The sequence below is a fragment of the Pseudoalteromonas sp. ESRF-bin5 genome (genome assembly GCF_002632075.1).
In the GTDB taxonomy this organism is placed as follows: Bacteria; Pseudomonadota; Gammaproteobacteria; order Enterobacterales; family Alteromonadaceae; genus Pseudoalteromonas; species Pseudoalteromonas marina.
In genome coordinates, this window is the sequence record NZ_NTLW01000102.1 from 1 (window position 1) to 47,693 (window position 47,693).

Below are 47,693 nucleotides of genomic sequence, written 5' to 3' on the forward strand. Positions count from 1 at the left end.
TACCCATCAGATCAACCAGGCTATGGTTTTGCAGGCTGGATGAGCGATAGCAGCCAAGTACTTGCTTATAGCAAATATGATATTTGGGCGTTTAATGTAAACACCAATCAAGCTAAACGCTTAACAAATGGAAAGCAGACTAATACACAGTATCGCGTCATTAATCTTGATAGAAACCAGGTAGGCTTTAAACAAGATGAAACACTGCTAGTTACTGCTGTTGACCTTCAAACAAAGCAACGGGGGATTGCAAAGCTTGATTTAGAAAACACGACCATTACTGAAGTACTCAGTGGTGATAAACGTTTTGATATTGTTAAAAAGGCCAAGAAAGCAGATAAATACCTATTTACGGAACAGAGTTATCATCAGTTCCCAGATTTCTATCAAACCGACTTAAGCTTTTTAAGCACACAAAAAGTAACTGATTTGAACCCTCAAACCGCAAATTTTGCTTGGGGTGAAAAACCTGAACTGATTAGCTACAAAGGCTTTGATGGTGAAGACTTGCAAGGTGTTTTAATAAAACCTGACGGTTACAAAAAAGGCGATAAAGTGCCTGTTGTCGTTTATTTTTATCGTTACATGAGCCAGCGTATGTTTGATTTTCCTAAAATGGAGTTAAATCATCGCCCTAATTTCCCAATGTTTACATCAAATGGCTACGCCATCTTTTTACCTGATATTCGTTTTGAAATAGGTCACCCGGGCAAATCGTCAACGCAAACCATGATCAATGCTACCCAAAAGTTAATAGATCTTGGTATTGCCGATCCAAACAAAATTGGCTTGCAAGGTCACTCATGGGCCGGGTACCAAAGTGCATTTATGATCACCCAAACAGATATGTTTAAAGCGGTTGTATCAGGCGCGCCGGTATCTAACATGACCAGCGCATACAGTGGTATACGCTTAAAGTCAGGCCTTGCTCGCCAGTTTCAATACGAAACAGGACAAAGCCGCATAGGTAAAAACTTATTTGAGGCACCAGAGTTATATATTGAAAACTCACCCGTATTTTTTGCTGACAAGGTCAATACGCCAATTTTAATCATGTTTGGAGACAAAGATGATGCGGTGCCATGGCACGAAGGCGTACAGTATTATTTAGCACTTCGTCGTGCAGGCAAAGATGCCACTTTTTTACAGTATGAAGGTGAACCGCATCACCTTAAAAAATTCCCAAATCAGGTCGATTTTTCAGTCCGTATGATGCAGTACTTCGATCATTACCTAAAAGGTCAGCCTGCAGCTAAATGGATGATTGAAGGTGAAGCATTTATAAGTGAGTGAACTGAGACATTCATAAATAAACATGATAAAAGCTGATCAGGGTACTCTGACAGATAGAGGCCGATATTACTCAGTAATATCGGCCTCTAAATAGTCAATTATTTTTCCAGCAACAAAAAAGCCGCGATAATCGCGGCTTTTTTTAAATTACTAATAATTACAAACCAGCACGGTCTTTAATTACAGGAATAAGCGCAGAACCTGCGTGATTGCCTTCAGCCCAGGCTATGTCGGCACCGTCTGACAATGAACTTTTAGATAAGTTTTTAACAATATACTCACCTGCATCTACAGCATTGCTGGCAACAGCATGACGCAATAAGTTATTACCGTTACATTGAATAGAATCATATATGTTACGAATTTTTACACGAGAGCTTTTTAACTTACTACGTAAACGGTTTTTATCATCTGCTGCGATATACTCGCAAATAGATATTGCTAGTTGATCATCAGCTTTTACTGGAGCTGTGTAAGAAAGTGAAACTGCAGCGATAGCAGAAATAACAACTAACTTTGATAATTTAAACATTGTCGACCCTTGTTTGGTACTTTATTCCTACGTTAACTGGTTAATATTGTACCAACCTAGTTAACCTTTCGCAATAATGTTAGCAGTATTTATATAAAGTTACGAATTTATAACTATGTTTATTTTTTTCGTCTGGCTGTTTAGATTGCTCTTCTTTCACTTCCCAATTTGCAATAGCTTGGTAATCAGGGAACTGTGTATCGCCTTCAACATCGAGATCAATAAAGGTTAAATATAAGCGCTCAGCTTGTGTTAAAAACTGCTGATAAACATTTCCACCACCAATAATCATCACTTCTTCAACATCACAAACCAAGCTCAGCGCGGCCTCTGGGCTTGTTACCGTTTCAATACCTTCGGCCTTATATTCAGTGTTGCGCGTAATAATAATATTGCGTCTACCAGGTAAAGGACGGCCAATAGACTCAAAAGTTTTACGACCCATGATCACAGGCTTGCCTGTAGTAACGGCTTTAAAATGTTGGAGATCTGCAGGTAAATGCCACGGCATTTTATTATCAAGACCAATAACACGGTTATTTGCCATAGCGGCAATCATTGAAATAATCACATTAAATACCTAATACTTTACTATTAAAAAACAAAAAAGGAGCCTACGCTCCTTTTTATATTTAATGAAAATTAACGTTCGTAGACTACTTCTACATCGTAATCATCTTCATCCCAGTCATCCCAATCATCATCATCGCCTTTGGTGGCTTTTTGATGGTAGGTATCCCACTTAAATTCTATTTCTTCATCTTCAACTTGCTCAAACTTCTCTTTAGGCATGCTATCAAGCAATGTCATAATATCGTGTATAAGCGGTTGAGTATGCAGCTTGTTAATAGCTGAGATTTGATAAATATTTTCAGACTCACCTAGCTCTTGTGCAATCGCATCGCATAGTGCTTGTGCTTCATCTTCAGGTAACAAATCTATTTTATTAAATACTAACCAACGCGGCTTTTCTGCAAGTTTAGGGCTGTATTGATGCAGTTCGTTTATAATTGCAAACGCATTATCGACTGGGTTTGATCCATCTACAGGCATTACGTCAATAATGTGCAATAACACACGACAACGCTCTAAATGCTTTAAGAAGCGGATACCTAAACCGGCACCATCAGACGCACCTTCAATCAACCCAGGTATATCAGCTATTACAAATGACTTGTTAGCTTCCGGACGCACTACACCTAAATTAGGAATAAGCGTTGTAAATGGGTAATCAGCTACTTTTGGTCTTGCTGCTGACACACTGCGAATAAAGGTCGATTTACCAGCATTTGGCAAACCTAGTAAACCTACGTCAGCTAGCAATAGTAACTCTAATTTTAAGTTACGTACTTCACCGGGTGTACCTAGTGTTTTTTGACGAGGCGCTCGGTTAGTACTTGATTTAAAACGTGCATTCCCCAAGCCGTGGAAACCACCTTTTGCAACCAAAATTCGTTGACCATGTTGGGTCAAATCACCAAGCCCTTCTTGCGTATCAACATCGGTTATACGCGTACCCACAGGGACCATTACAAACAAGTCGTCTGCTTTTTTACCTGTACAGTTTCGGCTACGTCCGTTTGTACCGCGTTCAGCTCTGTGAAAGCGCTCAAACTGATAGTCAATCAGGGTATTTAAGTTTTCATCAGCTTGTAGATAAACACTACCACCGTCTCCACCGTCACCGCCGTCAGGCCCACCATCTGGGACATATTTTTCACGTCGGAAAGACACGATACCGCTTCCGCCGTCTCCGGCCTCTGCGCGAATTTCTACTTCATCTACAAACTTCATGATTACTCACTTTAGGGATTGGCTTGCTAATTTATACATTATATACCGAAGCCAAGCCGATTGCAGGCTTGGCTTTGGTATATATTTTTGTCTCAAAACAAAAAACCCCGCAAAGGCGGGGTTTTTTAACTACCTTACTGATTACTCAGTTACGATAGTTACGTATTTACGGTTTAAAGGACCTTTTTGTTCAAATTGAACTTTACCATCTGCTTTTGCAAAGATAGTGTGGTCTTTACCGATACCTACGTTTGTACCAGGGTGGAAACGTGTTCCACGCTGACGAACAATGATGCTACCCGCTAGAACTGATTCGCCACCAAAACGCTTAACACCTAGGCGTTTGCTTTCTGAATCGCGACCGTTACGAGTACTACCAGCTGCTTTTTTATGTGCCATTTCTAAGTACCTCTAATTAAGCGCTAATGCCAGTGATTTTAACTTCAGTGAACCATTGACGGTGGCCCATTTGCTTACGAGAATGCTTACGGCGTCTAAATTTAACAACCTTAATTTTCTCACCGCGACCATGTGAAACAACCTCTGCTGTTATCTTACCACCGTTTACGAACGGTACACCGATCTCGATCTTCTCACCATCAGCAACTAAAAGCACTGAATCAAATTCAACTGCCGCACCAGTTTCAACGTCTAATTTTTCAAGACGAATCGTTTGACCTTCAGTCACACGATGCTGTTTACCACCACTTTGGAAAACCGCGTACATAATTAACTCCGTCTGTGCACCCTCAAATCGGCGCAACTAAAATATTCTTCGATAGGGCGCGAAGTTTACGCTAACGCGAAATAACTAGCAAGCCTATTTTGTAATTAAAATGAATAAAAAGTAGCTGCTTTGAGAGCAATTCAATATTTTCTCTATTTTATATTAATTAAGCCTTTTGCCAAGCGCTTTTTAACTCTTTGCAAAAATAACCCTACTAATAAAATTACAACCTGCGTCGACCATTATTCAAACTCAAAAACCATCTTTCATCGTCTAGTAATTAAACACATTTGTGATTGAATTAAGCACTTATTAAGCACTTTAGGTAGGTTTTTTAAATCAATCGTCACAAAATATCGAGCTAGTGCGTTTTTTGTTGTACAATCTGCGCCGTTCACACATAAAAATTGGCTCGGAGATCAATGGATATAAAAGCTATCCAGGCGTTAATAGAAAGCGATATGAATGACGTCAATCAACTTATACATGCGCAAATGCGCTCAGAGGTGGCGTTAGTAAACCAACTTGGTTTATACATAGTTAATAGCGGCGGCAAACGCGTTCGCCCTATGTTGGCTATTTTAGCTGCCAAAGCGCTAGGTTATACTGGTAAAGACCACATTACACTTGCGACCATTGTTGAGTTTATTCACACCGCGACCTTATTACACGACGACGTTGTTGATGAGTCAAACTTACGCCGAGGCACCCCGACCGCTAACGCTGAATTTGGTAATGCTGCTAGCGTATTAGTTGGCGACTTTATATACACGCGCTCATTCCAGTTAATGGTTGGTTTAGGCAAAATGCAAATTATGCAAATACTCGCCGATGCTACCAATATCATTGCTGAAGGTGAAGTGCTGCAACTTATGAATTGCAACGATCCAGACACAACCGAAGCCAGCTACATGCAAGTTATTTACTCTAAAACGGCTAAGCTGTTTGAGGCTGCTACCGGGCTTGCTGCTATTATTACCAATAATGATGAAGCCACGCTCAATGCATTAAACTTATACGGTATGCACTTAGGTACGGCATTTCAACTTGTTGACGATGTGCTTGATTATAACGCCGATGCAGACCAGCTAGGTAAAAATATAGGCGATGATCTAGCCGAAGGTAAGCCTACCCTACCACTTATATATGCAATGCAACACGGTAATGCGCATCAAACACAGTTAATTCGTGATGCTATTGAGCACAGTAATGGTATGGAACATTTAGAAGAGATTTTATCTACGTTAAAACAAACCAATGCGCTTGAGTTTACAATGCAAAAAGCAGAGCTTGAAGCCGATAAAGCAATTGCTTGCTTAGATTTTTTACCAGAATCTGAATACAAGCACGCATTGGTAAGCTTAGCCCGTATAGCCGTTGACCGTGATCACTAGCCTTAACGAGCCTGTTATTTAACACTAATAGTAAATAACATTCGAGCAACAAAAAAGCCTGCAAATGCAGGCTTTTTTAATGCTCATTCTGGCTATTACGCCATGAAATCAACACCTTCTTTGATGTCTTTTTTCAGTGTCTCAAGCATATCGTTCTTCGCTTTTTCTTCAAATGCGCTTAGTTCGCCGTAAGAAAGAATTTCTTCAACGCCGTTTTTACCTAAACGTACTGGGTGTGCAAAATACTCTGCATCACCATCTTCAACAGCAACGTATGCGTAATCTACAACATCTTCACCTTGTAGGCCTTTAACTAAAGACATACAAAAACGTGCTGCAGCAGCACCCATTGATAATGTAGCTGAACCACCACCTGCTTTAGCATTTACTACTTCAGTACCTGCATTTTGGATACGTGGAGTAAGTGCAGCAACTTCGTCTTCAGTGAAAGTTACGCCTTCAACTTGAGAAAGTAGAGGAAGAATAGTTGTGCCAGAGTGACCACCAATTACTGGTACTTTAACTGTAGCAACGTCTACGCCTTTAAGTTCAGCAACAAATGCTTCTGAACGAATCACGTCAAGCGTAGTAATACCAAATACACGGCTTGCATCGTATGTGCCTGCTTTTTTGAACACTTCAGCAACAATCGGTACTGTGCCGTTTACTGGGTTAGTAATGATACCCACAAGTGCTTTAGGACAACTAGCTACAATGCCTTCAGCTAGTGTTTTGATGATACCGGCATTTACGTTAAATAAATCTGCACGATCCATACCTGGTTTACGTGGCATACCCGCTGGGATTAAAACAATATCAGCACCGTCAAGCGCTTTGTTTAAATCGTCTGCGCCAAAACCTGCTACTTTAACATCAGTTGGGATGTGTGATAGGTCAACAGCAACACCTGGTACAACTGGTGCAACATCGTAAAGTGATAATTCAGAACCAGCTGGTAAGCCTGTTTTTAATAGTAAAGACAATGCTTGACCGATACCGCCTGCAGCACCTAATACAGCAACTTTCATTGGAATTCTCCGTCATTTGAGGTAGGAAATACTTGTGGCCCTTAAGATAATGAAATTAGCGCCTAAAAACAAATTTATCGGACCTATTTTGCGATATTTTCGACCATAGTTGTAAACTTTGGTGGTTTATCGCATCAAACTGTCAAGTTGACTAAACAACTGCTGCATAATTATTCATTTTTGTGTACTATTTACAGCATAAATAACAATAATGAATAAAGACTATGCAACCTCAAGATAAACAAGAAGCATTGGTAAAAGCGTTTAAATCACTTTTAAAAGAAGAAAACTTTGGCTCTCAAGGCGAAATAGTTGATGCGCTTAAAGAGCAAGGCTTTGACAATATAAGCCAGAGTAAAGTGTCACGCATGTTAAGTAAGTTTGGTGCTGTGCGTACCCGCAACGCTAAACAAGAAATGGTTTACTGCCTACCCGCTGAAATGGGAGTGCCGACCGCTAAAAGCCCATTACGCCAGTTAGTCATTGATATTATGCATAATGAAATGATGATCATTATTCGCACCAGTCCAGGCGCTGCGCAGCTTATTGCCCGCTTACTTGACTCGTTAGGAAAGGCCGATGGTGTATTAGGTACTATTGCCGGAGACGATACTATATTTATTGCCCCAGCTAAAATTTCTGAAATAGACGTTACGCTTGAACGAGTACGTATTTTATTTGATACGGTTTAAATTTGCTTTAAAAACCCAACTGAGGGGGCAAAAAAAGCAGACCCCATATCGGCTTGAGTAAAATCAAGCCAATGGTCGTAACACTCCCCCTCTCCTAAACGGCTATTTAATACAGCCTCAAATGCAGTACCAGTACTTGCGCAGCTTATGCATAACATACCTTGCTCATAAACATCGCCATAAGGCATGCTTTGATTCAACAAAAGGGGTTGCCCCTCTTCATCTTTTAATTCGCTACGCGTGGCATGACTGGTATTTAATGCTGGGGTTATAAGCGTATTATCAAGTCGTGTACGGCCCATAATTTGCTCTTGCTCACTGAGCGATAAGTGCTGCCAAACAGTTAAGTCGTGTTTATAGCGCTGAACATGAATATAACTTCCCTGATCTTCAAAACAACCAGGTTTATTAATTAAAGCAGTTGAACGCTTTTTTCTTCCGTGTGGCATATCACCACCATAAATAAAACCATTAAAATCTCGGCCATCTAAAAAACGAAAGTTACGTATTTGCTCCACCAGCTCCACATCAGGTGCAAAAAGCTTTAAAACTTGCAATGCAAATAAGTGGTTTACGTCTTCTCTGTCTGAACGCACCTGCACAAACAAGTCGCACGGCTGAACACTCATTTGGTGATCTGCATGATTTATATTAGGAAAGCTTTGCAGCTCACTAGGAATATACTCAGGAAGAATATGAGGCCAATATTGGGCGCCAATGGCAACAACGCACGACAACATCGACTCTGAAAACTGATCATTAAACTCTTCTTCAATTGCGCTTACTTGTTTTAATTTAGCGCGCAATGATTCGTCTTGACCATCAAACACATTAAAAAATAAATGCAAACCATGCAGGTTTGCTTCAGCACAAATCCCAGATTGCGCTTGCGCCATTGTTATTCCTCAGTTTTACAGATATGTACACAGTGAATCACATTAACTATGATTCAAAAAAATTCACTGTGTGGGGTTTTATTTTTATTATAACCTGCTCATTGATTTCAAATGATTGGCCATATTGCGCTTCAACTTCAAGCGTTTGTTCGGCTATAACAACTTTATAAACATACGCAGAGCCAATAAAGCGACGACTTAATATTGTAGCCCGTTTACTGAGTTTGTCACTTTGACACTCTTGCAAAAGTTCAATTTGGTGAGGTCGCACATATAACTCACCACTACATGGATAGCAGCTCGTTTGCATATCTGACTCAACGGTGCCAAAAGGTGTTTTATATTCAGTAGCCGTTAATGCTTCTGCGGATAAGTATATGCCTTGACCTAGAAACTCTGCAACCACCTTTGACCTAGGAGCTGCAAAAAGCTGCTCTGGCGTACCTTGTTGGGCAATATTACCGCGGTCCATAATGGCAAGCGTGTCAGAAAAAGCAAAAGCTTCTTCTTTTGAATGGGTAACAAATACCGCTGATACTTGTTGCGCCTTAATAATACGGCGAATATCTGCAATTAATTCAAAACGAACTTGGGTATCTATATTTGAAAACGGCTCATCAAGAAGTAGTAAACTTGGTTTATAAGCCAACGCACGGGCAATTGCAACGCGTTGCTGCTGCCCACCAGAAAGCTGGTGAGGAAATCTATCTGCGCAACCAGACAAATGCACTAACTGAAGCATTTCATCCACACGCTGTTGTTTTTCGGATTGGCTCATTTTACCTAACCCAAACGCAATGTTATTTGCTACGCTTAGATGAGGAAACAACGCGTAATCTTGAAACATCATACCTATATTTCGGTGCTCTGGTGCAATAAATGTTGACCCATCACTTACCAGCTTGCCATCTATAAATACACTTCCGTGCTTGGCCTCAACTAAGCCTGCAATGGCTTTTAATGTGGTGGTTTTACCGCAGCCACTGGCACCAAGCAAGCATACAATCTCATCTTTACCCACGGTTAAGTCTAAGTTTTCGATCACCTTTGTACCGTTATAGTGATAGCTGACACCTTGCAAAATTAAACTACTCATTTAAGTGTGTTGCTCCATAGAACGATTAATAAAATACAAGGGGATAAATCCAACAATAACAATAGATAAAGCAGATATAGAAGCCAGCTCTAACTGCTCATCACTCACGTACTGAAAAACATGCGTTGCTAGACTTTCAAAGTTAAATGGTCTGAGTAATAACGCAGCAGGAAGTTCTTTCATGCATTCAATAAAAACGAGTAAGGCAGCTGTCAGTAAGCCTCTTCTTAATAAAGGTAGGTGCACTAAACGCAATGTTTGGCCTTGGCTTTTACCCATAGACTGGCTTGCCATATCAAGTGATGGACTAATACGCACAAAGCTCGACTCTATCGCTCCGTGAGCAATGGCATAAAACCGAACGACATAAGCAATCACAATAGTAAACACACTGCCTGTTAGTAACAAACCTATGTCTAAATTATAAGGCTCTAATACATTATTAATACTACTTTCTAACAGTGTTAGAGGTAATAAAACGGCAATTGCTAATACGGTGCCAGGCAGTGCATAGCCCGTACTCGCTAGTCGCCCAGGAACGAGAGGGTAAGACTGTGTTGCTATACGCTGATAAAAAACAACAAAAACACCTAATGCAATTGTTATTACGCTCACAACGCCTGCCACTTTTAGGCTTTGCCACGCATAATTAAAAAACTCAGCACTCCATGCTTTTTCAAAGTAGGTAATGGCGTAATTAAGTAATACTGCAATCGGGATCACAAAAGATACAAGTAAAACCGTGCCACAAAATGCCGTTGCTAACCAAGCCGACTTTCCCTTTAAAATATAAAGTGCTTCACTATTTACGCCCGATTGGCGTTCAAATACAGCTTGATTACGACGACTAAAGCGCTCTGCCATAAGCGCTAAAAAAAGTAGTAACAGCATGACACCTGATATTTTTGCAGCAGCAGTCAAGGAGTAATAACCAAACCATGTATCGTATACCGCGGTTGTGAGCGTGCTAACAGCAAAATAACTTACTGTTGCAAAATCGGCCATTGTTTCCATACTAATAAGCGCAAGGGCCGCAACAATAGAACCACGAGATAATACAAGACTCACTTTAAAAAAACTTTTAGTTGGGGAAAGTCCCATTAATTGACTTGCCTGTACCAATTTAAAAGACTGCTCTCTCAAAGCCGTTTTAAAAATTAAAAATAAGTATGGGTAAAGCACCAAGGCAATCATGACTATTGCGCCCGGCAGGGTACGTATATCAAAAAACCAATAGTCACTGGGAGATTGCCAGCCAAACCACTCCCTTAGAGTTATTTGCACGGGTCCTGCGTAATCAAGTAAATCAGTATACACGTAGGCAATAATGTAAGTAGGCATAGCAAGGGGCAGCATGAGCGCCCATTCAAAATGTTTTTTACCGGGAAAGTTACAATAAGCAGTTAGCCAACCAAGTGGCAACGCGATAACACTACTGAGTGCACACACACCCAATATAAGTAGTACAGTATTAGAAATGTAATCCCAAAGCACAGTGTCCCAAAGGTGAGTAAAAACCTCTGAGTTGCCTTGTAGCGATTCAAAAAGAAGGAAGAACAACGGGGCCGACAAAACTAAACCTGTCGACCACGCGAATAGCTGCCATTTAGACAGCTTAAATTTATAAGTCATTAAAGATCGAACTTCACCTCATCAATTAACTTAAGCGCTAACGGACGATATTTACTGATCTCATCAAGTGGCAAGCTATCTTCTTTAAAGCTGCCCCATGATGCAACCAAACTGGATAATTGCACACCAGGCTTAACTGGGTATTCCATATTAAGCGATGCATACATGTTTTGCGCTTTATTGTCGGTCATATACTCTATGAGTTTCAAGGCATTTTCAGGGTTTTTAGCATATTTAGTAATAACGGCCCCCGAAACATTAATATGTGAACCACGATTAATTTGATTAGGAAAATTAATGTGTACCGCCTCAGCCCATGTTTTTTGTTCTTCGTCTTGCAACATTTTACCTAAGTAGTAACTATTGCCTAACGCAAGATTACATAGCCCCTCTTTAACGGCTTTAACTTGAGCACGGTCATTGCCTTGTGGTTTACGTGCTAAATTAGCCTTGACGCCTTCAAGCCATGTTTTAGTTTGCGCTTCACCGTGATGCGCAATCATTGAAGCAACTAACCCTAGGTTATACGGATGTTTACCTGAACGAGTACAAATTTGCCCTTTATACTTTGGATCGGCTAGTTCTTCGTAAGTGAGCTTTGGTAATGCGCCCAAACGATCTTTCGACGAATATACATTTCGCACGCGTTTTGTTAGCGCGACCCATTGGCCATCTCCATCTCGAAAAGCAGAAGGTACGTTAGCATTTACATTAGTACTATTAATTGTTTGAGTTAAGTTTAAATCTTCCAATTGAATGAGTGCACTAAAATTAGAAGTAAGAACTAAATCAGCTTTACTATGTTTACCTTCGCGTTTTACACGCTCGATTAAGCCTTTTTTAGCAAACACAACATTTGTTTTGATACCGGTTTGTTTTGTAAAATCGTCTAAAATAGGTTGTATTAAAAAAGGTTGGCGAAAAGAGTAAATATTAACAACATCATTTGCAAAGGCTGGCGCCGATACGATAAACCCTAAAGCGATAGCGAGTGTTTTCTTCATTATTCCACCTAAATAGTAATTATTATCAATAATTCTACCGTGAACAGTTAAAAAGTGCACACCCTAAATACCCATAAATACTAAAAAAGCGTCCAAAACAGAAATACCCTGTAAGAGATATCTCACGGAAGTGGCAGCTTATAAGTAAAACGCCGATTAAATACCTAGCAAAAACAACATAAGCCATTGATATTTAATACCTATATAGTATTTAACAATAATAATACATAAACTATTTAGGGTTTTTGCCCTACTTTAGTTGGACCATTCACCTATAATTACCTCATCAACTAAGCAATGACGCTTAACGAGTAAAAGGACAGGGATCAATTACTCGCAAACCAGTGACTGGTTATGAAGGATAACACGGAGTTAGGACAGGCTCAGGATGAGTATCGCAACGGAGTGTTAATAAACGGACAGCATCAGGAAGATGCACACAGGAGTGCAACATTGGAGTGTTGCTTAACAGGAAGTTGAAGGAATATAAAGGACAGGCCTTAACAGGCAACACAATGGACTGATAACAACACGGAAGCACTAGGACGTGCAAATGAAGGATTTGGTAATAGGTTTTACCGCAACAGGACGTATAGGAATAAAGGAGATAAGCCCGGATTGGCTTATATTGCATAGAACTAAAAAGTAATATAGCAATAAACATGGAACAGTAAAAATTGGAGTTGATTAAGTTCAATTGCAGGATGCAGAAAATTAGAAGATTCCGCAAGCGCGCCTAGAGATAGAGCGCGCTTTTCTTTGACCTAAATTTAATACTACCACTCAATACAATCGGTATTAAAGAGACTCTGGTCTGCCTTTATTTCGTTTTCCCATAAGATACGCATCTCTAAACTTTATAAAGTGATCCTCAAGCTTTTTAGCTGCATCCATTTCACCCGCGAGTGCTAGCACTAAAATACCTACTTCAGCTGTGCCTAATTGATGCGCATGAGGCGCAACTCGTAAGCGATAATCTGATAACTTATCAGCTGTAATAGACAATACGGGCAAGTTATCTAAATATGGGCTTTTACGAATCATTTTTTTCGCTTCACGCCATGTACCATCTAAAAATATGAATAGCGGCTTTTTATTAGGCTCAATATTCACTTGCGTAATAGCTCGCCCCTCTTCTACATCCTCAGCAGGAAAAATAACCATTGGCTGATATTGCTCATCATTAATAAGCGCTATTAGCGCATCATCTGGATTAGTTCTATCCCATTTAAAAGCATGGTTATCGGGTATAATTTCGGCAATTAAACGCCCCGTATTTGAAGGTTTAAAACTTTCGTTATGGTACATCAATAAACACACTGCAGCATCGCACTGCGCTTTCTCTACGCCTTCACAAATACAGTAGTGCTTTGCAATTAAGCATTGCTCACAACGTGCTAACTTAGCGCCACGGGCATTAAATTCGCGACGAGATTCACTAATTTGCTGAGCGCGTAATAGCAGTACTGAATTATGAGAAGAGTGAGTCACAGTGATTAATTACCTTAAATTTGATCGGCGCATATTGTAGCTAAAAACGTGATGAATAGATATCAGCTATCAGCTATCAGCTATCAGCTATCAGCTATCAGCTATCAGCTATCAGCTATCAGCTATCAGCTATCAGCTCAAAATAAAATGGCATTTTATTAAAGCAAGTTTTGTTTATGTTTGGATTCACAGCTATAAAACAAAAAACCCAAGCCGAAGCTTGGGTTTTAAAAAAGCGTTGCTAGTTAAAAGAACTTACTTCTTCTTTTTAACTGCTTTTTTGTTTGGTAAATCAGTGATTGAACCTTCAAAAATTTCAGCTGCAAGGCCAATTGATTCGTTCAATGTTGGGTGAGCATGAATAGTAAGTGCTAAGTCTTCACCATCTGCACCCATTTCAATACCTAAACCGATTTCGCCAAGCATTTCGCCCGCGTTAATACCAATCATAGCACCACCTATTATACGGCCACTTTCTTTATCAAAGATAAGCTTAGTAGAACCCTCAGTACGAGAAGATGCAATTGCACGACCTGAAGCAGCCCACGGGAATACCGCAGTTTCAATGCTTAAACCTTGCTCTTTAGCTTCTTTCTCAGTAACACCTACCCATGCAATTTCTGGGTCAGTGTAGGCAATTGAAGGAATACATTTAGGGTCGAAGAAGTGCTTCTGACCAGAGATAACCTCTGCAGCAACATGACCTTCATGAACCGCTTTATGCGCAAGCATAGGCTGGCCAACTAAGTCACCAATTGCAAAAATATTGCTTACATTAGTACGTAACTGTTTATCAACGTTAATAAAACCACGCTCATCTACATTTACGCCTGCTTTTTCAGCATCAAGTAAATTACCGTTAGGCGTACGACCTACTGCAACAAGTACTTTGTCGTAACGTACTGGCTCAGCTGGTGCATTTTTACCTTCAAATGTAACGTATAAGCCATCGTCTTTCGCTTCAACAGCAACAACTTTAGTTGAAAGCATAACGTTAAACTTATCGCTTACGTATTTTTGGTAAATTTTGATAATATCTTTATCAGCTGCAGGAACTAATTGATCAGCAAATTCTACTACATCAATGACAGAACCTAATGCGCGGTAAACAGTTCCCATTTCAAGACCGATGATACCACCGCCTAAAACAAGTAGTTTTTCAGGAATATCTTTAAGCTCTAATGCGCCAGTTGAGTCAATTACACGGTCATCTTCTGGGATGAAAGGTAAATTAACTGGTTTTGAACCTGCGGCAATAATAGCATTGTCGAACGTGATAGTAGTTGTACCGTCAGCACCTTCAACAGCTAAAGTGTTGCTACCAGTAAATTTACCATAGCCTGGTACAACTTTAACTTTACGCATTTTAGCCATGCCGTCTAAGCCGCCCGTAAGCTGACCAACAACAGACTCTTTCCAAGAACGGATTTTGTCTAAGTCAATTTGCGGTGCACCAAAAGTAACACCATGAGATGACATTTCTGCAGCGTCATCAATTACTTTAGCTACGTGTAAAAGTGCTTTTGAAGGAATACAACCAACATTAAGACATACGCCGCCTAATGTTTCACGCGATTCTACTAATGTAACTTCTAAGCCCAAGTCAGCAGCACGGAAAGCCGCAGAGTAACCACCAGGACCACCGCCTAGTACAACAACTTGAGTTTTTAATTCGTTGCTCATGCTATTACCTTAATTGTTTGAACGGGACACTGCCCTAAAATTTAACTGCCATGTTTCTGCATGGGCAGAAAATCAGAGCAATTCACAAATAGTGCAAAGATTGTATCATTGCATATAGTAAAAATCCCAGCTAAAAACAACTGGCTGGGATTTGATTTTGTTCATATTGTAGCGATTACATCACTAATTGACGTATGTCGCTCATGTAGCTAGCAAGCGTTGCGGTAAAGCGTGCAGCTAGAGCACCGTCAATCACACGGTGATCGTATGACATAGACAACGGAACCATTAATTTAGGCTCAAAGTCTTTACCATTCCACTTAGGTTTCATTTCAGATTTAGATACACCTAAAATAGCAACCTCTGGTGCGTTAACAATTGGCGTAAATGCCGTACCACCAATACCGCCTAAACTTGAAATAGTAAAACAACCGCCTTGCATATCTGATGCAGTTAGCTTGCCTTCACGCGCTTTTTTAGACACTTCCATTAGCTCACGAGATAGCTCAATAATGCCTTTTTTGTCCACGTCTTTAAACACTGGAACAACTAAGCCATTAGGTGTATCTACCGCAACACCAATATTAATGTACTTTTTAAGAATCAAGCTTTCGCCATCTTCAGACAGCGACGAGTTAAACGTTGGGAACTCAGCAAGTACTTTAGCCGCAGCTTTCATCACAAACACTAGTGGTGTGATTTTAACGCCAAGCTTTTTCTTCTCGCTTAATACGTTTTGCTCTTTACGGAATACTTCAAGGCTTGTGATATCTGCTTCGTCAAACTGTGTAACATGCGGTATTTGTACCCAGTTACGGTGTAAGTTTTTACCCGATAGCTTTTGGATGCGAGACAGTTTTTTCTCTTCAATTTCACCAAATTTAGCAAAATCTACTTTTGGCCAAGGAATTAAGCCAAGCTCACTGCCACCAGCATTACCTGCTGATGCTGAAACTTGACCAGACTCAACTTGCTTCACTAAGCTTTTAACATAGTTTTGCACGTCTTCTTTAACCACACGGTTTTTACGACCCGTGCCTTTTACGTTCGCTAAGTTAATACCAAACTCACGTGCTAAACGACGAACAACGGGCGATGCATGAGCATACGCGCTATTGTTTTCAAAACTTTCGTTGCTAACTTTAGCGGCAGGTGCAGCCTGTGCTGGCGCAGACTCGGTTTTTGCAGGTGCCGCCGCTGGCTTTTGTTCAGCCGGTGCTGAAGCTTTTGCAGGTGCACTGCCTGCAACTTCAAATACAAAAATAAGTGAACCAGTTTTTACTTTATCGCCCGCTGCTACTTTAATTTCTTTAACTGTACCTGCAAATGGCGCTGGTACTTCCATAGCTGCTTTGTCGCCTTCAACGTTTAAGATAGATTGCTCTTCTTCAACGGTATCACCAACAGCAACCATGATTTCAGTTACTTCAACTTCGTCATCGCCAATATCAGGGACGTTTACTTCTTTTGTGCTTGGCTCGGCGCTTTGAGCAGTCTCTGCTGGCGCAGATTCTTGCTTAGATGCATCTGATGCAGATGCGCTCGAACCTGCAACTTCAAAAACAAATACTAATGAACCTGTTTTTACTGTATCGCCAGTAGCTACTTTAATCTCTTTTACAGTACCAGCAAACGGTGCTGGTACTTCCATAGCCGCTTTGTCGCCTTCAACGTTTAGGATAGATTGCTCTTCCTCAACGGTATCGCCAACAGCAACCATGATTTCAGTTACCTCAACTTCGTCATCACCAATATCTGGTACGGTTACTTCTTTAGTTGAAGAACCTGAAGCGTGAGCTGGTGCCGCCGATTCAGCGGGTGCTTCAGGTGCTGAATCAGCACCTGCACTTTCGCCTTCAAATATAAATACTAAAGAGCCCGTTGTTACTGTATCGCCAACATTTACTTTAATTTCTTTTACAGTACCCGCTTGCGCAGCAGGTACTTCCATTGAGGCTTTGTCGCCTTCAACTGTCAGTAAAGATTGGTCAACATCTACTTTGTCACCAACGCTTACTAAGATTTCGGTTACTTCTACGTCATCGCCACCGATATCTGGAACATTAATTTCAATACTCATTACAAACCTCTTATGCGTACAGTGGGTTTAGTTTATTTGTGTCGATGTCGAATTTCTTAAGCGCGTCAACAACAACAGACTTTTCAACTTCACCGCGTTTAGCAAGTTCAGATAACGTAGCAACAACAACGTAGCTTGCGTTAACTTCAAAATGACGACGTAAGTTTTCACGGCTATCAGAACGACCGTAACCATCTGTACCTAACACTTTATAATTGTTGCTAGGAATAAATGAACGCGCTTGTTCTGCGTAGTTTTTCATGTAATCGGTAGCGGCAACAGTTACTGAGTCGTTTAATACACTCGTGATGTAAGCTGTTTTTTGCTCGCTTTCTGGGTTAAGCATGTTGAAACGCTCAACATCTTGACCATCACGCGTAAGCTCATTAAATGACGTTACAGAGTAAACGTCTGATGCAATGCCGTAATCATCACTTAAAATTGCAGCCGCTTTACGCACTTCAGTCATGATAGTACCTGAGCTTAATAACTGTACGTTGGCTTTTTTGCCTTCGTAGCTTTCAAGCTTATAAATACCTTTACGAATACCTTCTTCAGCGCCTTCTGGCATAGCTGGCTGATGATAGTTTTCGTTCATTAGCGTTAGGTAGTAGTAAATATTTTCTTGGTCGTCACCGTACATACGACGAATACCATCTTGTACAATTACAGCAACTTCAAATGCGTAAGTCGGGTCGTAAGAAATACAGTTAGGAACCGTGTTTGCAAGAATATGGCTGTGGCCATCTTCATGCTGTAGACCTTCACCATTTAGCGTAGTACGACCAGCCGTAGCACCTAATAAGAAACCACGTGCTTGCTGGTCTCCCGCCATCCATGCCATGTCGCCAACACGTTGGAAACCAAACATAGAGTAGTAAATGTAGAATGGGATCATTGGTAAATCATTCGTGCTGTATGATGTTGCAGCAGCAACCCATGACGACATTGCACCTAACTCATTAATACCCTCTTGAAGTACTTGCCCTGATGTAGCTTCTTTATAATAAGAAACAATATCACGGTCTTGAGGTGTGTAGTTTTGGCCATGTGGGTTGTAAATACCGATTTGACGGAATAAACCTTCCATACCAAAGGTACGTGCTTCATCGGCAATAATTGGTACAATGTTTTTACCAATGCCTTTGTCTTTTAATAAAATATTAAGTGCACGAACAAAGCCCATTGTGGTTGAAATATCACGTTTTTGCTCTTCAAGTAGTGGTTTAAATGCTGCTACTTCTGGCAACTGTAATTTTTCAGAAAACTTAGCTATGCGAGTTGGTGTATAACCTTCTAAGTCTTTACGACGAGCGTGTAAGTATTTGTACTCTTCAGAGCTTTCATCAAGCTCTAAGTAAGGTAAGTCTTTAATTGCTTCTTCAGAGACTAAGTCTTGTAGGCCTAAACGGTCACGTAAGTGTTCAACATGGCTCATGTCCATTTTTTTCACTTGGTGCGCAATGTTTTTACCTTCAGCAGCTTCACCCATGCCGTAACCTTTTACAGTTTTAGCAAGTATCACAGTCGGACGGTCGTTAGTTTGCTCGGCCTTTTTAAATGCAGCATAAAGTTTTGATGGCTCATGACCACCACGCTTAAGTGCAAAAATTTCGTCATCCGTCATATCAGCAACAAGGGCTGCTGTTTCTGGGTAACGACCAAAGAAATGCTCACGAACGTACGCGCCATCTTTTGCTTTATATGTTTGGTAATCACCGTCAATTGTTTCGTTCATCAATTGTAGTAATTTACCTGTTGTATCTTTAGCTAGCAGAATATCCCAACCGCTTCCCCATACAACTTTAATTACGTTCCAACCAGCGCCTTTAAATAGGCCTTCTAGTTCTTGAATAATTTTGCCATTACCCATTACTGGGCCATCTAGACGCTGTAAGTTACAGTTAATTAAGTAACATAGGTTGTCTAGCTTTTCACGTGCAGCAAAAGAGATTGCGCCGCGTGATTCTGGCTCATCCATTTCACCATCACCTAAAAACGCGTATACACGTTGGTTTTTAGTGTCTTTTAAACCGCGGCCGTCTAGGTATTTTAAGAAACGCGCTTGGTAAATAGATGCAATTGGGCCTAAACCCATTGATACTGTAGGGAACTGCCAAAATTCAGGCATTAATTTAGGGTGTGGGTACGACGGTAAACCTTTGCCATCTACTTCTTGGCGGAAGTTGTCTAGTTGAGCTGCGCTTAAACGGCCTTCAACAAATGCACGCGCGTAAATACCCGGAGAAATATGACCTTGGTAATAAACTAAGTCACCACCGTCCACCTCGTTTGGCGCTTTAAAAAAGTGGTTAAAACACACTTCATAAAATGCTGCTGACGATTGGTAAGACGCCATATGGCCGCCTAAGTCGAGATCTTTTTTAGATGCACGCAGAACGATCATAATCGCGTTCCAACGAATAATTGAACGAATACGGCGTTCAAGGTTCACATCACCTGGGTAAGCAGGTTCTTGATCTACAGGAATAGTATTAACGTAGTTCGTGGTAATACCCGTTGGCATATCAACGCCGTCTAAGCGGGCTTGCTCTAATACTTGCTCAAGTAAGTACTGAGCTCGTTCAAGACCTTCTTCGCGCACAACTGATTCAAGAGCTTGTAACCACTCTTGTGTTTCTAGCGCGTCTACGTCAATTTTATTGACTTCAGACATATGGAGGTTTCCTTATGTTTAAAATACGAATGTTGTTAATTTAATACAACTGATACTTAAGTTAGTGTGTTCAAGTAATAGAGTATTAGCTTAATTTTGTTTTGTGCGTCTTAAACTACGTTCAATTCGCGAATATTCTTTGCCCGCTTCAAGTAATGCTTCTTCAATAAACGCTAAATGCGCATTACTTGCTAAACGAGCTTGTTCTGGATTGCCGTCAATAACCGCATCCATTAACAAACGTCTGTGCTCGGCTAACTGACTGCTAATATCAGGTTTCTCTAATAAAACCGTTAAATTTTGCAATACGTTTTGCTCAAGCAACGCCTGCATACCTCTCACCAAGTGCAATAACACAACATTATGTGAGGCCTCAGCCACACTAAAATGAAAGGCATTAATTGCTTTTGCTTTTTGCTGTAGGTCATCATGCGAAAGCGCAATTTTATCAAAGCTTTGTTTTACTTTAGTAAAATCGTTACTTGTACCTCGCAGTGCTGCGTAGTAAGCAGCAATACCTTCTAAAGCATGACGAAATTCGAGCAAATCAAATTGTGACTCAGGGTGTTTACTTATCAGTTCAAACAACGGATCAGTTAACCCTTCTTCCAGCTGATTTTTTACAAACGTACCACCGCCTTGTCGACGCGTAACTAGCCCTTTTGCTTCTAACTTTTGAATGGCCTCGCGCAGCGAAGGACGAGACACTTCAAACTGTTTTGCTAGTTCACGCTCTGGAGGCAGCTTTTCTCCTGGTGCTAACGATCCCTCAAGAATCATATTCTCAAGTTGTTGTAAAATAACATCAGATAGTTTTGCTGCTTTAATCTTTAAAGACATGAATCAACGTCCGCGTTGTATAAATACCAAGCCCTAAAACTGGGGCTCAAAGTTATAAGATTTACCCAAAAGGTAAATTGGTCATACCAAGAATTTGCAATACGTTATCAAAAACCCATATAGCTGTCAATTTACAGGTTACTTGTACGGGGATATTAGCGTAACGCATTTTTAACGAAGATCAAACAATACACAATATAGCTTAGTTTTGAGAGGCTAGTAAGCTGGCCATTCAAATGGTCTGACCAGATAAATTTAGAGTTTTAACTCTATTTTAAGGAAGGTTCTAATCGCTACGTTTTAAGCGTTTTAAATAGGAAAGGAAGCCAAAACCAAAGCACTTTAGCGTAAATAAGTGCTTTGCCTTTAAATTGGCTTCAAAAAATAAGGTGTTAAGACAAACCGCCAAACAAAGTAAGTAATGCAATTAAAACTAAATAAAATAGTACATTACGCTTAACTAACTTAATCATACACGTTGCCTCGTAAGTGCAACCATAATAACGCTTTTCTACTTGCTCTGCTGCAAGCGCAGTATAAGTGACGACCTTTCGGTTAGGGCTTGAAAAATCAAGCGCGTAATGTAACCAGCAGCTCGTTCCTTTATTAAAGTTACCAATTACTAAGTAACCAAAACTTGCTATACGTGCCGGTAACCAATCTAACCAAAACAGTAATTTATGTATTAGCTTAAAATGTTTAGCAAATATCACTTTGTGGTTGTCTCGCACTAAATCGGCAAAGGTACGTACAAGGGCATATAAAACAGCCCCCGGCGCACCTAAAACCACAAACCAAAAAATAACGGCACAGTAAAATCTAAAATTTACCCAAGCAAGTGTTTGCCCAAAGGTTTCACCGCCTTTTTGATCTTCAGTACGTTTTTGCCCCATTTGCAATGCATATAAAGACGCCGCAGTACCATCATCGCGTGTAAGTGCGTTTAAATATGCTTTATATAAAGCACGTTGCTTTGCACAGCCAAAACAAACAAGTAAAACAGCAATATTAATGGCCAACTCCCACAAAACAAATTCCGACAAATTGTAAATACATGCCATAGCAACTACAGGTAAAAATAGCCAAATTAAAAAACCCATTGCCGAACTAAATAAACCGTTACTGGCAAGTAAGCGGTTGGAGCGTTTTAAATAGCCATTAGCGTAATAGCTTATTTGCCAATAGTTAGCTCGCGCCCCTAAACGCTCTAAAATTAACGCTAAAATAATAGAAACTAAAATCATGATAGTGACTCTCTCAACTTGGTTGCTCAAGCATATTTAAAAATAATGGCCAGTTAAAACTACTGCCGGGGTCTGTTTTGCGACCGGGTGCAATATCGCAGTGCCCCACAATACGCGAAGAGGTAATTTTGGGATAGCGCTGCATTATAGATTTACTTAAATTACATAACGAGGCGTACTGAGCGCGAGTATAAGCAGCTGTATCGGTGCCTTCAAGCTCAATACCAATACTGTAATTATTGCACGCAGTTTGTCCTTCATATTCAGATACGCCGGCATGCCAAGCACGCTTGTTAAATGGCACGTATTGAATCACCTCACCAGTGCGTTTAATAAAGCAATGCGCTGATACACGCAGCCCTTTTAAATCACTAAAACTTGTATGGGCATTGCAATCAATGCACCCCATAAATAAATCATCCACAAAGGGGGTACCAAACTGCCCTGCGGGGAGTGAAATATTATGAATGACCAACAAGGTAATATCTGTGTGTTCTGGGCGCTCATCATAGTGCGTGCATGCGCGCTGTTGCGCCGTTAACAACACTCCATTTAAATCTATTGCCATCACATTTATACCAAACTATTCATAACCTTGATGCTAAAGGATTTATAAAAATAATGATAGTAACCAAGCCTCATCTAGGTAGGTAGGGAATTATAAGCTGCTTATATTTTAATATTAAAGCTCTCTGCTATGCTCTAATAATTAAAAGCGCTTCTATTCATTATTTAAACATAGTAAAATTTTCTTTAATTTATTAATGCTTATGAGCTTTTAGCCATGTCTATTTCGCACACTTTACTTAGTCAACTTGTTACCCTTGCGCTCGACGAAGACTTAAACTACCAAACCGCAGCCGATGGAGATATTACCGCTCAGCTTATCCCACAAAACGAGCAAGCAAGTGCCAAAGTGATAACCCGTGAAGACTGCATATTTTGTGGAAAAGACATCATTATTGAAGTGTTCAAGCAAGTAGACCCAACAGTGCAGTTATCAGTACTGGTAAACGATGGCGACGTTGTCACTGCCAACAGCACATTATTTACAGCAAAAGGGTCCGCCCGCGCAATTTTAACCGCAGAGCGCACCGCACTTAACTTTGTACAAACGCTTTCTGGCACAGCAACAACCACAGCGCATTATGTAAAAGAGCTTAGTGGTACAACTACACAATTACTCGATACCCGCAAAACGATTCCAGGGCTAAGAGCCTTACAAAAATATGCAGTAAAATGCGGCGGTGGCGCAAACCACCGTATTGGGTTGTTTGATGCGTTTTTAATAAAAGAAAACCACATAGCAGCCTGCGGAGGTATTGAAAAAGCCGTTGCTCAGGCAAAACTAAACCACCCAAGCAAACCGGTTGAAGTTGAGGTTGAATCGCTGCAAGAGCTAAAACAAGCCATAGACGCTGGCGCCGATATAATCATGCTTGATAACTTTAGCGTTGAACAAATTAAGCAAGCCGTAATCTTAACTAACAAGCGCGCTAAATTAGAAGTGTCTGGCAATATGACGCTAGAAACACTTAAAACGTATTCACAAGCGGGTGTAGACTTTATATCTAGCGGCGCATTAACAAAAAACTTACAATCAATCGATTTATCGATGCGTTTTGAATGATGCATAGCCAAAGTAATAATTTAGTTCTACATTTAATAAATGCTAAAGCGTTGACAAGTTAAAACAAAAGTAATTTAATAGTTAAAAATAACTAATTGTAACAATTTGTTAAATTAATTAGCTGTTTTAGGAAAAGTAGCGTGCTAACAACTAAAATAAAATGATACACTTGTACTGTTTTATTATAAAAGCTCATCATAAATAATTAGATGCTTGATTTTTAGTTAATCCTAACAAGCAATCCAAGTTACTTATGACTACACTTTTTATTAGCTGCTGGTAGCAATTATTTGTATCCAGCCTATAAGCAGCCAGTTAAGTATAAAACATAGTGAATTCACGCCTAGCTTTTGTGTTTCAAACTCTAAAGCTATAGTGTAAATATAGCGCTAACCCCACAACAAAATGTGAATAGCGCAAAAGTTTATTTTAAGCAAAGCTGTAAAGTAAATCAGTTAAATTAAGTTCGGTATTTTGCCAATTAAGTGATTTAACTTACACAATCTATCCTTTAGGAGAGGAAACATGAAAACAATGACTCAAAAACAACAGGGTTTCACCCTAATTGAATTAATGATTGTAGTAGCAATCATCGGTATTCTTGCTGCGGTAGCACTGCCTGCATATTCTAGCTATCAGGCTACTTCAAAACTGACAGCTGGCCTAGCAGAAATTTCAGCTGGACGTACTGGCTTTGAAATAGAAAAGAATAACGGTGAAGCTGGCGCTCCAGCAGTTGCTGATATTGGCCTATCTGCGGCAACAGAAAATTGTGCAATAACAACAACAGCTACGAGCATTGTATGTACTATCGATAATGCTCCAACACAAGTTTCAACGGCAGTTTTGACATGGACTAGAAGCGCCGCTGGTACTTGGTCATGTGCAACTTCAGGCTTAACTGGTGACGCTACAGAGCTAGCTCCAAAAAGCTGTCCTCATTCTTAATTGATTTATGACTAGATAAAAGCGCCTGAGTGGCGCTTTTTTAATAATCATAATAAACCTATGGCTAAATCTAATTCAATAAAGTTACTTATAGTTAGTTTATTTTTCTTAAGCACTTTAGCACCATTAATTCCAACAACTTCTTACGATTACCATAATCATCAACGTATATTCCAAATAGCTTTTCTACTCAGCTTCTGCGTTCTAATGCTCATAGTTTTATTACATAAAAAAAAACCTACCTTCGCAGTTTTACTTGATAAAAAAAGTGCAATGTTTTTGTTAGTTTTTTCTCTTTGCGGTTTCTTATCATCTCTAGCTAGTCAGGAAAAAAGCTTTAGCTCTTTTTACATGCTTCACATCAGCCTACTTATTGGCGCTATGTATTATATAAGTACCGTAAACGACAGAAAATCAGTGTTATTTATTATTTATACCTTACTGATAGCCCACACGAGCTTAATTTTAATTTGCCTGCTAAACATAGTTTTTACACTAGCAGAGCAGCAACCTTTGAATCCCTATATAATCTACTCTGGCTTTATTAACATTCGCTTCTTTAATCAGGTACAGGTTTTTATTCTTCCCTTTTTAATATTACTGCTAAAATTTAAAAGTATTCAACGCATCGTATTCATTGTTTTATTTTTAAATCTATTACTAATTTTTATTGGTCAAGCTCGAGGTGCCTTGCTCTCATTTTTTATTTTTTCAGTATTTGCTCTCACATTAAAAACAACCCTAAAAAAGCAAATTTTAACCGGGCTAGTTTGCCTTGCACTTAGCTGTATCACTTTTTATATTCTAGATTCACTTAATAAAGGTGGTGCGGATATACTTCGCACATCTTCTTCAGGCCGTGTTGATTTATGGTTAAATACACTTTCAAACTTATCATGGAAACATTTTTTGATTGGTAGTGGCCCTGGTGTATTTGAAATGTCTCTCGGGAGTTCAGCACCATTTAGTCATCCCCACAACTCATTGATAGAAGTTTTAAATGAGTGGGGAGGAGTAGCACTAATTTGTATTTTAATCGTAATTTTTAATACATTGAGAAAATCTATAATACATCTAAAAAATCATAAAAAAGATATAATTACGGAGAGTATTTTTTACTCTTTTGCTATAGGTATTACGTATTCGCTATTCTCTGGTGTACATGTGATGCCAGTTTCTCAAACCTTGTTGTTTATAATGTGGGGCTTACTTATTGGCAGGCTTTATAGAAACAAGTGCAAACATATTCCTATAAATATATATGCTAGGCTATTTTTGGCGTGTGTATTCGTCCTTGCTTGGTTTTTATATTTACAAAAAGCAATAGAAATTTATAATAATATCGATCCTGATAATGGCTATATTTACGGACCAAGGTTTTGGTCCATTGGTCAACGTGCCTGATAAACAGTATATTTCTACCAAGAATCATTCGTTTAAGTTATGCTAGGTACAGAATTCTTTAATAATATTAATTCAGCTGGATCATCTCATGGCAAAAAAACAACAAGATAAAGGCCTCGATACTTTTCAGTGGGTCGGTGTAAGTGCCCGAGGGAAGAAACTTGAAGGAGAGCTCACAGGTAATAGCATTGCACTTGTTAAAGCTCAGCTAAGAAAGCAAGGCATTACACCTTCAAAAGTAAAGCGTAAACCAAAACCTTTATTTGGCATTCAAAGTGTTCAAAAAATCACCCCTAAAGATATAGCGCTTGTTACACGCCAAATCGCCACCATGCTTATGGCGGGTGTACCTCTTATACAAGCCATTGAAATGATAGGCACGGGCTCAACTAATAAAAGTGTGGGTAAACTAATGGAAACCATTGGCGATGAAGTAAAGGCAGGTCAGCCTTTATCGCAAGCGCTAAGAAAACACCCTCGTTATTTTGATGACTTATATTGCGATTTAGTCGCATCGGGCGAGCAATCAGGTGCACTTGATAAAATTTTTGATCGTGTTGCATTGTACAAAGAAAAATCTGAAGCGCTTAAATCAAAAATAAAAAAAGCAATGTTTTACCCTATATCTGTATTAGTGATAGCAGGTATTGTAACTTCTATTTTGCTAATTTTCGTAGTGCCACAATTTCAGGATATATTCTCAGGCTTTGGCGCTGAGCTCCCAGCATTTACTTTATTTGTAATCGGGATATCTGAGTTTATGCAAGCGTATTGGTGGATGATTTTAATTGCAATTGTTGGCTTTGGTTATGCGTTTAAAGAAGCCAAACTCAGAAGCTTAAAACTCAGAGATGCAACAGATAGAGCCATTTTAAAGCTCCCTGTCATTGGCATGATTTTAAATAAAGCAGCTGTTGCACGCTATGCTAGAACACTTTCCACCACTTTTGCAGCCGGTGTACCACTTGTTGATGCGCTTGACTCTGCTGCAGGTGCCTCTGGTAACGCAGTGTACCGTTATGCCATTTTAGATATAAAAGCTGAGGTAAGCTCAGGTAACCAAATGAACTGGGCCATGCGAAATTCTAAAATATTCCCTGATATGGTAATTCAAATGGTTGCCATTGGTGAAGAGTCTGGCTCGTTAGATGGCATGCTGGCAAAAGTAGCGACTATTTACGAGCAAGAGGTTGACGATGCCGTTGATGGCCTTTCAAGCCTGTTAGAACCTCTTATTATGGCCGTACTTGGTGTGCTCGTAGGCGGCTTAATTGTTGCCATGTACTTACCTATTTTCCAATTAGGTTCTGTCATTTAATTAATAAAAAATTTTACAGAAATTAAAGAGCGTCTTATTTTTATGGTTGGCGATTTAGTCTTCTCATTTGCTTTCTTTAACTTCTCTTTGTGATAATTATTTCACTTAATTTTTAGACTTTTTTTAGAATAGTTTCAGGTATATATGCAAAGTATTATTGAAGTAATGCAAAGCCAACTGTGGTTTTATTTAACCACCGTTGGCTTAGTTAGTTTATGTGTGGGTAGTTTTTTAAATGTAGTTATCTACCGTTTGCCGCTTATGATGCAGCGAGAGTGGCAAAGCGAGTGTCGGCTACTATTAGATGACGAGCTCAATACCAATCAAGCTAAACCAAAAAACACCAGCGAGCATTTTAATCTTGTAAAACCAAATTCCACCTGCCCAAAATGCAAAACGGCCATTAATCCTTGGCAAAATATTCCTATCATTAGCTGGTTAATACTTAAAGGTAAATGCGCAAGTTGTAGTAACCCTATCTCTATTCGATACCCTGCTATTGAGGCCATTACCGCTCTATTAAGTTTAGTGGTTGCTTATACCTTTGGCGCAACAGAACAAGCATTATTATACATAGTGATCACGTGGGCACTTGTGGCACTGACCTTTATTGATATAGACCACATGTTACTGCCTGACCAGCTCACTTTACCGCTTGTTTGGCTGGCACTGATTGCCGCTGTTGCCGGAATTACAATTACGCCAAGTGATGCAATTATGGGTGCCGCTTTTGGTTATTTAAGCCTATGGAGTGTTTTTTGGTTATTTAAATTGCTAACAGGCAAAGAAGGCATGGGCTATGGCGACTTTAAACTGTTAGCGTTATTTGGTGCTCTGCTAGGCTGGCAATCGTTACTCACTATAATACTGCTTTCAAGTGTTGTTGGCGCCATTATCGGTATCGCTTTATTAAGTATTCAGGGTAAAGATAAAGCAACCCCTATTCCATTTGGGCCCTACCTAGCAATTGCTGGTTGGATCACGTTACTGTGGGGTAACCAATTGCAAAGCGCGTATTTTAACTTAATTGGTTACTAATTTGAGTACGCACTAAAATGAGCAAATCTGATATTAAAACATCACCTTGGGTTCTTGGCTTAACAGGCGGTATTGGCTGTGGCAAAACGGCTGTAAGTAATATGTTTGAGCAGCTTGGCATTACAATAGTTGACGCCGACATTATTGCGCGCCAAGTCGTAAAGCCTAAAAGCGATGGTTTAAATGCCATTGTAAGAAAATTTGGGCAAAGTATTTTATTACGCGATGGCACACTAAACAGAAGCGCTTTACGTGAGCGTATTTTTACTAATACTGCCGACAAAGAGTGGCTAAATAATTTATTGCATCCACTCATTAGAAACAAAATACATAACGACCTTAGTGCCGCAAAAAGCCCATATGTAGTACTTGTAGCACCACTTTTGTTTGAAAACGGCCTAGATAAATTGTGTAATCGAACGCTACTGATTGATATACCTCAAAATGTACAAATAGAGCGCACGGCTTCGCGTGATAATGTAAGTGTTGAGCAAGTAAAAGCAATTATTGCAGCGCAAATGTCACGCGAAAACAAACAAAAAAAAGCCGATGATATTTTAAATAACGACCGCGCACTTACCGACGTTAACCACGACTTATTAACGCTACATAAACGTTATCTGCACAAGGCACAAATGCAAGCAACTTAAATTGTAAAACCGAGTCAAAACAAACTAATCTTCTATATTAATTAATAAATTTAGCCTAGATTGTGAAGAGTAATGTAATCCCCTTCTTTTTTCTGATAAATTACTCTCTCTGAAGGATTAAAAAGGTGCGCAATGAATATTAACTCACCGTTATTAAGAAAGTTTCTTACGCTTGGGCGTATTGATGCCGATACGGTAAAAGCAAAGCAGCAAGAGTTTGCCTCAACCGCTGAACTGATTTCTAAATGTGGAAAAATAGACAGTAAAGAGTTAGCAGAGCAATGTATTGATTTGTTTCGTGTTCCCTATTTTGATTTAAAAGACTTTGATCCTGCGTCTATTCCTGCCGATCTTGTAAAAGAAAAACTGATCCGCAAACACCATATTTTACCGTTGGTACAAAAAGGCCGAAAAGTGTATGTGGCAGCCTCTGATCCAACCGATTACGGCGCGTTCGAAAACTTTGAATTTAGTACCGGCCTTTCATGCGAAATAGTCGTCGTTGATTACATTCAGCTCGATAATAAAATTGAGCAATTGCTAGATGCAACCGGCAGCCTAGATTTGAGCGATGATGAGTTTAAAGAATTTGCCGACCTAGACACTGAAAGCCAAAAAGAATCAGCACCGCAAGATGACGACAAAGACGATGCCCCAATTATTGTGTACATTAATAAAATTTTAATGGACGCGATAAAAAAAGGCGCATCGGATCTACATTTTGAACCTTACGAGCATAAGTACCGAATTCGTTTTCGTATTGATGGCATCTTGCACGAAGTGGCAAGTCCACCTAATACATTAGCAACCAAGCTTTCTGCTCGTATTAAAGTAATGTCGCGACTTGATATTGCCGAAAAGCGTAAACCACAAGATGGCCGAATTAAATTAAAAATTACTGAGCGAAAAAGTATCGATTTTCGTGTCAGTACTATGCCCACGCTGTGGGGCGAAAAAATAGTAATGCGTATTCTTGATTCATCAAGCGCTATGCTAGGTATCGATGTACTTGGTTACGAAGAAGAGCAGAAAAAGTTATACATGGATGCGCTTGGTCAACCACAAGGCATGATACTCGTTACAGGTCCTACCGGGTCAGGTAAAACGGTATCGCTTTATACGGGTTTAAACATATTAAACCAACCTGAGCGAAACATTAGTACCGCAGAGGATCCGGTTGAGATAAACCTTGAAGGGATAAACCAAGTACAAATTAACCCTAAAGCCGACATGACCTTTGCTAATGCATTGCGTGCGTTTTTACGTCAAGATCCCGATGTAGTTATGGTAGGTGAAATACGTGACCTTGAAACCGCAGAAATTTCAATAAAAGCGGCGCAAACAGGTCACTTGGTTTTATCTACGTTGCATACAAATTCAGCGCCAGAAACCATTACCCGACTATTAAATATGGGCGTACCCGCCTATAACGTAGCCAGCTCAATTAGTTTAATTATTGCACAGCGATTAGCACGTCGTTTATGCCCAAAATGTAAAACGGCTGAACAATTGCCAAGCGAGGAGCTCTCTCGCCAAGGATTTAGCACAGCGCAAATTGAAGATATGACTCTATATGCACCTAAAGGGTGTGATGGCTGTACCGATGGTTACAAAGGTCGTGTAGGTATTTACGAAGTTATGCAAATCACACCAGAAATTGCACAAATAATCATGCGCGGTGGTAACTCACTAGAAATCGCTGAGGTATCATTAAAAGCCGGTTTTAATAATTTACGCCTATCGGGTTTACGTAAAGCCGCTGATGGTTTAACGTCACTTGCTGAAATAAACCGCGTAACTAATATGTAAAACTATTTAGCGCTTTGCTTACTTTAAATCCAGCAAGCGCTAATGAGTAACCTGTTGAGAGTAAAACATGCCTACTGTTGTAAATTGTCCAACCTGTAAAACAAATGTTGAGTGGTCTGAGCAAAGTCCTCACCGCCCATTTTGTTCTAAGCGTTGCCAACTCATTGATTTGGGTGAGTGGTCGTTTGAAAATAATAAAATTTCAGCGCCAATCACATCGGCTGATCAAATAAACCAAGACATGATTGAAGACATAGAAGCCATGATGGCTAAAAACGAAGACGACTTTTTTAAGTAATGTCATCTAGTTTTATATAAACAAAAGCCAGCTATATGCTGGCTTTTTAGTACTCACTTAAAAGTTAACCACAGGGTTAGTTAGCTTTTTTGCTTACGCTGCTTTTTACTTTTACGCTTTTGAATTTTAGCAAACTTTTCTTTTTGCTCTGCGTTAAGCAACTGCATTACTTGATGCTGCGTTTTTAGCTTAATTAAGGCAAACTCTTCACCTTTACTTTGGCGCTCACTTAAAAGCTCTTTTGCTGCATTTTCGTCAAATGTTGCTGCTGATAGTAGTACGTCCATTTTTGCTTTGTGCGCTTCACGCATTGCTTTACGTGCTTCTTTATCGTCGCCTCGTAAGGCTTTCATTTGCGCTTTTTGTGCGTCAAAAATAGCTTTTAGCTTAGTTTGCTGATCTTGCGTTAAATCAAGTTTTTCGGCGCCGCGTTCAGAAAGCAAAAAACGCGCTGAAGAATGCCCTTGTCTATCATGCATACCGCCTTTAGCTAGTACGCTACCTGCACCAAGTGTAGCTGTTGCTAAGCCACAAATAAGTACTAATTTTGAAAGTGTATTTACTTTAGTCATAATCATCACCTTAACTGTTGGGTTGGTTGTGGTTGGCTGTCGTGTAATTGCCTAGCCAGTGAGTTAACTATAACTAACTCAACGCAAAGTAACGCAAAGCAGTGTAAAGGTTGTGTAAAGATTCACTTTTGAGCAATTAAGGGCGTAAAATAAAGAAATGAAATATTGCCTAAGGGTTTGTAAATGAAACTATTAATGATTGACGACGATACGGGTCTTTGTGAGTTACTCAGCGAATACCTTTCAAGCCAAGGGTTTGAAATACAAAGCGTACACGACGGCGAACAAGGCCTAAAGTTAGCACAGGCAAACGACTACGCATTAATATTGCTTGATGTCATGCTACCTACGCTAGATGGCTTTGAAGTTCTAAAACAACTTAGGCAAACCAAACTCACCCCAGTTATTATGCTTACAGCTAAAGGTGAAGACTTTGATCGTATTTTTGGATTAGAGCTCGGTGCGGATGATTACATACCAAAACCATTTAATCATAGAGAGCTACTTGCCCGCGTAAAAGCGATTACACGTCGTATAGAGCATATAAACAGCTTAAATATCAACACAACTAATAAGCTGCTTGTAAATGGTGTAACTATTAACCTTGCAGCACGAGAAGCCTCTATTGATGAGAATACTCTCACGCTGACCGGCACAGAGTACGAAATACTGGCACTTTTGTGTAAAAACGCCAGCCAAGTTGTTAGTAAAGAGCAAATTAGTGAAGAAGTGCTAGGCAGGCGTTTAGCATCGTTCGACCGCTCTATTGATATGCATGTAAGTAATATCCGAAAAAAAATAGCAGAGCACATTAAAACAGAACGAATTAAAACAATGCGAGGCAGCGGTTATGTTTTCATCCAAGGCGAGTAAATCAGGCGCTTTATCTTGGCTTAAGCACCCTCGGCATTATTTATTTTTTAAAATATTTGTTTGGTTTTGGCTAACCATTATTGGCACCGTTACTGCGCTTGTTTTTTTAAGTAATATCAGTGTACTGAACTTAGTAAGTAATGAACCCTTACATGGCCCGATGGAAAAAAACCTAGCTTATACCGCAAGAAGTATTGAGCGCTCTGCATTTAAGCATAAGCGTTCGCTTGAGAGTATTCTTTCGCATCCACGCTTATCTAAACGTAAGCTTTTATATTTAAGCGCTGAGCAATCAGATATTTCTTTTACTAATAAAGAAACACCTATAAACATAGACCTAAGCCTTCTTAATTTTACCAAAAACATGTCACCGCAAATTGTTTTTACTGAGCAATATCAAGCATTTGGGCCAGTTCAATTAACCGTCCCCGAAGGAGTATTTTATTTATATGAAATAGACATAAACAATCAGCCACCTCTGTTTATACGCTTAAAGCTAATGCCCGGCTGGATTAAGGTATCTATTGCAATTATTGCCTCTTTAATTTTAAGCTTTTTGTTTAGTCGTAACTTAATTGCACCTATTAATAGCCTTAAAAAAGCGGCTATAAAACTATCTTCTGGCGATTTAAGCGCACGTGCAGCCATTTCAACTAACAGAAAAGATGAGCTAGGGGTACTTGGTCGAGACTTTAACAGTATGGCAAACCAGCTAGAACTATTAATAAGCTCACAAAAACGCTTGCTTGCTGATATATCCCATGAGTTACGTTCGCCACTTACTCGCTTAAAAATGGCAACAGGCCTTGCACAAATGCAAGCAAATGAGGCAAGTCAGTCTTATTTATTACGAATAGAAAAAGAGGCTAATCAACTCGATCAAATGATTGCTGATGTACTTCAAGTGTCTCGTTTAGAAGCAAAAAGCCAAACCCTTGCAATGCAAAAGCAATCACTAAACGTTATTGTTGAACATGTTTTAAACGATGCAAAATTTGAAGCAAAACAATATGATAAGCAGTTAACAATAACAGGCGATGCAAGCGTAACCATTAGCTGCGATGAAGCCCTGATTGCCAGCGCGCTTGAAAACCTACTTCGTAATGCCATTAAATATGCAAATAACATAATAAGTATAAAACTATCGCATGGTGATGCCGTGCATATTGAAATATGTGATGATGGCCCAGGCGTGCCAAATAACCAGCTTGATAAGCTATGTGAGCCGTTTTTTAGGCAGTCTGATGCAAGAGATAGAGTCAGTGGTGGAACCGGTTTAGGCTTAGCTATCGCAAAAAATGCAATTACAGCTCATAATGGCACCTTAGTTTTATCGAACAAAGATCAGGGCGGCTTGTGTGCTAATATCACACTGCCAATAATCAAAGAGTAAACCATGTTTTATAGTAGTGAGCGCGAGCTTAAAGGTAACCAATCAGCCATTAATGATTTTTATCAAAACACATTAGTTAAAGCGTATTTAAATACGCCTAATGGGCAGTTATTTTATGCGCATGCCCAGCCAGATAAAGCTCATGTTGCCATAGTTATTAGCTCAGGCAGAATCGAAGGGCTCGATAAATACAAAGAGTTGTTATGGGAGCTTTATACTAATAATTTTGCTGTTTTTATTGTTGACCACCAAGGACAGGGTCGCTCTTACCGCTATTTAAAAAATAAACATAAGGGCTATGTAAATAATTTTGGTGACTACAGTGCCGATCTTAATTTATTTAACACCCAAATAGTCGACACCGTTTGGCAAGGTAAAAAGCTATTAGTGAGCCACTCGATGGGAGGTGCTATTGCATTTGATTATTTGGCAAACTATGAGCATAGTTTTAGCGGTGCGTTTTTATCAGCCCCAATGTTCGATATACACACCAAAGGTATTCCAAAGCCTTTAGCCCGAATAATTGCAAGTAATGCCGTACGTCTTGGTTTTCAATTTAGCTATGCCCTTGGACAAACCGACTACACCCCAGAAGAGTTCCCTTTAAACGTATTAACAAGTTGCGAATTACGCTACAGCCTATTTAGGCAAACATATAATGAGGAGCCTTTACTACAACTTGGCGGGGTTACTTATGGGTGGCTAAATTCAACCTTTACTTTTTTATCATCAATAGATGAGCTTACTGTTGATATTCCACTTTACATTGCAAGCGCAAAAAACGATGTAGTTGTCGATAATGAAGCGCACTATAGACTAGCTAATAAGTACGCAAATATTACCCTAGAAAGCTTTGTTGACGCCAAGCACGAACTATTCTTTGAATGTGATGATGTACGCCAGCCAGTACTTAAGAGTCTGTATAAGTTTTGTGAGTCGGTGACGGCTTAGTTAAAACAGAAAGCGGGTCGAGGTGGATTAGTATATCAACCTCCGATTCAAAACGAGCACCAATCATCGCTTCAACCTCATCAGCCACAGTATGGGCTCGTATTAGACTTAAATGGTCATCAAGCTCTAAATGCATTTGAATAAACTTAATTTTCCCCCCCTGGCGAGTACGGATCCCGTGTACGCCATGCACATCGCTGTGCTCTTTAGCAATATCAAAAATGCTTTGCTTTTCATCGTCTGGGAGTTCTTTATCCATTAAATGATCGGCACTATCTCTTGCAATATCCCAACTGTTATAAAGTAAGTAACCTGCTACCCCTATTGCAAAAATAGGATCGGCATACATCATTCCGTAATAAGATAGAGCAATCGCAATTAAAACAGCAGCGTTTAAAATCAAATCACCTTTGTAATGCACCGAATCTGCTTTTATAGCAATCGATTCGGTATGCTTAATAACCTTAGTTTGTACAAAAACAATGACCAGGGTACATGCAATTGCAAAAGCACTTACCCATACACCTAATAATGAATGTGTAAGCTCTATAGGGTTAAATAAGCGCTCAACACCATGAAATGCCAGTAAACAGCCCGAGCCTGCAATAAACGCAGCTTGCCCAAGCCCTGCTAAGGCCTCGGCTTTACCGTGGCCAAACCGATGATCATCATCGGCTGGACGCAGTGCGTAACCTAAAACTAAAAAACTCATAAATGTAGCGGTAATGTCCATTAATGAGTCTGTTAAGGAGCCAAGCATTGAAGCAGAGCCTGAAGCAAGCCAGGCCCATGCCTTTGCTGCAATCATTAAACTCACCATTACCATAGTAATAATGCTAGAGGCTTTAACCCAAAATTCGTAACTGCGGTTATGCACAATTTCATCCGCTAAAAAGAGTATTCAATACCTTGAGTATATCATTTTTTTTAAGGGTTTCGTGTATACTGCATCGGTCAAATACCATTTATTAAAAGGCTAATTATGCTGGATATTGTTTTATACCAACCTGAAATTCCACCAAACACAGGGAATATTATCCGCCTTTGTGCAAATACCGGCTTTTCGCTGCATTTAATTGAGCCTTTAGGGTTTGAGTGGGACGACAAACGTGTAAAGCGTGCAGGCCTTGATTACCATGAATTCAGCCATGTTCAGCGTCATGCGTCATTTGAAGCGTATCTTGAAAAGTGCAAACCGAAAAAAGTGTATGCATGTACAACCAAAGGCAGCCAATTTCATCATGAAGCATTTTACGAAGCCGGCGACTGTCTAGTATTTGGTCCAGAAACACGCGGGCTACCCGATGAGATGATTCAAGCTCTACCAAACGAGCAGCGCGTGCGTATCCCAATGCAACCAAATAGCCGAAGCATGAACCTTTCAAACGCAGTCGCTGTATTTGTTTACGAATCATGGCGACAGCTGGGCTTTCCTAACGCGCAGTAATACACGTATTATTAAAGCTAACAAAAAACCGACATGATGTCGGTTTTTTTAGTTTGTATCACAGTAGTGAATGCTATTCTGATCGTTGCTCTCTGCCTAACAATGCCATGGCAGCAGCTTTCATATCTTTATTTTCATAAAGTACTTTGTAAATCTGTTCTGTGATAGGCATTTCAACGCCTGCACGCTGGGCAAGTAAATACACTTCTTTGGTGTTTCTAAAGCCCTCTACTACTTGGCCTATCGACTCAATTGCAGCTTCAACACTTTCACCTTTACCCAGTGCTAAACCAAAACGACGATTGCGTGACTGGTTATCGGTACAGGTTAAAATTAAATCGCCAAGGCCTGCCATTCCCATAAAGGTTTCTGGCTTTGCGCCTAGAGCGCAACCTAACCGAGTCAGCTCTGCAAGACCTCGTGTGATCAAGGCTGTGCGAGCATTGGCTCCAAAACCTACACCATCAGAAATACCCGCGCCAATAGCAATTACGTTTTTAACCGCACCACCTAGCTGTATGCCAATAAAGTCGTCATTGTTATACACACGAAATGAACGACCACAATGCAGTAAATCAGCCAATTGTTGTGCAAACTCAGGTGAGGTAGACGAAACAGAAATAGCTGTTGGTGAACCCATTGCCATTTCTTTCGCAAATGTAGGACCCGAAAGTACCGCAAGTGCGATTTCATCACCCAACTCTTGCTGCGCAACTTCTTGTAATAAACGCCCCGTATTTGGCTCAAGGCCTTTAGTCGCCCACGCGACTTTAGCATCGATTTGCAATGCAGGTTTTATTTGCGCAAGTGTGTCGCCAAATGCATGGCTTGGCACAACAACAAGCACAATAGCACTGCATGCAACTGCGCGTTGTAAATCGGCTTCTAGTACTAGAGTGTCTGGGAAGGGTGCATCTGGTAAGTAACGTTGATTTTTCCGCTCAGCTGCAAGCGTAGCAACGTCGTCGCTATTGCGTCCCCAAAGCGTCACTTTATGACCATTTCGGGCTAAACAAATAGCAAGGGCGGTGCCATAAGACCCCGCCCCCAATACAGTAACAGCTGAAGTTGCTGTACTCATAAGTTATGCGTCTGCTGTAACCTGGTCAGCTTGCGCAGTACGTTGTTGCATATACTGTGCAAACAATGCGTCAAAGTTTACTGGCGCAAGGTTTAACTGTGGGAAAGTGCCACGGTTAACTAGGTTAGATACCGCTTCACGTGCATATGGGAACAATACGTTAGGACAAAATGCACCTAGCATATGAGCAAGTTGTACTTCTTCAACCTCAGCAATAGTAAAAATACCCGCTTGTTGAATTTCACATAAAAACGCAGTTTCTTCGCCAATTGATGCTGTCACAGTTAATGCTAAAACAACTTCAAATACACCTTCGTCTAACTTGTTAGAGCGAGTATCTAGGTCGAGCTTAACTTCTGGCGTCCATTCTTTTTGAAAAATTGCCGGAGAGTTTGGCGTTTCAAACGACACATCTTTAGTGTAAATACGTTGAATAGTAAATTGTGCGCCTGCGTCTTGTGCCGCTGCTGCGTTTTGAGTTTCTTCGTTCATTGTTATTCCTAACTTGTTCGTTATTATAATTAAATTAAGCGTTAAGCTTAGCGTCAAGTTTACCTTGAGCCTCAATAGCCATCATGTCGTCACAGCCACCGATATGTTCATCATTAATAAAAATTTGCGGTACAGTGCTTGCGCCACCGGCTTTAGTAATCATTTCATCGCGAAGTTCAGGTTGTACACCAATATCAAAATTAGTGAATTCAACGCCTTTGCTTTTTAAAAGCGCCATAGCGCGCTGACAAAATGGACAATATGCCTTGGTGTATAAAACAACGTTACTCATAATAAATCCTCTATCGGTTTAGCTAAACGAGATTAGCGACCTGTTATCGTTGGTAAGCTAGCAGATTGCCATGCACCCATTCCGCCCGCTAATACATAAACCTGTTCAAAACCAGCTTTATGCATTGCTGTGGCCGTGCCTTGGGCTGTCATACCTGTAGTACATACCAATATAATGGGTTTAGTCTTGTACTTTTCAAGGCCTGAAAAGTCAGATTTTTTGGCATTTTCAGGGCTTAAGTGTTCAGCACCCGAAATACGGCCAGACGTAAACTCTTTTTGTGCTCGCATATCCACTACTTGACCATCTTCACGGTTAATAAGTAGCGTTAGTTGCTGAGGGTTTATTTGACGAATAGCTGAAAATTTACTTTTTATCCAACCACTGACAATAAGAAAAACAATACCAACCCAAGCAAGGCTTAAAATAGGGTGATTGCTTATAAATTCAATATATTGATCCATTCGACTTCCACTATAAATTACATCCTAAAACGCAATGTTTTAGACATTTTAGACTTTAGCCACGCAAGTATACCCAAACCAACTTAAAATGCGAGTTTACACAGAGTTTAAAAGGAGGAAAAACACCCCATATAAAGGTTATTAACCGCACATCAGCATCAATACGATATTCAATTAAGTGAAAAAAATTAATATGCTGTTTTGTATGCTGATTCAAGTAACAAAACACGGTATGCTAAAGCAAAACAGGTGCTAACTTTTAGGAGTGACTATGACTGAACATAAAAAACCACTGGTATTAATGATTTTAGACGGTTGGGGATATCGTGAAGACGAGCAAAGCAATGCAATACTAGCAGCGAATACCCCCGTGTTAGATAACTTATGGGCATCTCGCCCTCGCACATTAATTTCAGCATCTGGTTTTGATGTAGGTCTTCCTGATGGACAAATGGGTAATTCTGAAGTTGGGCATGTTAATTTAGGTGCAGGACGTGTTGTATACCAAGACTTTACTCGAATCACCAAAGCAATAAATGACGGTGAATTTGACTCAACCCCTGCACTTGTTGAAAACATTGATAAAGCAGTTAATGCCGGCAAAGCCGTTCATGTTATGGGGTTATTGAGCCCGGGTGGCGTTCATAGTCATGAAGATCACATTGTTGCAAGCATAGAGCTGGCTGCAAAACGCGGTGCTAAGGAAGTCTATTTTCATGCATTTTTGGATGGTCGTGATACACCACCGCGTAGTGCCAAAGCATCTATTGAACGTATAGAAGCGTTGTTTGCAAAACTTGAATGTGGTCGGCTAGCAACACTCGTTGGTCGTTATTATGCAATGGATAGAGATAACCGCTGGAATCGTGTAGAAAAAGCCTATGATGTAATGACCTCTGGCATTGGAGAATTTAACTACAGCGATGGCGTAACCGCATTAAATGCAGCTTATGAGCGCGACGAAAACGACGAGTTTGTTGCTCCTACAACCATTACACCAGCAGGTAGAGAAGCAGCGCAAATTAATGACGGCGACACCGTTATTTTTGCAAACTTTAGGGCAGACCGAGCACGTGAAATTACACGCGCCTTTGTAGAGCCTGAATTTGATGGCTTTACCAAGAAAAAATCCCCCGCTCTAAGCGCATTTGTTATGATGACAGAATATGCAGCCGATATAGACGCACCCGTTGCATTTGGCCCAACTCCTCTTACTAACGTATTAGGGGCATGGCTTGAAAAACAAGGAAAAACACAACTGCGTATTTCTGAAACAGAAAAATACGCACACGTTACCTTCTTTTTTAGCGGCGGACGTGAGGACGAATTTGAAGGTGAAACGCGTGAATTAATCCCTTCACCGCAAGTGGCTACCTACGACTTGCAACCTGAAATGAACTCAGAAATGCTAACCGATAAGCTTGTAGAAGCAATTAAAAGCGGGAAATACGACGCCATTATATGTAATTACCCTAATGGCGATATGGTTGGCCACTCAGGTGTATTTGATGCTGCTGTAAAAGCTTGTGAAGCCGTTGACACCTGTATTGGCCGTGTAGTTGATGCATTGAACGAATTTGGCGGTGAAGCGTTGATCACAGCCGATCATGGTAATGCAGAACAAATGGCTAACCTTAAAACGGGCCAAGCACATACCGCGCATACAAGTGAACCGGTGCCATTTATTTATGTTGGTCGCGATGCGACACCATCAGAAGGTAAAGCATTAAGTGATGTTGCCCCTACAATGCTGCACTTAATGGGCATGGAGCAGCCAAGTGAAATGACTGGCACACCCATCATGACGTTGAAATAACCCATGATTAAACGTGTTAACCGATACTTTAAGTGCGGCTTAATACTCGCCTCATTGGTGACTGCATCTGCAGTTGCCAATGAAGATCGCACTAAAAAAGATCTCTCACAAGTGAAACAAGCACTTGAACAAAGCCAATCTGAGTATAATCAACAACGAAAAAAAATATCTCAACTTCAAAAAAATCTTAAAAGCCATGAGCTTGAAATAGCTAAAAACGCTAAAGCACTTAATATGGCTGAGCAGTCTGTTAAAGAAACCCAGCAGCAGCAAAATCAACAACAAAAAAAAGCTGATGAACTCGATAAAAAACACATCGAATTTCAACGTATTTTAGGAGCGCAACTTAAAAGCGCTTACATGGCAGGTGGTGATGACTACTCTAAAATGTTGCTGAATCAAGAAAACACAGCGCAATTTGAGCGAACACTGAGCTATTATAATTACCTAAACAAAGCACGAATTGAACAAATTGAAGAATTAAAAGAACTTAAACAACAAATCGCGTTAAACCAAGTTGCACTCAATAAAACAAAAGAAAAGCTTTTAGCTTTATACAACGAGCAAAAAAGGCGTCAAACAGCCTTAGTAAATGCACAAAGTGAACGTCAAGCTAACCTTAGGAATCTTCAAGTTCAGCTTACGAGTACTAAAAGCTCAATCGATTACTTAAAAGAAAACCAACAAACCCTTGTTAATACAATTGAAGAATTAGAAAAAGAAAAAACAAAAAAAATAGAATTACTTGGCCTCAATAAAAATAAAGGCAAATTAAACTGGCCTAGTAAAGGTAAATTAAAACACCAATTTGGCCAGCGCAAACATGGCGGCATTGATTGGAAAGGCGTGCTAATTGGCGCTAAAGAAGGCGAAAATGTAAATAGCGTGCACAATGGACAGGTTGTATTTGCAGATTGGTTAAAAGGTTATGGTTGGGTAATTGTAGTCGATCATGGTGAAGGATTTATGAGCCTATACGGCCATGCACAAACACTACTGAGAGACGTAGGTGACATGGTACGCCAAGGCGAAACTTTAGCGTTGGTTGGCCAAAGCGGCGGACAGGCAAGTTCTGGTCTATACTTTGAAATACGACACAAAGGACGCGCAGTAAATCCCGTAAAATGGTGCAGACGTATTTAATTGAATAAACCGCTGCTCCGCTGAGGAGTAGCTGATGAAAAACAACAATGTAATACCCGCATTTAAAAAAGCAGGCTATGTTTTCAGCCTGTTTTTATTCACCTTTACTTTAGTACTTAACAATGCATTTGCCAGCTCAGTAAAAAACCTTAAAAGCCAACAAATAGATGAAATTTTATTTAACATACACGCCTATTATGTTGACGATTTAGATCTTCAAAACAGCCATTATGTGCAATACAACAACAAACAGTTTGAGCGCTTATACTCAAAGCTAGACCCCTACTCTAAATACCTTAACGAACACGAGCTCGATGCCTTATTTGATAATACCAATGGCCAATATACGGGCTTAGGTATTGAAGTAAAAAAGGTCGATACTGACATAAAAATAGTTAACGTGGTAAATAACTCACCAGCGAAAGAAGCAGGTATTTTAGCTGGCGATATTATTGTTAGTGTTAATCAAAAAACGGTCAATTTTCTCAGCGTTAGCGAAGTCGCAACTTTAATAAAAGAAAATAAATTTACAACAATTAATCTCACCGTTAAGCGAAATGAAAGCCCAGAAGTTTTGTCATTTAACGTAGCTCGTACGCAAATACAATTAGAGAGTGTAACCAGTAAAGTTTTAGAGTCCGGCATTGGCTATTTAGCTATTAATAGTTTTTCTAATCACACACTACACGAAGTTGCATTGCAAATTGCAGCGATGCAAAATAATTATGATTATCCATTATTAGGGCTTGTAATTGATTTACGTGACAACCCCGGAGGCACCCTTAAAAGTGCGATTGCGGTCTCTGATTTATTCTTAGAAAGCGGAACTATAGTAACAACGAAAGGCAGATACTTTGACGCTAACCAAGCCTTTTATGCTAAACGGGGCGACATACTCAAAGGCGCTCCAATTGTTGTGCTTATTAATGAAAATTCAGCCTCTGCGGCTGAAATTTTAGCCGGTGCCTTAAAAGACAACAACAGGGCAAAAGTGGTTGGAAGCCAATCTTTTGGAAAGGGGTCAGTGCAATCACTTATACCATTAGGTGATGGTAATACCGCTTTAAAACTCACTACCGCAAAGTATTTTACACCTTCTGGTGAATCAATAGATGGTGTTGGAATAAAGCCCGATGTGACGATTAATCAAACAACACTTCCACAAAACAATAAAGCCGTTATAATAAAAAATAAGCAAGAAAAAAATAATCAACACCAGCTTGTTAACACCTTAGCTGATTTACAGTTAGTTAAAGCAAAACAATTACTCAGTATGCAGTAATCTATTTTGTTTAAGCGTTACTGGGCATAAAAAGATAATAAAAATTATAAACGTGAATACTATTAACAGAATAATACGGATGTGGCTTTTTTTCAGTGTATGTATTGCTTGCTTTAGCGCTAATGCTAAACAAATAGCGATAGTTATTGATGATATAGGCTACCACCAAAGAGACTTAGAGTTTTTAACCTTACCAGGGCAATTGACTTATTCAATTTTGCCCCATACACCCTATTCGCAAGTTTTTGCAACACGTGCTAGCAAAGCAAATAAAGAGCTGCTTTTACATGTGCCTATGCAGGCACTTAACGGCAAAGCACTAGGGCCTGGTGCGCTTACTCTTGATATGGACAAAGCTCAACTACAACAAACGCTAGGAACAGCACTAGCAAGTTTACCGCAAGTTAGAGGTGTTAATAATCACATGGGCTCTGCATTAACTCAGCAAAGCCAAGCCATGAAATGGACAATGGAAGTACTTAAAAAGCGCGAGTTGTACTTTTTAGATAGCCGAACAACTGGCTTAAGCCAGGCACAAAATGCTGCAAACTTTTTTGGGGTTGAAAATATTGGTCGCCATGTTTTTTTGGACAACATAACAACAACAGATCAGCTTCAGTTTAGGCTCGATGAACTTAAACAAAAAGCAACAGATCACAATTTTGCCATTGCCATTGCCCACCCTTATCCTGAAACTATTGCTTTTTTACGTAAAGCCCTGCCTGAACTTACTCAACAAGGCTATGAGTTAGTACCTGTTTCTCAGTTAGTACAACGTAAATATATTCAGTTAGCGCAAGCTCAAGGGAAAACGATTAGCGCGCGATAATTAAATAAAACAAGATACTTCCTAGAATACTTGTCTACATTATTAATTTTCAACAAAAAAGCCCTGCGTTTTCATGCAGGGCTTTTAAAAATATTACGCTTTTAGAAGGTATCAGCTCATAGCGCTTTGTAACTTTTTCATTGCTGTTTTTTCTAGCTGGCGAACACGCTCAGCAGATACACTGTATTTTTCAGCAAGCTCTTGTAGTGTTGCTTTGTCATCAGACAACCAGCGCGCACTTACAATGTCTTGTGAACGTTCATCTAGTGTTTTAAGTGCACTAAACAAACGAGTATGAGACTGTTCCTGCCATTGTTGCTGCTCAATGTCATCAGCTAAATCAGCAGAACCATCCGTTAAATATTGTACCGGCGAATAAGTGCTTGTTGGTGCGTCATCGTTATCATCACCCGTTAAGTCAAAGCCCATATCTTGACCGCTCATACGAGATTCCATTTCACGCACTTCTTTTTCGCTTACACCCAGCTCACTAGCAACAGTGCTAACCTCTGCTTGGTTAAACCAGCCTAAACGCTTTTTATTTTTACGAAGATTAAAAAACAATTTACGCTGTGCTTTTGTAGTAGCTACTTTAACTATACGCCAGTTCTTAAGAACAAATTCGTGTATTTCGGCTTTAATCCAATGCACTGCAAACGATACTAAACGAACACCCACGCTTGGGTCGAAACGTTTAACCGCTTTCATCAGGCCTATATTGCCTTCTTGAATAAGGTCAGCTTGTGGCAAGCCGTATCCCGAGTAGCTTTTAGCTATATGCGCTACAAAGCGCAAATGCGACATAATGAGTTGCTTTGCAGCACTAAGATCGCCTTCTTCCTGAAGTTTTTTAGCAAGTTTTTGCTCTTCTTCAACTTTAAGCATAGGGATTGTGCTGACCGCTTGAAGGTAGCCATCCATGCTTGCGCTTTGTTGTCCAACTGTAAGTGCCATTGCGTATAAATCTTTACTCATTTTTCACCTCGGTGATAAACATTTGAAACCATCTTAGCACTCTTTATCGAAGAGTGCTAACCCCAATTTAAAACTTTTTTAAAGTATAAATCAAGCGGTTTTTTAGCGTTATTGAAGTCTACTATAAGCGACTGAATAAGCGATGAATTAAGGAATTGCGGGTGATTAACGTCAGTTTTTCACTCTATTTACAATTCATGCTTGATAAGGAGGGTAGTAGATAAATGTGACAGTTTTTATAGGACCTGAACAACCCAACCCAATAACATACGCGCTAAGCATTGAGTTAGTTCACTTGTACTAGCTTGCGTAAATGAGGAAGAGATAAACACGCTTATAAAGTTAAATGTATATTCAAAAAGTTTACTTTAAAGCGAATAAAGCACCAATAGCATAACCTATATTGCTCGCTTGATTAACAGCGAGCTATGTAGATGCATATTACACTTTGTCTGGCTCTATTTCTTTAATGTATCGATTTACAGACAAGTAAGAGCCAACAAACCCCAAGCTTGTAGCAAGTAAAACTAAAAAGCCAAATTCGCTAAGCGTTAAACCAATGAGTAAAAAGTTAGTTTGATACACACCTGCCACACTGTTTACGGCTGAAGAAAGCCACCACATCATCAATGCAACTGATATAAAAGCAAATAACCCACCAATGACGCCATACCAAATACCAGTCCACAAAAATGGTGCGTGTATAAACGTATTTGTAGCACCTACAAGTTTCATTACTTGTATCTCTTCTTTTTTATCCATAATCGATAGGCGAATAGTATTACCTATTATAAGGGTTACAGAGGTTAATAATAACAAAGTAATGGTTATTACACTTTCTTTTAGCAAGCTAAGCAATGCATTTAAGCGCTCTAACCAGGCTATATCAAGTTTGCCAAAATCAACCTCACGTTCTGCTTCTAACTTGGTCATAAGTACCTTGACGGCATTAGGCTGGCGATGCCGCTTAGTAGGTGTAACGAGCACAACATCGGGTAATGGGTTGCTATCTAAATATTCTAGCGCTTGCCCAAAACCTGACACTTCCTGAAATTCTTTTAATGCTTGCTGTTTTGAAATAAACGTTACACTCTCTACTTCAGGATATAAGGCTAGGCGCTTAACTAGCGTCGCTGTTTCTTGTTTCGTCATTGTTTGTTTTACAAATAACGATATTTCACTAGCCTCTTCAAAGCCACTACTTACTTGCTGGACATTTTTAACCACTAAGTAAAGTGTGGCAGGAAGCGTTAAGCTTAATCCAAGTACCGCAATTGTCATCATAGATGCCAGTGGTGTACGCCACATTTCACCCAGACTATGAATCCCTTGGCGAAAAATATTAACGATAAAAAAGTAGCCATTTGAAATAACTGATTTTTTTTGTTTTTCGTTTTTGTTTTGGCGGCTTTTGAACAGTAAACTCATAATGCCCCCTGCGCTAATGGATCTTCAAGCATTCTGCCATCCTTCAACGTTAAGCTCCTATACTTCATGCGTGCAACAAGGCCTAAGTCATGGGTAGCAATAAGTACGGTTGTACCATGCTTATTAAAGTCTTCAAATAATTTAAGTATTTCCATTGAGAGTTCAGGATCTAAGTTACCCGTTGGCTCATCGGCAAGTAAAATTGGCGGAGAATTTACAATAGCGCGTGCAATACCGACTCGCTGTTGCTCACCACCCGACAACATAGATGGATGACATTTAACTTTATCGATTAAACCCACTTTATCGAGCGCACCATGAACACGCTTTGCAATTTGATTACGATGAGTACCTTCGATGATCAGCGGTAGCGCGACATTATCAAATACAGTGTATCGCTCTAATAATCGATGGTTTTGAAAAATAATACCAATATCTCGGCGAGCATAAGGGATTTGTCGCGAATTAACTTTATTTAAATCAACACCATTAATAAATACGTTACCAGCAGATGGACGTTCCATTAAACTGATAAGCTTTAAAAGTGTACTTTTACCCGCACCACTATGGCCTGTCAAAAAGGCCAATTCGCCAGATTTTATATGAAAATTAACTTTTTCGAGGGCACGATGCCCCCCTGGATAGGTTTTACTTACTTGCTGAAAATTTATCATTTTTTATTATGCCAACCTCATTAAAGTGTTAATGCAATTGGTATTCCTCGCAATTAAAAAGGGAGCAAGCTCCCTTCTTGGTAAATTAAGCGTCGTCCTCATCTTGGCTAAATAATGCATCGATAAAGTCATCGCTTTTAAACGAACGCAAATCATCAATACCTTCACCAACACCAATATAACGAATTGGAATGTTAAACTTATCAGCTACAGCAAAAATAACCCCACCTTTTGCTGTACCATCAAGTTTTGACAAAGTAATACCCGTTAAACCTACACATTGGTTAAACAAGTTTACTTGGCTAATCGCATTTTGCCCTGTACCTGCATCTATTGTTAGCATCACCTCGTGCGGTGCATCAGGATCTATTTTTTTCATTACACGAGCTATTTTCTCAAGCTCTTGCATCAAATTATCTTTATTTTGCAGACGACCCGCTGTATCAGCAATTAACACATCGACATTACGCGCTTTTGCGGCCTGAAAAGCATCAAATACCACCGATGCACTATCGGCTCCGGTATGCTGTGCTATAACTGGAATACTATTGCGCTCACCCCATACTTGAAGTTGTTCAACCGCAGCAGCTCTAAAAGTGTCACCCGCAGCAAGCATGACCGACTTACCTTCATTTTGAAATTGCTTAGCGAGCTTACCAATCGTAGTTGTTTTACCAACCCCATTTACGCCTACCATTAAAATCACAAACGGTTTTTTTTCTGCTGGTATTGTTAATGGCTGTTCAGCAGTCTTTAGCATCGCTGCCATTTCTTGCTTCATTA

General features: G+C 39.9%; 46 protein-coding genes. 19 read left to right on the forward strand and 27 right to left on the reverse strand.

Annotated elements, in window-relative coordinates; genetic code table 11:
• Nucleotides 1-1,293, forward strand: a 1,293-nt coding sequence (locus tag BCG07_RS05000; protein WP_286889047.1) for an alpha/beta hydrolase family protein, incomplete at its 5' end; no start/stop codon positions are given.
• Nucleotides 1,294-1,450: 157 nt separating this feature from the next.
• Here BCG07_RS05000 and BCG07_RS05005 read toward each other — a convergent pair.
• From BCG07_RS05005 to rplU, 5 genes are all read right to left on the reverse strand, one after another.
• Nucleotides 1,451-1,825 (reverse strand): DUF3718 domain-containing protein, encoded by a 375-nt coding sequence (locus BCG07_RS05005; protein ID WP_008131132.1) that lies wholly within the window; start codon nucleotides 1,823-1,825, stop codon nucleotides 1,451-1,453.
• A gap of 79 nt (nucleotides 1,826-1,904) precedes the next feature.
• Nucleotides 1,905-2,396 (reverse strand): type 3 dihydrofolate reductase, encoded by a 492-nt coding sequence (gene folA, locus BCG07_RS05010; RefSeq protein ID WP_243531704.1) that lies wholly within the window; start codon nucleotides 2,394-2,396, stop codon nucleotides 1,905-1,907.
• Nucleotides 2,397-2,467: 71 nt separating this feature from the next.
• Nucleotides 2,468-3,619 carry an Obg family GTPase CgtA gene (cgtA, locus tag BCG07_RS05015; protein WP_006794537.1) on the reverse strand — a complete coding sequence of 384 codons (1,152 nt, stop codon included), beginning with the start codon at nucleotides 3,617-3,619 and terminating at the stop codon, nucleotides 2,468-2,470.
• A gap of 141 nt (nucleotides 3,620-3,760) precedes the next feature.
• Entirely contained in the window at nucleotides 3,761-4,018 is a 258-nt protein-coding gene (gene rpmA, locus BCG07_RS05020) for a 50S ribosomal protein L27 (RefSeq protein WP_002957747.1), read from the reverse strand.
• A gap of 16 nt (nucleotides 4,019-4,034) precedes the next feature.
• The gene (gene rplU, locus BCG07_RS05025; protein ID WP_006794538.1) at nucleotides 4,035-4,346 is read right to left on the reverse strand and encodes a 50S ribosomal protein L21; all 312 of its coding nucleotides are present in this window, start codon (nucleotides 4,344-4,346) and stop codon (nucleotides 4,035-4,037) included.
• A 422-nt stretch (nucleotides 4,347-4,768) separates the two neighbouring features.
• Between rplU and ispB the strand changes: the two genes are divergently transcribed.
• Nucleotides 4,769-5,740, forward strand: coding sequence for an octaprenyl diphosphate synthase (gene ispB, locus BCG07_RS05030; RefSeq protein ID WP_008131122.1), 972 nt, complete (start codon nucleotides 4,769-4,771; stop codon nucleotides 5,738-5,740).
• Between the two features lie 95 nt (nucleotides 5,741-5,835).
• On the opposite strand, the gene mdh is transcribed toward ispB, so the two are convergent.
• A complete protein-coding gene (mdh, locus tag BCG07_RS05035; RefSeq protein ID WP_006794540.1) occupies nucleotides 5,836-6,768 on the reverse strand; it encodes a malate dehydrogenase in 933 nt (310 codons plus the stop codon).
• Nucleotides 6,769-6,992: 224 nt separating this feature from the next.
• Here mdh and argR point away from each other — a divergent pair, with 224 nt between their 5' ends.
• The gene (gene argR / locus BCG07_RS05040) at nucleotides 6,993-7,460 is read left to right on the forward strand and encodes a transcriptional regulator ArgR (RefSeq protein ID WP_006794541.1); all 468 of its coding nucleotides are present in this window, start codon (nucleotides 6,993-6,995) and stop codon (nucleotides 7,458-7,460) included.
• Here the strand turns inward: argR and BCG07_RS05045 are convergent.
• From BCG07_RS05045 to ampD, 11 genes are all read right to left on the reverse strand, one after another.
• Nucleotides 7,457-8,356 carry a Dyp-type peroxidase gene (locus tag BCG07_RS05045; protein ID WP_006794542.1) on the reverse strand — a complete coding sequence of 300 codons (900 nt, stop codon included), beginning with the start codon at nucleotides 8,354-8,356 and terminating at the stop codon, nucleotides 7,457-7,459. The genes argR and BCG07_RS05045 overlap by 4 nt on opposite strands.
• A 46-nt stretch (nucleotides 8,357-8,402) precedes the next feature.
• Nucleotides 8,403-9,452, reverse strand: a complete 1,050-nt coding sequence (locus BCG07_RS05050) for an ABC transporter ATP-binding protein (protein WP_243531707.1) — start codon at nucleotides 9,450-9,452, stop codon at nucleotides 8,403-8,405.
• On the reverse strand, nucleotides 9,453-11,084 hold the full coding sequence (locus tag BCG07_RS05055) for an ABC transporter permease (RefSeq protein ID WP_008131115.1): 1,632 nt from the start codon (nucleotides 11,082-11,084) through the stop codon (nucleotides 9,453-9,455).
• Nucleotides 11,084-12,088 (reverse strand): Fe(3+) ABC transporter substrate-binding protein, encoded by a 1,005-nt coding sequence (locus tag BCG07_RS05060; protein ID WP_286889061.1) that lies wholly within the window; start codon nucleotides 12,086-12,088, stop codon nucleotides 11,084-11,086. Before BCG07_RS05060 ends, BCG07_RS05055 begins: the two co-directional genes overlap by 1 nt.
• Nucleotides 12,089-12,886: 798 nt before the next feature.
• Nucleotides 12,887-13,579 (reverse strand): tRNA-uridine aminocarboxypropyltransferase, encoded by a 693-nt coding sequence (locus BCG07_RS05065; RefSeq protein ID WP_203985152.1) that lies wholly within the window; start codon nucleotides 13,577-13,579, stop codon nucleotides 12,887-12,889.
• A gap of 255 nt (nucleotides 13,580-13,834) precedes the next feature.
• Nucleotides 13,835-15,262, reverse strand: a complete 1,428-nt coding sequence (lpdA, locus tag BCG07_RS05070; RefSeq protein WP_286889063.1) for a dihydrolipoyl dehydrogenase — start codon at nucleotides 15,260-15,262, stop codon at nucleotides 13,835-13,837.
• Nucleotides 15,263-15,437: 175 nt separating this feature from the next.
• Nucleotides 15,438-17,342, reverse strand: a complete 1,905-nt coding sequence (gene aceF / locus BCG07_RS05075; RefSeq protein ID WP_286889064.1) for a pyruvate dehydrogenase complex dihydrolipoyllysine-residue acetyltransferase — start codon at nucleotides 17,340-17,342, stop codon at nucleotides 15,438-15,440.
• A gap of 10 nt (nucleotides 17,343-17,352) precedes the next feature.
• A complete protein-coding gene (gene aceE / locus BCG07_RS05080; RefSeq protein WP_286889066.1) occupies nucleotides 17,353-20,019 on the reverse strand; it encodes a pyruvate dehydrogenase (acetyl-transferring), homodimeric type in 2,667 nt (888 codons plus the stop codon).
• A 90-nt stretch (nucleotides 20,020-20,109) separates the two neighbouring features.
• On the reverse strand, nucleotides 20,110-20,859 hold the full coding sequence (gene pdhR / locus BCG07_RS05085; protein WP_006794551.1) for a pyruvate dehydrogenase complex transcriptional repressor PdhR: 750 nt from the start codon (nucleotides 20,857-20,859) through the stop codon (nucleotides 20,110-20,112).
• A gap of 392 nt (nucleotides 20,860-21,251) precedes the next feature.
• Nucleotides 21,252-22,103: a beta-lactamase regulator AmpE gene (gene ampE / locus BCG07_RS05090; protein WP_008131099.1), complete on the reverse strand. Its 852-nt coding sequence runs from the start codon at nucleotides 22,101-22,103 to the stop codon at nucleotides 21,252-21,254.
• Nucleotides 22,104-22,116: 13 nt separating this feature from the next.
• On the reverse strand, nucleotides 22,117-22,671 hold the full coding sequence (ampD, locus tag BCG07_RS05095; RefSeq protein ID WP_286889104.1) for a 1,6-anhydro-N-acetylmuramyl-L-alanine amidase AmpD: 555 nt from the start codon (nucleotides 22,669-22,671) through the stop codon (nucleotides 22,117-22,119).
• Nucleotides 22,672-22,887: 216 nt separating this feature from the next.
• On the opposite strand from ampD, the gene nadC reads away from it, so the two are divergent.
• The 8 genes from nadC to yacG all read left to right on the forward strand — a co-directional run bounded on the left by nadC (nucleotide 22,888) and on the right by yacG (nucleotide 31,198).
• Nucleotides 22,888-23,733, forward strand: a complete 846-nt coding sequence (gene nadC / locus BCG07_RS05100; RefSeq protein WP_286889068.1) for a carboxylating nicotinate-nucleotide diphosphorylase — start codon at nucleotides 22,888-22,890, stop codon at nucleotides 23,731-23,733.
• A 525-nt stretch (nucleotides 23,734-24,258) separates the two neighbouring features.
• A complete protein-coding gene (locus BCG07_RS05105; protein ID WP_286889069.1) occupies nucleotides 24,259-24,681 on the forward strand; it encodes a pilin in 423 nt (140 codons plus the stop codon).
• A gap of 60 nt (nucleotides 24,682-24,741) precedes the next feature.
• Nucleotides 24,742-26,085, forward strand: a complete 1,344-nt coding sequence (locus BCG07_RS05110) for an O-antigen ligase family protein (RefSeq protein WP_286889071.1) — start codon at nucleotides 24,742-24,744, stop codon at nucleotides 26,083-26,085.
• An 88-nt stretch (nucleotides 26,086-26,173) separates the two neighbouring features.
• Entirely contained in the window at nucleotides 26,174-27,403 is a 1,230-nt protein-coding gene (locus tag BCG07_RS05115; RefSeq protein WP_039038010.1) for a type II secretion system F family protein, read from the forward strand.
• A gap of 144 nt (nucleotides 27,404-27,547) precedes the next feature.
• On the forward strand, nucleotides 27,548-28,441 hold the full coding sequence (locus tag BCG07_RS05120) for a prepilin peptidase (RefSeq protein ID WP_286889074.1): 894 nt from the start codon (nucleotides 27,548-27,550) through the stop codon (nucleotides 28,439-28,441).
• A gap of 17 nt (nucleotides 28,442-28,458) precedes the next feature.
• The gene (gene coaE / locus BCG07_RS05125; protein WP_286889076.1) at nucleotides 28,459-29,091 is read left to right on the forward strand and encodes a dephospho-CoA kinase; all 633 of its coding nucleotides are present in this window, start codon (nucleotides 28,459-28,461) and stop codon (nucleotides 29,089-29,091) included.
• A 132-nt stretch (nucleotides 29,092-29,223) separates the two neighbouring features.
• Complete coding sequence (pilB, locus tag BCG07_RS05130; protein WP_006794560.1) at nucleotides 29,224-30,900, forward strand: type IV-A pilus assembly ATPase PilB; 1,677 nt, start codon at nucleotides 29,224-29,226, stop codon at nucleotides 30,898-30,900.
• 67 nt (nucleotides 30,901-30,967) lie between these two features.
• Complete coding sequence (gene yacG / locus BCG07_RS05135) at nucleotides 30,968-31,198, forward strand: DNA gyrase inhibitor YacG (protein WP_006794561.1); 231 nt, start codon at nucleotides 30,968-30,970, stop codon at nucleotides 31,196-31,198.
• 80 nt (nucleotides 31,199-31,278) lie between these two features.
• On the opposite strand, the gene BCG07_RS05140 is transcribed toward yacG, so the two are convergent.
• Nucleotides 31,279-31,770: a Spy/CpxP family protein refolding chaperone gene (locus tag BCG07_RS05140; RefSeq protein ID WP_286889078.1), complete on the reverse strand. Its 492-nt coding sequence runs from the start codon at nucleotides 31,768-31,770 to the stop codon at nucleotides 31,279-31,281.
• 183 nt (nucleotides 31,771-31,953) lie between these two features.
• Here BCG07_RS05140 and BCG07_RS05145 point away from each other — a divergent pair, with 183 nt between their 5' ends.
• The 3 genes from BCG07_RS05145 to BCG07_RS05155 are packed head-to-tail and all read left to right on the forward strand — an operon-like array spanning nucleotide 31,954 to nucleotide 34,987.
• Nucleotides 31,954-32,643: a response regulator gene (locus BCG07_RS05145; protein WP_203985199.1), complete on the forward strand. Its 690-nt coding sequence runs from the start codon at nucleotides 31,954-31,956 to the stop codon at nucleotides 32,641-32,643.
• A complete protein-coding gene (locus tag BCG07_RS05150) occupies nucleotides 32,621-34,036 on the forward strand; it encodes an ATP-binding protein (protein ID WP_286889081.1) in 1,416 nt (471 codons plus the stop codon). The genes BCG07_RS05145 and BCG07_RS05150 overlap by 23 nt, the downstream gene beginning before the upstream one ends.
• Nucleotides 34,037-34,039: 3 nt before the next feature.
• On the forward strand, nucleotides 34,040-34,987 hold the full coding sequence (locus BCG07_RS05155; protein WP_286889083.1) for an alpha/beta fold hydrolase: 948 nt from the start codon (nucleotides 34,040-34,042) through the stop codon (nucleotides 34,985-34,987).
• Here the strand turns inward: BCG07_RS05155 and BCG07_RS05160 are convergent.
• Nucleotides 34,947-35,864, reverse strand: coding sequence for a cation diffusion facilitator family transporter (locus BCG07_RS05160; protein WP_006794818.1), 918 nt, complete (start codon nucleotides 35,862-35,864; stop codon nucleotides 34,947-34,949). The two genes, BCG07_RS05155 and BCG07_RS05160, sit on opposite strands and share 41 nt — an antisense overlap.
• Nucleotides 35,865-35,969: 105 nt before the next feature.
• Between BCG07_RS05160 and trmL the strand changes: the two genes are divergently transcribed.
• Nucleotides 35,970-36,434: a tRNA (uridine(34)/cytosine(34)/5-carboxymethylaminomethyluridine(34)-2'-O)-methyltransferase TrmL gene (gene trmL, locus BCG07_RS05165; protein ID WP_286889085.1), complete on the forward strand. Its 465-nt coding sequence runs from the start codon at nucleotides 35,970-35,972 to the stop codon at nucleotides 36,432-36,434.
• Between the two features lie 73 nt (nucleotides 36,435-36,507).
• Here the strand turns inward: trmL and gpsA are convergent, their stop codons facing one another.
• The 4 genes from gpsA to BCG07_RS05185 are packed head-to-tail and all read right to left on the reverse strand — an operon-like array spanning nucleotide 36,508 to nucleotide 38,763.
• Nucleotides 36,508-37,515: an NAD(P)H-dependent glycerol-3-phosphate dehydrogenase gene (gene gpsA / locus BCG07_RS05170; protein WP_039038003.1), complete on the reverse strand. Its 1,008-nt coding sequence runs from the start codon at nucleotides 37,513-37,515 to the stop codon at nucleotides 36,508-36,510.
• 3 nt (nucleotides 37,516-37,518) lie between these two features.
• Nucleotides 37,519-38,007: a protein-export chaperone SecB gene (gene secB, locus BCG07_RS05175; RefSeq protein ID WP_006794821.1), complete on the reverse strand. Its 489-nt coding sequence runs from the start codon at nucleotides 38,005-38,007 to the stop codon at nucleotides 37,519-37,521.
• Nucleotides 38,008-38,041: 34 nt separating this feature from the next.
• Nucleotides 38,042-38,299, reverse strand: a complete 258-nt coding sequence (grxC, locus tag BCG07_RS05180) for a glutaredoxin 3 (protein ID WP_006794822.1) — start codon at nucleotides 38,297-38,299, stop codon at nucleotides 38,042-38,044.
• 32 nt (nucleotides 38,300-38,331) lie between these two features.
• Nucleotides 38,332-38,763 carry a rhodanese-like domain-containing protein gene (locus tag BCG07_RS05185; protein WP_006794823.1) on the reverse strand — a complete coding sequence of 144 codons (432 nt, stop codon included), beginning with the start codon at nucleotides 38,761-38,763 and terminating at the stop codon, nucleotides 38,332-38,334.
• A gap of 271 nt (nucleotides 38,764-39,034) precedes the next feature.
• Here BCG07_RS05185 and gpmM point away from each other — a divergent pair, with 271 nt between their 5' ends.
• The 4 genes from gpmM to BCG07_RS05205 all read left to right on the forward strand — a co-directional run bounded on the left by gpmM (nucleotide 39,035) and on the right by BCG07_RS05205 (nucleotide 43,833).
• Nucleotides 39,035-40,579, forward strand: coding sequence for a 2,3-bisphosphoglycerate-independent phosphoglycerate mutase (gene gpmM, locus BCG07_RS05190; protein WP_286889090.1), 1,545 nt, complete (start codon nucleotides 39,035-39,037; stop codon nucleotides 40,577-40,579).
• Between the two features lie 3 nt (nucleotides 40,580-40,582).
• A complete protein-coding gene (locus BCG07_RS05195) occupies nucleotides 40,583-41,722 on the forward strand; it encodes a murein hydrolase activator EnvC family protein (protein WP_286889091.1) in 1,140 nt (379 codons plus the stop codon).
• Between the two features lie 34 nt (nucleotides 41,723-41,756).
• Nucleotides 41,757-43,004: a S41 family peptidase gene (locus tag BCG07_RS05200; protein WP_286889092.1), complete on the forward strand. Its 1,248-nt coding sequence runs from the start codon at nucleotides 41,757-41,759 to the stop codon at nucleotides 43,002-43,004.
• 79 nt (nucleotides 43,005-43,083) lie between these two features.
• The gene (locus BCG07_RS05205) at nucleotides 43,084-43,833 is read left to right on the forward strand and encodes a divergent polysaccharide deacetylase family protein (RefSeq protein WP_286889094.1); all 750 of its coding nucleotides are present in this window, start codon (nucleotides 43,084-43,086) and stop codon (nucleotides 43,831-43,833) included.
• A 111-nt stretch (nucleotides 43,834-43,944) separates the two neighbouring features.
• Here the strand turns inward: BCG07_RS05205 and rpoH are convergent, their stop codons facing one another.
• The 4 genes from rpoH to ftsY all read right to left on the reverse strand — a co-directional run.
• On the reverse strand, nucleotides 43,945-44,808 hold the full coding sequence (rpoH, locus tag BCG07_RS05210; protein ID WP_286889096.1) for an RNA polymerase sigma factor RpoH: 864 nt from the start codon (nucleotides 44,806-44,808) through the stop codon (nucleotides 43,945-43,947).
• A gap of 441 nt (nucleotides 44,809-45,249) precedes the next feature.
• Entirely contained in the window at nucleotides 45,250-46,236 is a 987-nt protein-coding gene (ftsX, locus tag BCG07_RS05215) for a permease-like cell division protein FtsX (RefSeq protein WP_286889098.1), read from the reverse strand.
• Nucleotides 46,233-46,910, reverse strand: a complete 678-nt coding sequence (ftsE, locus tag BCG07_RS05220) for a cell division ATP-binding protein FtsE (RefSeq protein ID WP_286889100.1) — start codon at nucleotides 46,908-46,910, stop codon at nucleotides 46,233-46,235. Before ftsE ends, ftsX begins: the two co-directional genes overlap by 4 nt.
• Before the next feature lie 85 nt (nucleotides 46,911-46,995).
• On the reverse strand, nucleotides 46,996-47,693 hold a 698-nt coding region (ftsY, locus tag BCG07_RS05225), incomplete at its 5' end, for a signal recognition particle-docking protein FtsY (RefSeq protein WP_286889102.1).

What these genes read in the sequence shown, in the direction of transcription:
- lpdA (WP_286889063.1), bottom strand. Translation starts at nt 15,262, where the DNA reads ATGAGCAACGAATTAAAAACTCAAGTTGTTGTACTAGGCGGTGGTCCT.
- cgtA (WP_006794537.1), bottom strand. Translation starts at nt 3,619, where the DNA reads ATGAAGTTTGTAGATGAAGTAGAAATTCGCGCAGAGGCCGGAGACGGC.
- secB (WP_006794821.1), bottom strand. Translation starts at nt 38,007, where the DNA reads ATGAACGAAGAAACTCAAAACGCAGCAGCGGCACAAGACGCAGGCGCA.
- trmL (WP_286889085.1), top strand. Translation starts at nt 35,970, where the DNA reads ATGCTGGATATTGTTTTATACCAACCTGAAATTCCACCAAACACAGGG.
- ftsX (WP_286889098.1), bottom strand. Translation starts at nt 46,236, where the DNA reads ATGAGTTTACTGTTCAAAAGCCGCCAAAACAAAAACGAAAAACAAAAA.
- BCG07_RS05200 (WP_286889092.1), top strand. Translation starts at nt 41,757, where the DNA reads ATGAAAAACAACAATGTAATACCCGCATTTAAAAAAGCAGGCTATGTT.
- BCG07_RS05185 (WP_006794823.1), bottom strand. Translation starts at nt 38,763, where the DNA reads ATGGATCAATATATTGAATTTATAAGCAATCACCCTATTTTAAGCCTT.
- grxC (WP_006794822.1), bottom strand. Translation starts at nt 38,299, where the DNA reads ATGAGTAACGTTGTTTTATACACCAAGGCATATTGTCCATTTTGTCAG.
- ampD (WP_286889104.1), bottom strand. Translation starts at nt 22,671, where the DNA reads ATGGCAATAGATTTAAATGGAGTGTTGTTAACGGCGCAACAGCGCGCA.
- BCG07_RS05155 (WP_286889083.1), top strand. Translation starts at nt 34,040, where the DNA reads ATGTTTTATAGTAGTGAGCGCGAGCTTAAAGGTAACCAATCAGCCATT.
- coaE (WP_286889076.1), top strand. Translation starts at nt 28,459, where the DNA reads ATGAGCAAATCTGATATTAAAACATCACCTTGGGTTCTTGGCTTAACA.
- BCG07_RS05055 (WP_008131115.1), bottom strand. Translation starts at nt 11,084, where the DNA reads ATGACTTATAAATTTAAGCTGTCTAAATGGCAGCTATTCGCGTGGTCG.
- pilB (WP_006794560.1), top strand. Translation starts at nt 29,224, where the DNA reads ATGAATATTAACTCACCGTTATTAAGAAAGTTTCTTACGCTTGGGCGT.
- rpmA (WP_002957747.1), bottom strand. Translation starts at nt 4,018, where the DNA reads ATGGCACATAAAAAAGCAGCTGGTAGTACTCGTAACGGTCGCGATTCA.
- gpsA (WP_039038003.1), bottom strand. Translation starts at nt 37,515, where the DNA reads ATGAGTACAGCAACTTCAGCTGTTACTGTATTGGGGGCGGGGTCTTAT.
- BCG07_RS05110 (WP_286889071.1), top strand. Translation starts at nt 24,742, where the DNA reads ATGGCTAAATCTAATTCAATAAAGTTACTTATAGTTAGTTTATTTTTC.
- aceE (WP_286889066.1), bottom strand. Translation starts at nt 20,019, where the DNA reads ATGTCTGAAGTCAATAAAATTGACGTAGACGCGCTAGAAACACAAGAG.
- rpoH (WP_286889096.1), bottom strand. Translation starts at nt 44,808, where the DNA reads ATGAGTAAAGATTTATACGCAATGGCACTTACAGTTGGACAACAAAGC.
- BCG07_RS05150 (WP_286889081.1), top strand. Translation starts at nt 32,621, where the DNA reads ATGTTTTCATCCAAGGCGAGTAAATCAGGCGCTTTATCTTGGCTTAAG.
- rplU (WP_006794538.1), bottom strand. Translation starts at nt 4,346, where the DNA reads ATGTACGCGGTTTTCCAAAGTGGTGGTAAACAGCATCGTGTGACTGAA.
- BCG07_RS05120 (WP_286889074.1), top strand. Translation starts at nt 27,548, where the DNA reads ATGCAAAGTATTATTGAAGTAATGCAAAGCCAACTGTGGTTTTATTTA.
- aceF (WP_286889064.1), bottom strand. Translation starts at nt 17,342, where the DNA reads ATGAGTATTGAAATTAATGTTCCAGATATCGGTGGCGATGACGTAGAA.
- BCG07_RS05050 (WP_243531707.1), bottom strand. Translation starts at nt 9,452, where the DNA reads ATGAGTAGTTTAATTTTGCAAGGTGTCAGCTATCACTATAACGGTACA.
- ispB (WP_008131122.1), top strand. Translation starts at nt 4,769, where the DNA reads ATGGATATAAAAGCTATCCAGGCGTTAATAGAAAGCGATATGAATGAC.
- BCG07_RS05045 (WP_006794542.1), bottom strand. Translation starts at nt 8,356, where the DNA reads ATGGCGCAAGCGCAATCTGGGATTTGTGCTGAAGCAAACCTGCATGGT.
- BCG07_RS05060 (WP_286889061.1), bottom strand. Translation starts at nt 12,088, where the DNA reads ATGAAGAAAACACTCGCTATCGCTTTAGGGTTTATCGTATCGGCGCCA.
- BCG07_RS05145 (WP_203985199.1), top strand. Translation starts at nt 31,954, where the DNA reads ATGAAACTATTAATGATTGACGACGATACGGGTCTTTGTGAGTTACTC.
- gpmM (WP_286889090.1), top strand. Translation starts at nt 39,035, where the DNA reads ATGACTGAACATAAAAAACCACTGGTATTAATGATTTTAGACGGTTGG.
- yacG (WP_006794561.1), top strand. Translation starts at nt 30,968, where the DNA reads ATGCCTACTGTTGTAAATTGTCCAACCTGTAAAACAAATGTTGAGTGG.
- pdhR (WP_006794551.1), bottom strand. Translation starts at nt 20,859, where the DNA reads ATGTCTTTAAAGATTAAAGCAGCAAAACTATCTGATGTTATTTTACAA.
- mdh (WP_006794540.1), bottom strand. Translation starts at nt 6,768, where the DNA reads ATGAAAGTTGCTGTATTAGGTGCTGCAGGCGGTATCGGTCAAGCATTG.
- BCG07_RS05205 (WP_286889094.1), top strand. Translation starts at nt 43,084, where the DNA reads ATGTGGCTTTTTTTCAGTGTATGTATTGCTTGCTTTAGCGCTAATGCT.
- nadC (WP_286889068.1), top strand. Translation starts at nt 22,888, where the DNA reads ATGTCTATTTCGCACACTTTACTTAGTCAACTTGTTACCCTTGCGCTC.
- ampE (WP_008131099.1), bottom strand. Translation starts at nt 22,103, where the DNA reads ATGATTTTAGTTTCTATTATTTTAGCGTTAATTTTAGAGCGTTTAGGG.
- BCG07_RS05105 (WP_286889069.1), top strand. Translation starts at nt 24,259, where the DNA reads ATGAAAACAATGACTCAAAAACAACAGGGTTTCACCCTAATTGAATTA.
- BCG07_RS05005 (WP_008131132.1), bottom strand. Translation starts at nt 1,825, where the DNA reads ATGTTTAAATTATCAAAGTTAGTTGTTATTTCTGCTATCGCTGCAGTT.
- argR (WP_006794541.1), top strand. Translation starts at nt 6,993, where the DNA reads ATGCAACCTCAAGATAAACAAGAAGCATTGGTAAAAGCGTTTAAATCA.
- BCG07_RS05115 (WP_039038010.1), top strand. Translation starts at nt 26,174, where the DNA reads ATGGCAAAAAAACAACAAGATAAAGGCCTCGATACTTTTCAGTGGGTC.
- BCG07_RS05195 (WP_286889091.1), top strand. Translation starts at nt 40,583, where the DNA reads ATGATTAAACGTGTTAACCGATACTTTAAGTGCGGCTTAATACTCGCC.
- BCG07_RS05140 (WP_286889078.1), bottom strand. Translation starts at nt 31,770, where the DNA reads ATGACTAAAGTAAATACACTTTCAAAATTAGTACTTATTTGTGGCTTA.
- ftsE (WP_286889100.1), bottom strand. Translation starts at nt 46,910, where the DNA reads ATGATAAATTTTCAGCAAGTAAGTAAAACCTATCCAGGGGGGCATCGT.